The organism is Sphingobacterium sp. UBA5996, from assembly GCF_002429765.1.
GTDB lineage: Bacteria > Bacteroidota > Bacteroidia > Sphingobacteriales > Sphingobacteriaceae > Sphingobacterium.
Genome location: NZ_DJAS01000016.1, coordinates 1 through 57,671, shown reverse-complemented (window position 1 = coordinate 57,671; position 57,671 = coordinate 1). Strand labels below are relative to the sequence as shown.

Genomic DNA, 57,671 nt, shown 5'->3' with positions numbered 1-57,671 from the left:
TTGATGAAATGATCAAAGGTGTAGTGGAGACGCTTCAACCGACAGCCAAGTTGAAAAATATCGACATACAATTAACCTTACAATCCAGTTTGCAGATCTTTTTTGATGTGGATATCATGAAAAGTATGTTGAGGAATCTTTTGATCAATGCTGTGAAGTTTAGCCACGAAGATTCCCTGATCAAGCTCAATTTATATCGCGATAAAGATGATGCTGTTGTCGAATTTATTGATACAGGTGTGGGAATGAGCTTGGATGCACAGCGTCAGCTACAAGCCCAAATTATGGAAGAAGGTAAGATTACGCCTATGCGGGAGAAAGGTAAGGGTTTGGGACTGTGGGTTGTTTACCATTTTATCCAACAAAACGGTGGGGTCTTCTTTTTCGAGTCGGAAGAGCATATTGGCTCACGTTTCGGCTTTCGTGTGCCACTTTTGAATAAGCCGTCTAACCATTAAAAATTCGACAGTATAAATCACTAATTTATGTATAACCTAAAAAAAAGAGTACTAGTCTCGGGAGGAGCTGGATTTATAGGTTCACATCTTTGTGAACGTTTGCTTAAGGACGGGAATGAAGTCATCTGTATGGATAATTTCTTCACTGGGGATAAATCTAACATCGTTCACCTGTTGAAAAACCCGTATTTCGAGCTTGTGCGGCATGATGTGACAGAACCTTTTTTTGCTGAGGTGGACGAAATATATAATCTTGCCTGTCCCGCCAGCCCAGTTCACTATCAGTATAATCCGATAAAAACGATTAAAACATCCGTTATGGGGGCAATCAATATGCTTGGACTTGCAAAGCGGGTAAATGCACGTATTTTACAGGCTTCTACAAGTGAAATATATGGCGACCCACACATCCATCCACAGCCCGAGAGCTATTGGGGAAATGTGAATCCTATTGGTATCCGTTCCTGCTATGACGAGGGAAAGCGATGTGCCGAAACGTTGTTTATGGATTATCATCGGCAACATCATATTGCGATAAAGATCGTCCGGATTTTTAATACCTATGGTCCACGCATGCATCCGCAGGACGGGCGAGTAGTATCCAATTTTATTATGCAGGCCTTACAAAATAAAGATATTACCATTTATGGCGAAGGAAATCAGACCCGAAGTTTTCAATACGTAGATGATTTGGTGGATGGAATGATAAGAATGATGGCTGCAGAACCATCTTTTATAGGGCCAGTAAATATAGGTAACCCCAATGAATTTACTATACTTCAATTGGCGGAACAGGTGATCTTACAAACCGGTTCAAAATCGAAGATTAAGTTTTTGCCATTACCTCAAGATGACCCACAACAAAGGAAGCCTGATATTGAAGTTGCCAAGAATTGCTTGGACTGGAATCCCACGATCCAACTGGAAGAGGGATTGTCAAAGACAATAGATTATTTTAAAACATGTTTATAAATAATTTATAGTGATTGTATCTGCCGTTTATACAGCGATCACTTGACCTTTATGTTGATCGATATGATCAAGAAGTGTTTCATTTAAGATGGGTGAAGTTCTTAACATCTCACGAATGGGGTATTTTTCAACTATATTTTTTAAAGCATCAAGATGACGTTGATGATGGAGGTCGGTACCGACAAAATCATACATACCGGATTTTAATAGGGTCATCGCGATGGCTTTAACATCGACCCCATAGTATCGGCTCAAGGAAAGTAGATTTAATTGGAGTAAGCAGCCTGCATCTTTGATCTGCTTATAAATGTTAAAGTTGCTATGGTAATAATTATAACGTTCAGGATGAGCTAGAATAGGTTTGTAACCTAATTTTTGAATATTTAAGATGGTATGAAACAAAGCTTTCGATTCGGATAGATAAGACATTTCAATCAATACATAACCGCCTGGCATCACGCAGAGCTCATTTTCACGGATCAATAAAGAAAGATTTTCATCAATCATATGTTCAGCTGCGCCGAATATATCCACATCATTGCCAGATTTCTTTAATCCCGCCACCAGTGAATCTTTCGCGTGTTCAATACTAAACTTGGTGTTTTGATGTACGCCGGCCATGATATGTGGGGTACAGATAAACTTTTTAAGGCCTAAACGCTGCAGCTCTTGGATATAATGTAAGGATTGTTGCACAGAATTACTTCCATCATCAATACCTGGTAACAGGTGGTTGTGCATGTCTACTTCTAAAAATTCCAACTGCGCTAAAGAGCGGATTGATGAAGTCTTTTTCCCAAACAAATTACTAAAAAATCCCATGATGCAAATCTTATTATTGTTGTGCAAATAGTGCAGTAAAGGAGTGGCGTTTCAAGCTATATAAAGTGAAGGGTAAGTTACAAATTCCTTTCCATGACTACGAGGTACCTATTACAAACAATATGCCAATAATTATATTGATATGCATAAGGTCGAATGGTATGCTATAAATTTCCGACAAGTGATGTTAGAGAATTATTTTTTGTAAGTCTAATCTGTTAAATATGATGCGCTGTTCTATGAATTATAATCTATTCATGTTATTATTTTTTGAATGTAACAGTTTCGGTATAATAGTTGCTTAGTCCACGATGATAAATTGATCGAATGAATAGGGTTCTTTTTAATGATATTTTATCGTAGGAGCAATTTGAGTGCGAAAATTTAACTATCTTGCATTTCCTTTATAAAATATTATAACAAAGCCATATCAGATAGTGTCCGTTTGTCGCAGACACGGTCAGTAACATTTAATAAAATAAGAGAAAAAGCTATGATGGGTTCTCTAGGAGATTTAAGAAGGCGCCTGAGAAAGGACAATCCAAGATGGGTCATTTTAATGATCGACATGTGGTTTGTGTTTGCAAGCTATGTGTTTTCTAATTATGTGGTCAACAACTTCAAGGGAGTATTTGATATCGAATTGATGTTAAAAAAAGTTGTCGTTATATTGCCAATTTACCTCTTGATGTTCTTGTGTTACGACACCTTTCGAGGGATTGTTCGACAAACAGGCATTCGTGACACTATTAAAATATTTAAAACGGTGGGATCCGCCTATATCCTGTTGATGATTTTCACGTTTATAATCAAAACTATCTTTGATAAAGGAACCTTGGCGGGAGATTATCTTAGATTGTCGTATGGCGTATTGACTATGCAGGCTACAATTTTGCTGGTCATTATGGTGGGGGCGCGTGTAATCTATCGGACTATCTATGAATATCTTTTTTTGCCGGGTAGGAAAGGGGAGAATGTGTTGATATTTGGTGCTTCTAGACCAGGGCTAGTATCGTTTTCTCTCTTAAAAGAAGACCAGCGGACGAAGTATCAGGTGGTCGCTTTTGTCGAAGATAAAATATCACGGATAGGTAAGCGCTTGGCAGGTTTAAAAATTAAAGATATTACCGAAATTACGAAAGAATTTGTGGAGAAATGCCAGATTACTCAGGTAATCATTGCGGTTGAAAATAACGATCCCGAACGGCTGGAATACGTCTCAGATTGGTTTCAAAATCTTGGGCTTGAACTGAAAATAATGCCACCAGCCCGGATATTACTTAACTCCGGCGCCAAACGTGAAATTCGGCCGTTAAAGATAGAAGATCTATTGGGGCGTAAACCGATTAAGTTAGATCATCCAGAAATTGAAGACGAAATGCGTGGTAAAGTTATTTTAGTAACAGGTGCAGCTGGATCTATTGGTTCGGAACTAGCTCGACAGATTGCAAGAAGGCATTATAAGAAGTTGATCCTGCTTGATCAGGCAGAGTCCGCAATTTATGATGTACAGCAATCTATTAAGGCTACCTTTGCAGAGCATTTGCATTGCGTCGTTGGGGATGTACGGAATTTTGCATTTATGCAACGGATATTTGACGAGTATAAACCTGATTTGGTGTTCCATGCAGCGGCTTATAAACATGTGCCGTTGATGGAAGCTAATCCTTACGAATCCATCCAAACTAATGTATTAGGGAGTAAAATCGTTGCGGATCTCTGTATGCGATATGGTACAAAAAAGATGGTCATGGTATCCACAGATAAAGCGGTAAACCCCACCAATGTTATGGGAGCCACCAAACGTATGGCTGAGATTTATGTGAGTAGTTGTAGCGGTAAGTCTGATACAAGCTTTATTATCACTCGGTTTGGTAATGTACTCGGGTCAAATGGTTCGGTTATACCGCTATTTGAAAAGCAGATGGCTGAGGGAGGTCCGTTGACGTTAACGCATCCAGACATCACGCGTTTCTTTATGACTATTCCTGAAGCTTGTCAACTCGTTCAAGAAGCGGGTGTGATGGGGAAAGGAGGTGAGATTTTTGTATTCGATATGGGCAAGTCTGTTAAAATAATCGATTTGGCCAAACGGATGATCAAATTAAAGGGGTACCGTTACCCTGAGGATATTGACATCAAAATTGTTGGATTGCGCCCCGGAGAAAAGATTTATGAAGAACTTTTGGCAAACAATGAAAATACTGTGAAAACACATCATCCAAAAATCATGATCGCAAAAGTAAATCATGATGAACTTTCACTTAAAGCGGATCGTATTAATGCCATCTGCCAACAGATTTTGGATGCCGATACACTGCTGCCCGATTTTATGGGCCTTGTCGCTGCGATGAAGGAAGTAGTCCCAGAGTTTAAATCTCAGAATTCGGAATATGAAGTGTTGGACACGGTCGCGGATAAGAAAGAAATCGAATTAGTTCATGGGGAACCTATAGAGGTACCCGTATATTCATTGGTAAAGAATGTGTTGTAAATTTTATTTTAGGCAGTTAACATTTTAGTTTGCTGATACGATATCAAAAAAGCTCTCTTATTGAGAGCTTTTTTGATTTATTCGGTTTACTTATGGATTAAAACTTGTCAATTCACAAAAATCATCCTAATTTTAACGAACTATTTAGCAAAGTTATCACTTGTAGGCGAATGGTCTAAACTATCGAGAGTCATTATATGAATAAAACAGTTTTAATTACCGGGGGGGCCGGATTTATAGGTTCACATGTTGTACGTGAGTTTGTGTTGAAGTATCCAGAATATCAAATTATCAATCTGGATGCATTGACCTATGCCGGCAATCTAGAGAATTTAAAAGATATCGAGCACTTACCAAATTATACTTTTGTTAAAGCAGATATTACGGATCAGCAGCTCATTTTGGATATTTTTCAAAAATATCAGCCGGATGGAGTTATCCATCTGGCAGCGGAGTCTCATGTTGACCGTTCGATTGTTGATCCAACGGCTTTCGTGATGACCAACGTGATTGGAACGGTCAATTTATTGAATGCAGCCAATGCAATTTGGAAGAATAATTTTGAAGGGAAACGTTTTCATCACGTATCTACCGATGAGGTATTTGGTGCGCTTGGCGATACGGGATTTTTTACGGAAGAAACAAAATATGATCCCCATTCACCATATTCCGCTTCGAAGGCGAGTTCGGATCATTTTGTCCGGGCTTATCATGATACTTACGGTTTACCTATTGTTTTAACAAACTGTTCAAACAATTATGGACCTAATCATTTCCCGGAGAAATTGATTCCTCTTTGCATTCATAATATTTTAAATAATAAGCCTCTCCCGGTTTATGGTGATGGAAAATATACCCGCGATTGGTTATATGTGATTGATCACGCAAAAGCTATCGATCTCGTTTTTCATGAGGGTAAAAATGGTGACTCTTATAATGTAGGTGGATTCAATGAGTGGCAAAATATAGATCTGATCAAAGAGCTATGTAAACAAATGGACGAGAAATTGGGACGTGAAGAAGACTCTTCGATGCAATTAATTACTTTTGTTAAAGACCGTCCCGGACACGACTTGCGTTATGCAATTGATGCAACCAAGATCAATAAGGAATTGGGATGGTATCCTTCAGTAACTTTTGAAGAAGGTTTGTCGCGGACGATAGATTGGTTCTTATCTAATCAGGAATGGCTGGAGCATGTGACGTCGGGCGATTATAAAAAATATTATGACAATCAATATAAAGACGCATAAGCATGAGGTATACGGAGACAAAACTGAAAGGATGTTTTATACTTGAACCGACAGTTTATGAAGACGAAAGAGGTTATTTTTTTGAGTCATTTAATGAGACAAAGCTAACAGCAATACTTGGTTATAAACCTCATTTTGTGCAAGACAATCAATCCAAATCACAGTTTGGTGTCGTGAGGGGGCTACATTTACAGGCCGGCGATCATGCTCAGGCTAAGTTGGTTCGAGTCGTGGAAGGAAAAGTGCTGGATGTTGCTGTCGATGTTCGTCCAGGATCAAGCACCTTTGGACAACATATTACTGTGGAGCTTTCAGCTGAAAATAGAAAACAGCTATTTGTTCCGAGAGGTTTTTTACATGGCTTCTCTGTATTATCAGAACATGCAGTTTTTTTCTATAAATGTGATAATAACTATCACAAAGAATCGGAAGATGGCGTAAATCCATTAGATTTTGAATTGGCTATAGACTGGCAAATACCCCATGAAGAAATGATTCTCTCACAAAAGGATCAGGAAGCACAATCGTTTGAAAAATTGCGCCTGAAATTAATTTAGATGATATGCGAATTGTTATAACAGGAGCTTCAGGTCAACTTGGTTCGGAACTAAAAGATCTTTTACTGTATAATACAGTAGATGAGTGTTATTTCTTAGATCGAAAGCAATTGCCATTGGATCAAATTCAGATCATACAGCAAATTTTGGGGATGTATCAACCCGATTTGATTATTCATGCAGGAGCATACACAGCGGTGGATAAAGCTGAGACGGATCAGGTTACGGCAAATTTGGTCAACCATTTAGCTTGTGAAGAGATTGCTCAATACTGCCGTATCCATAATGCCAAACTTATAGCTATTTCTACAGATTACGTTTTCGATGGATCATCTGCTTCTCCTTTGACTGAGCATGCGACCACTAATCCCATCAACGTATATGGACAAACTAAGCTTGCAGGGGAACTGGCCATTCAGAAATGGCATCCTGAAGCAATCATTATACGGACTTCCTGGGTGTATTCCTCCTATGGTAAAAACTTTGTAAAAACCATGTCCCGCCTAATGACCGAGCGAAATGAAGTTAACGTAATCAGCGATCAAATAGGGAGTCCCACTTATGCAAAAGATCTAGCCCTAGTAATTTTGAAAGTTTTGGATTCTGCCGAATGGAAAGCTGGTATTTACCACTATAGTAACGAAGGCGAAATTTCGTGGTATGACTTTGCTGTAGCAATACGTGACTTCCGTTCGTTCGACTGTGAAGTCAGGTCAATTCCAACCACTGCATATCCGACGCCTGCTCGTAGGCCGATGTATTCCTTGCTTGATAAATCAAAAATAAGAAGTACGTTTGGAATACAAGTTCCAGACTGGAAAATAAGTTTGGGCAACATGCTTACTGAAGAATTTAAAGATAAATAGATTGACGATAGCAAGAGGCTTTGTAGACATTAGTATCGTAAAGTCTTCTTCCCTAAATAACATTAAAATGAAAGGAATTATATTGGCTGGCGGCTCAGGCACGCGATTGCATCCGCTGACGCTTGCTGTAAGTAAACAATTGATGCCCGTATATGATAAACCCATGATATATTATCCGTTGTCTACCTTGATGCTGGCCGGAATACGTGAAATTTTGATCATATCCACTCCACAGGATCTACCTAACTTTGAAAAGTTATTAGGTGATGGATCGCAATTAGGTTGCCGTTTTGAATATAAAGAGCAACCTAGTCCAGACGGGCTTGCACAGGCATTTTTGCTGGGAGAAGAATTTATTGGTGATGATAAAGTAGCCCTGATTTTAGGGGATAATATATTTTACAGCTCTGGACTTTCAAAGTTATTGCAGTCTTCTTCAAATCCTGATGGCGGAGTGGTCTTCGCCTATCCAGTGCAGGATCCGGAACGGTATGGAGTAGTTGAATTTGATGAAACAAATAATGTGATTTCTATTGAAGAGAAGCCGCAATTACCGAAATCAAATTATGCTGTTCCGGGAATTTATTTTTATGATAACGAAGTGGTTAGTATCGCAAAAAATATAGCACCTTCCCCCCGTGGCGAACTGGAGATAACAGATATCAATAAAGAGTATCTACGCCGCGGTAAATTAAAGGTCGGCATTTTTGATCGTGGTACAGCTTGGTTGGATACCGGAACGATCCAGTCTCTCATGCAAGCAGGCCAATTTGTGCAAGTGATAGAGGAGCGGCAAGGAATGAAAATAGGAGCAATAGAAGAAGTTGCCTACAGAATGGGTTACATTGATAAGCAGCAGCTACTGAAAATTTCTGCGCCACTCTGTAAGTCAGGTTATGGAGAGTATTTGAAAAGAATTGTTAAAGGCTCTTAACTATCCCTAAATAGCATTCTGCNNGCAGAATGCTATTTAGGGATATGAAGGGTAAACGTACTTCCAAAACCTTCGCTGCTCTCCACTGTAATCGAGTAGCCCATTCGGTTTGCAAACTCATGACAGAGCATTAAACCGATACCAGCACCCTTTTCTTCAAATGTGCCTTCTAAACTAGTTTGTTGTTTCTGCATACTTTTAAGTGCGGTAATTTTTCGCTCGTCCATTCCTACACCCTGATCTGTAATCGATATAAGAACTTCACTATCGGTTTCACGCTGATTAAAAACAATGGATTTGCCACTAAAGCTAAATTTGATTGCGTTGTTGAAGATATTTCGAATGATAAATTCAAATCGTTTAAGATCACTACGAATGGTCAATTGCGGGGAAATACGGACATCTATAACTAAATTTTTTAGATTAATCCGATCAATGAACAACTCCTCACATTCTTTTACAATTTGAAATGGTACAATTTCCTGCATGTCAAGCTTTTCATTCGCCATCTGCTGTGAAGACCAAACGAGTAAACTGTCGAGCATTTTGGACGCTGTAGTGACTTGATTACCAATAGTAATTAACATGCTTTTGATTTCGTGAGCTGGAAGATCGACAATTTTTGATACAGAAAGTAGCGCTTGAAAAGTTGATAAAGGACTTCGAAGATCATGGGATACGACGGAAAATATAGTAGATCGAAATCGGTCTGCCTGAACCAGTTCTTCATGTTGATGCCTGATCTCAGCAGCTTGATCATCGACCTTTTGTTTTTCTTTCCGTAATAACCGGTTCTTTTTGACCAATAGCAGAACCAACACAAAAAAGATTAATAGAACAAAAAAGGTGGCCAGCCACATCAATTTTACCCAATGTGCTTCACGTTCGATGGAAGCGTTTTCCAATATTAGATTTTTATTTTCGAGCTCTTTCTTTTCGCTTTCATATTTCTCCCGAAGTTCTTCCCTAATTCTTACACGTAAGACCTCAGCATCTTCATGGAACTTTCGATCCGAACTATCTTGATCGCTGAGAATTAAATGTTCATCTTGCTCTTTAACAGCCTTCGCTATTTTATCAAAATCACCTTGAAGTTCTTCAGTTAGATTGCTAAGCCCACTTTTAGCAATGATGCTTTTAATGAGGGTAACTTCTTGTGTAGCCAAATCAAAGCGTTTTTCTTTAACGTAGATATTTGCACGATTGATCCTGGCATAACTTTCACCTACGGGATCTTTTTTCTTTGAAGTAATGTTGATGGCAAGATCGGTATAGTATGTGCTCCATTCGAGTTTGTCTGCTTTTAGGTAAAGGTAGCTCAATAAAATGTAGGTATTGAACAGGTCAACCTCCGGGGCGTTTGCTTTACAGAATTCAACTGTTTTAACTAAATAATCGATCGCATTGGATACATCTTTCTTTTGCTCACCATTTAGTGCTTTTTGCGCATAAATATTGCCTATATTGGTCGATATGTTTGCACGATTTCGAATATCATGAATTTCTTTGGCCAGATCTAATGCGCGTTGGTAATATTTTAAGGCTTGTTCTGGATCATAACTCTTATTGAATACATTGCCAATATTCAAGAAAGAAAGCATCATCCCCTTTTTGTCATTTCGCTCTTCTCGTCTTTTGAGCACCCTAAAGTGGGTTTTAATACTTTCGTCAAAGTTGTTTAATTTCAGGTAAATAACTCCTTGGAGGTTGAGCAGGTCAATTGCCAATGCCTCAAATTTCTTTGTTTCCGCCAGATCTAGTCCCTTGGATACAATCTCCTGCGCGTCTTGAGGGGTACTCTTATAAATTTCTGATGCGACTTTGTAATAAACTAATATGCGTGCAGAATCACCACTAACTGTTTCAAGCTGTTTGTTGACTTTTTCCCATCCAGTGCTTTGTGCATAAAGACAATTGGGTATTAAAGTTAAGAAATTAATAAACAGAAAGATATAGATGTGGTTCATTGGATTTTTTTTGTCAAATATAAATAAGATTCTTAAAAATACAACCTACGATTTATGGTTTTAAAAACCCCTGAAATATGAAATATTGATATTTTTCTTAGAGTGAAATATGAGTTCTTAGAAAATAAATATTATATTGTAGGCGCTCGTTTTCTCTTTTTGTTTTTGCTTAGAATATAAATTATTATTAATTTTATATCTAAATATCAAAATTTAATTCTTTTTCAAATTTTATTTTAGGTGTAGTTTTTCTTTAAAAATAATTAAAGGTTGCAATTGTTTATATGTTTGACAATTGTTTTTTGGAGTTAGATTATGATATTTTAAAAGAGATCCTATAATTTTCAGTTTAATAAATTGTAAAATATCATGATTACAGTTGGGATAATTGACATAGATAAGCAAGAACGGGCAGAGACAAAAAAGATCATCTCGAAAAAAAATAAATCTGAATCAGCTATACCAATAGAGGTGCTTTTCGATCAGGGGACACTTGCAACTACAGCATGCGATCAAGTGCCGGATGTGATGATTGTGGATATTGATCATCCGGATAGTTTAATTGTTGAACGTGCTAAAAGTGTATTTCCAAGTGCTGAAATACTAGTGTTGACCAATAATTGTGATATCAAGAAGGTACGTAGTTGCTTTAGGCAGGGCGCTGTGGGTTATATGTTAAAGAAGACATGTCTTCAATCTTTAAAAAATGCAATAGCAATGACTCTGGGAAATGGTTCTTTTATTAGCCCTTTTGTGAATCGCGCTTTAATTGAGCAGGCTTTTAGTGCCAAACAATCGGAAAATTTACTTACTGCGCGGGAATTACAGATCGCCAATGGTATTCTTGAAGGCCTCAGCTATAAAATGATTGCCCAAAAATATGCCATATCATTGGACACTGTCCGTATTTACATCAAACGAATCTATAGAAAGTTTCAGATTAATAGCAAAGGTGAATTGATTGCGCAATTGAATGCTTGATAATTCATTACATGAACATGTGACTGCCTAAATTTCGATCTCAATAATTTTAGCCTCATTTTTATGGTTACTTGAATGATATGCTATGTCAATAAGAAGCCATTTGATTTTTGCGTTTCTTTTCTGCAGCTCGGCTTTTTTCTTATCCATAGCTAAAAGTCAGCAACGATATGATGTTGCCTACCATTTCGAATACGACTCCATCTCTATCTCAGCATCCAAAACCTTTTCCAATAAGTTAACCATTGTCAACTACATGGATAGAGCCATTGAACTCTATCCCGAGGCTAATGATACGAAAGTTTTGCAGGGATTAATAAAATTACCACCATTTATACCGCTGAAACCCCATGAAACTAAAACTTTTCCGTTAAAATACATAAGTGATAGGCAGACGATCTCCGAAGCAAGACAAGAATTTAGCATCAAGCTCAATTCGGAGGAGATTTCATTAAATATACAACCAGGCCGAGTTTTTTTTACAAAACTGGATCTTCAGGCATCACTATTGATTCAGCCTGAACAACCAGAGTATTTTATTGATCAGTCAACGGGACTGACACAGTTTATGGTGCGCATCGTCAATACAGGTTTAATACCGCTTACTTTTCAGCTGCAGTTTGCTAACTTGCCTTCCGAAATGGAGATCGTGGGTGAAACTTTACCGATGACATTGCCTGCTGGAGAACAGTCGTTATTGACCTTTACAGCCCGTATGCGGACAAAAAGGATTGCCACAGATGTTAACCTGACGGTAACAGCGCTCGAAGCAGGGGGCAAGCAGCTTGCGACCTGCAGTATACATATCCTGACCGTAGGAAACGTAACGAGGTTCGGCTCAGCGATGAGCTTACAGAATCAGCCTTACAACAATATGTTTGCCTTACGCTATCTTAATATGGATCAGAATATAGCCATTTACCAGCTTCAGGGATATGGAAATCTTGGGCTAGGTAATGAGAAATCCTTGACCTATCGTATGAACATGGACTATTTTAGAAGCCAACGCGTGTTCAATATATATGATAGTTATTTGAATTATCAGACGGAAAAATGGGGGGTGAAAGCTGGTAATATTTACGAAAATCTAGATCAATATGTGAACGGTCGTGGAGTGAGAGCAAGCTATAAATTTGATAAGTTGCGTTCGATTAGCGCATATGCAGTTCAAAACAATTATTTCCTTTGGAATGAGATGAACACTTTTTCCCACCGGGGTGGGGTTTTAGGACTTAAGTATGCTTTTAAATCAGAAAAAAATCAAGAAAGTAGCTTGGTCTATTTGCACAGCAAAGATAATTACCGAACTGTCCGAAACCATCTGTTTAGTGGAAAAGGCTATAAAGACTGGAGCGAAAAACAACACCTCCTCTGGGAAGGTGGGGTTAGTATCGAACAGCTGGATGCTGACGGGCATCAGACGGGTTTGGCCGCCGGCATAAATTATACTGGAATATTCGCCGGCTTCCAGGTTTCCAGTAACAATTACTACAGTTCTCCCTATTATGTAGGCCTCAGAAGAGGGCTCTTGCAGTCGGACTCACGTGTCCTCATTCCGCTCGAGGAAACGAAGAGTGTCTCCGTTAGGATGAGTTTTATGGATAATAGGCCCAGTTACCAAGCTGGAGATAGGAATTACTTTTTTAGCAGCAGCAGTCGAATTGAAATTTATGAGCTTGGATATCGTACTGCGCTCGGGCGAATAAAGGTTGATTTAAGACCTTATTGGATGAATCAATTTGCAGATTACCACAGTTGGTTGGAATTGGGAACTGATGCGGCAAACTGGAAGTCCAGTTCGTTAAGAACTGTTGCAGATCTTAATTTTTTTACCAAGAACCATCGCTTCTCGCTGCATACAGATTATGGTTACACCTATAAAAATACAGCTGAACTGCCTATCGCTCCTTTTCATTCATTGCGTGTATCAGGTAATTATGATCACGCGCTTTTTGGGATTAACACGTTTGTGCAGATCAACCCCTATTATTTGAGTGATCTTTTCGCTACTTATGCGAATGCTAACTATAGGATGTATTCACTAGGACCAAACACGCACTTTGACGCATTTGCACATAATTTACAAGTTCAGCTTGCAGCGATGTATAGTTATTACGGCTTTTCGAGAAGTAATAATTTTTCCTTAAATGGGAACGTCCGTTGGCGGATGAAGAATAGCTGGAACCTCACTGCAGATATCTTTTATACCTTTATTAAAGGTAAGCTGCTTTTTAAGACCGATCCAGTGACTTCTCCTGTGCAGCAGCCACTAGATCGGTATTCATTTAATAACAGACAAATCAGAATTGGAATTGAAAAGAGTTTTGGTCATAGGGGCCACGTTAGTGGGTATCGTTTGCAGCTGACCTGTTTTGATGATAGAAATAACAATGGCATTCGAGAGAATGACGAACCACTCGTAGAATCTATGCTGATTCGCGTCGGAAAGGAAGTTGCCATAACAGATGAAAAGGGACGAGTCAAGTTTGTTGACATGGAAGCGGGCTCTTTTTCCATTCGTACAGAAAACCATCAAGGCTGGATTTTTCAGGGACCATCGACCATTGTACTGACGAAAAATCAGTCGATGGACATCCCGCTGGTCAAAACAAAATCTGTAAAAGGGAATATACAATTAGTTGCCAGTAAATACTTGGAGTCTAAGCCTGATTTGAGCGGTATCAGAATTACGGCGAATGATAGGCAGGGCAAGAAATATAACACCTTGACCAACGAAGCGGGAGAATATGTTTTTTATCTGCCTATCGGTTTTTATAGGCTGACGGTCGAAACAGAAGGAATGCCTTTTGTCATTGAAAATTCGAATTGCGAAGTAGAAATAAACGCCGAAGGATTGATTGAGCTACCATCCTTGCGCTACCGGGATCAGAGGCGCAAAGTCGGTATTAAAAGATTTTAGGGAGCGACAAAGCTATAGACGATGTTCGCGGTATATGTGCCGGCAGGTTTGCCCAGAAGATTGCTAGTCTGCGATGCGGGGATGCTGTACTGCATATCGAGTGTTCGATCGATGATAGGATCGGCATTTTGGATAAGCTGTTGAGCTGTTGTGGATAGCGTAACTGTATTTACTCCAGTTTGCCCAGCCATTGGACCGATACGCAAAACACTTAACGGGATGCTATTGACTCCTGAGGTAAAACTAGAAGAAGTGGCCCGTACATACAAGTTGTAGGGTGTGGTCTTACTCAGCTTTAAGTGGGTAGCCATATTCGTACTGACACCGTTAATATAATTACTGGTCGTAGTAAAAGGAAGATTAACGGATTGCTGATTTGCGATTATTTCTCCGAGGTCGCTGACCACAATATTCAAGCTGCCAGTAGCCTGCGCCTGCACTGGAGCTGTAGGATAGGCTGAAGATAATTTGTTCCAAGTGTAGGTGAGAGGAACTGTGTAAGTTCCGGCTTGTTTAAAGTTATTTTTTAGGGACGTGTTGCTAATGGTGTATGTGTGTGTGATTGAGCTGCTGTTATTGGTAGGGACAGCTATTCCGGCAGCGCTTGTAAGCGCCTGATCGTTGGTCGACAAATTGGTGGCAGTTGCTGTTCCGACTCCGCTGAGTGCGGCGCTCACTGTTGAGACAGGTGGAACAGGCAAGGCGTTGTAGGGAAAGGTTGTGTTAAAATTAAATTGGGCGTTACCAGTCCTGACACTAGGAATATAAGGTACGGTACTTGATACCAGTATAATTTGACTGGCAGTGATTCCATTAGCAGAACGATAAAAATTAAGATTGTTTACCATGATAGTTGTTTTTCCTATGTTGCCTGGAGGACTGATAAATCCGGGTACGTTGATGGATAGCGTGAAGCTGGCGGGAGAGATTGACCCCGCCAACAGGCCTTGCGTGTAAAAGCTGACAGCATCAGTAAATACCCCTGCCGTCCAAGTCTGCCCTGCTGTAAAAATGCGTGCATTGGCGGCTATCGCACCGGAAGCAACACTTGCCACCGCCGTATAGAGTAAACCGCCCCCGGGTGATAGGGCAACTTCATTGTTTCCTGTTAAGCCAAGTAATACAAGGCTACCAATACTCGAAAGTTTCATATGCACTGCACCGACTGGAAAACTGCCACTAGTGGTGCTGTTAAAAATTGAGGTATTGGATTTTACTGAAAAAGAAGGAAGTAAGGTAATTACACTGGTATAAGTGCCAGCGTTGATAGCTGTATTATAGTCGGTTCTAGCCTGTATATTGGCTTGAGGCAGCGTGAGAGATGTCGTCTGCCCATAAGTACTATATCCATATAGGCTTAATAAGCCTAGGAAATATACCACAAAATTCCACTTAATATGTAATCTCTTTTTCTGCAATTTTCAAATCATATTGGCTACCGGCATCTAATATTGCAACGGCGAGATAATTTCCTGCGACAAGTTTCTCTGGAAGGTCGATTTGCACCCATTGATCCGAGTGGGGGAGCATCGCAATAGCGACAGTCTTAACGGGTATTTCTTCGCCTGTCTCTGTATTGGTCAGCTCAAAGCGCACATAGGCATCCTTATTAATCTGCCCTGTGTTTTTAACGTGTATGTCCATCCGGCGAACCGGCTGACCTGTCTGACCTGGAATGACATGCCTGTCCTCGAAAGCAAGGAATTCCAGATCCCCGGGGTTTAATCCTGAAGGGGTATGGTAAATTTGGATGCCTACTTCGATTAGTACGTTCATATGAAGACCATTTTGGAGTGCAGCTTTCTGTTCCTTCACCTGTGTAAAGAAGAGCATCGTGTTGGTTAGCTGCAGGGAGCCTGGGTTTTTTGGGATAGTCATGGAAAGATTTACCGATTTGGTCTCTCCTGGAGCCAAACGTACCGTATTTTCCGATAGCGTGAGCCAAGCCGCATTTGATTGCGGTTTTTGGCCTTGAGAATAATATTTTTTTACCCCAATCGAATCGCGATCCCAATCTTTAAGATGGGCGACAAAATAGAGTTCAGTGTTCGAGGTGTTGCTAAATGTAATGATCTGAGAAACTGTCTGCCCTGGATCGCCAGTAAAAAAAATGCGGGATGGAGAAATCGAAATACCCTGTCCATAGATCAGGGTATTACAGATACAAATGACGAATAGTGTTAAATAATATCTCACGGATAAAATTATCTTTCCAGTTAGAGTTGTGTTGCGGTATAAGTGACTGTTGTACTATAGGCCGATGCACCAAGATTTAAAAGCGATGCAGGATCTGCTATAGTATAATCCACGGTATAGCTAGCTCCCGTGGTTGCAGTCGAACCGTTGACTAAAGCGGCCGGGGTTGTACTTAATGGTACATTCGCTTCTGGAGTACCCCCATTGGCCGAAGCGGAAGGTACATTCACCGTTACAATATCCAAGGCGGGCCCCCCTGCAGGCGTAAATGCGGCAGTTGCCGCAACAGTGAGGTTATACGGTTTATTGCTCACGACCGTAAAATGACCTGCTTTCTCAATAGTTTTTGAAGCAGTATAATCAGCCGCAGTTGTATACGTAAAATTAACTGTTGGGGTTGCACCTAGGGTGATTGAAATGGCATCTGTCAAGTTGATATTTACAGTAACAGGTTGGGAGGTTGCCGTCACTTGGGCTTTGGCTTGATTTCCAAAACATATGGCTACAAGCGCAGTGAGGGGTATAAATAGGTTCTTTTTCATAATTTCCTCTATTTTATTGGATTAAACTCTAGTAAAGTTAATTAGCAACTGCGCTAAATGCAATGAGCAGAAGTCACATGATGATGTTATAAAGTTGAGTAGATGGGAGAAACCGCGTATATTTGCAGCCAAATGTTGGAGTCCAAAAGAATTTATCAAATCGATCTGTTTCGATTTATTGCAGCATCAGCAGTAGTGTTTTATCATTATATGTATCGCGGGGCTGCTGCTGGAAATATGTCTCTTTTACGTTTTGATGGCGTTGGTGACTATGTCAAATATGGTTATCTGGGCGTCGACCTATTTTTTATCATCAGCGGTTTTGTGATCGCTTTCTCTATCAAGCATCTATCGTTGCGTAAATTCTGCTATTCTCGATTTAAGCGCTTGTACCCTATGTATTGGATCTGCTTGCTGCTGACCTGTGTGATTACCTATTTTTTTGGCGCGCCGCGTTATCATGTAACATTTACTCAGTTACTGGCCAATCTGACGATGACGCAGAAATTATGGGGACAAGGCGATGTAGATGGTGCCTACTGGTCACTTTATGTTGAGTTGAAATTTTACCTGGTCATAGTCTTATTCCTGATTCTAAATCAATTTAAAAGAGTAGGATTAGATTACCTGGTTTATTTTTGGCTGCTATTGTCAAGTCTACGTTTTTTTTTCGGACCGTCCGAAATGTATGATGGACTCCACGAGTTTTTTTTACTCGATTGGAGTGCCTACTTTATTGCGGGAATTATATGTTGCCAAATTTTTTTGCATGGAGTAAAAGCAAAGCATATGATCGCCCTACTTTGGTGCTTGTACATTTCGATCGACAGCGCTATTGGTCGGATTCACTGGCTGGAGCGTACTTTTCATAGTGATTTTTCTCCTTATATCATTGGGACCGCCATTGTCGTGTTTTACTTACTTATGTTACTGGTTTCCTGTAAAAAACTTCAGTTTATTAATTCGTCCAAGTTTGTTAAAATTGGCATGTTGACCTATCCCCTGTATTTAATCCACCAGCATATAGGGTTTATCATTTTTAATCAGCTCTATCTGTATATCAATAAATACGTGCTCCTTTCGGCTGTTGTAATGCTGATGCTAGCACTTGCTTATTTCTTAAGTGATCGTATTGAACCGTGGATTATAAAACGTTTTAAGAAATTAATAGGCGGCCGAGCGTAGGATCTATAAAGGAAATATTTCCTTTATAGATCAGCGATTTCACTGGCGATATTCTTGAAACTGCTTCTGCGGAACAGCTGGCTTCGAGTAAGGCAATATCTGCACTATCTCCGACTTTGGGCCATTGCATATTGCCTTTGTCGTCCAAAGGAGTGGGGCCAGCAGTGGCAAGCTTGAGCATGCGAGATAAGCCAAATTCAGTTGTTTGGCCATAAACCTGAGCTGCAAGATTGGCTTTTTGTAAGACACTACCCGTACCAAATGTGTTCCAATGGTCTACAATACTGTCATTTCCCGTCATCACTTCAACGTTGTTCTCTAGTAAGGTTGGGATTGGCATAATTAATCCACCGAATGGAATTGTAGAAATAATGCCAATTTGTGCGTCGCCTAGTTTTACTGCCATTTCTTGTTGTTTGGATTTTTCCAATCGACCCAATACAAAACAATGGCTGATGTAGGTCTTACCTTTAAGAACTGGATTCTCGTTCACTTTGTTAATTAAGTATTCTACGGTTTTCAAGCCTGATTCACCCGATTCGTGCAAATGAATGTCAATTCCCTTGTTATGATCTAATGCCAGCTGAACCGTAAAATCCATTGTTTTTTCAATAGCTCCATCAATGGAAAATGGATCGACTCCACCGATAAAATCAATATTGGTTTTGGCGGCTTCCTTAAGGTAGCGAACCGAGTCAGTATAGTATACACCGTGCTGCGGAAAAGCAACCAGTTCAGCCCCGAATCCATCTTTCTTGTTTTCCAGTGCCAGTTGTAGCTTACTTAAAGCGTCTAGTTTGGATGTCGGTTCGATATTAACATGACTGCGTGCGAAAGTAGTACCGTTACCTTGTAATAGTTCGATCAGCTTTTCTGCTTTATAGGTTGCATTTTTTAATAGTTCGGGCAGAATTTTCTCTTCGAGGGCAATCATGCCTTTTACACCTCCGGTCCTTTGCCTTACTGCCTGCCACTTGTCACCATAATAGGTTTTGTCCAAATGGATGTGCATATCGCGGAAAGAGGGTAGCATCAAAAGCCCTTTTGCGTCGATAGCATGGAAAGCATTAATATTGGAACTTATAGCCTTGATCTTTCCGTTTGCAATCTGAATAGAAAATAGGCCTGTCGTTGTTGAAATCACATGGCCATCAGTATCGTACTCAAAGCCCGTTTCTAGCAACACATTTTTTAATGTATAGTTTTTTTGAATTGCGGAGTCGCTCAATAGGTTTTGGTTCACCATTTTATGGCGGTTTTCTGCAAATAACATTGCTGGTATAAGTGTAGAACCCGCAAGTGCTAACGTAGAGTTTCTAATAAATTCCTTGCGGGTAAAGGCCATTGATTTCATAAGCGCATAGTTGTCTAAAAAAAAGCATCTGGTATTGTAGGTTACAAATTTATAGGACTGTCGTGCTATTTTTGCTGGGAGATATCTGCCATTTCTTGTGTAATTTATCTATTTTTCATTTTCCTCTTAACAAACTTATTGTCTCCCCAGCTTGACGATTGTCTCTAAAGTCACTGGGACTGGTACCTATCTGCAGTTTAAAGAAATTTGAAAAATAAGCTTGATCTGCGAAACCCAACTCAAAGGCAATTTCTTTGATGGACCGTTCGGAGCTTTGTAAAAGCCGTTTTGCTTCAATGTTTATTCGTTGGTGGATAAGCTGTGTAGCAGATATTTTTAAATGCTTTTTACATAGAATATTAAGATAATTAGGTGAAATATTAAGTTTTTCGGCATAAAATGCCACCATTTTCTGTTCCCTGAAGAATTCGTCAATTAGCATATTAAACTTAGCAAGTCGCGGAACAGATTGATAAACCTTGAATTCGGTGAACGCAGACTCTGCCTCTCGACTTACAATCGCGGCAATGACGCCCGCTCGGGCACTAATTAAAGGAATAAGTGAGTTTTCTCTTTTCAATTCTTGTTTGACGGATTCAAATTCATAAAGTAATTGTGCAAAGGAATCTGCAGTGAGATCAATGACAGGATGGTTTTGATAATTGGTAAAAGAAAAGCGAAAAAAAGGTGCAAAATGTTCAAACAGAGGGCGCTCAATCATGAGTTGGTAAGCTATAGTATCGGCATAGATATGCCACTTGTGCATTTGGCCTGGAAAGAGAATATGGACCTGATGATCTTTTATCCTATAATCGATAGAATCGATGGTATGTACGCCAGAAGCTTTATGGAACAGATTAATGATAAAAAAATCATGCTTATGGGGTTTTTCGATAAGCCGTTCGCCATGGAGTTCGTTAAATAGGAGTTCTTCCCGTCCTGCTGTCTGTTCTTTTCGGAAACCATCCAGACCAATAACTGGCACCCAAATTTTTGAATTTCGCTTTTCCATAGAATATCTTATCAAATCTAAAATACAAAATACCGTCGAGTATTTGGGAATACGTGGTATTATTGCGTTTTCTTTCAATTGAGGATAGCGTTATTAGAAGGAGTGTTAGTTAAAATCGGGAGAATATCGGCTAAAATAAACCTATATATAATGAGCTTTTGTGATTAATTTTAAAAAGTCAGGGAGACATCAATGAAGAGTGTCCGTCATGTAGCTAAGCACACTCAATTGGGCCGGGCAATACGTAAACCGAAGATTATGAATACACGAAATAGATAATATTATGAAAAGATATAAATTACACGTCGCAATACTTTTTACGATTTTTATCAAAACGATAGATGTCGCGGTAGCGCAAGGTGGAGATCAGATATTGGATGGAATTGGTGAGACAGGAATGGTGGCCCGTTATGTCTTTGATGAGGATTTAAAAGATTGGTCAAGAAATGGTCTGCATGGTAAATTTCAAGGAGAGAAAGCATTATTTGTAGCTGATAAGCAATTTAAAAAGGTATTGTCTCTAGCCGGGGGAAAAGATGATTTTGTCGTATTACCGTCGCAAGTACTCTCGGATTTGGAGTCTATTAGTATAACAGGCTGGTTGTACTTGAGGGCAGCGCAGCCTGAACAATATCTTTTTGACTTCGGACAAGATCTTGCGAGGCATTTTGCAGTAACACCGACAGGAACAGCGCAAAAAGCTGGATATTTGGGTGTTATTTCCCAAAAGAAGACTGAAGTAAAAAGTGCAGCGTCTCCTTCGGTTCCGTTGAACAAATGGGTGCATCTGGCCATTGTGGTCGATGTTACTACAGGGTCTTTACAAACGTATTTGGACGGAAGGCCCGTTGGAGAAGTCAAAAATATTCCGCAAGAACTGAGCGCAGTTTTTGGACAGCCGGGAAGCAAAAAGAAATTACAGATTGGAAAGCCCCTATTAGGCGGCAATTCGAGTTTAAATGCTTTGCTCCATGATTTCAGGGTCTATCGGGTGCCACTTAGTCGAGCCCAGATTGCCACGGTATATGGCAATGCATTGAAAGGCGTACACGAAGATACAAGCACCAAAGGCAAGCCCGAGGATGATTTACCTAGATTTCCGATGAATAAAGCAGAATTGTATAATGCTTATTTAATTGGAGTCGCAGATGTCAGCGTAGAAACGGAGGTTGGGGAATTGCCACGATTGCCTAATTATGTCGTCGGTACTTATAAAGATGGTATGGTAGGGCCGAAAGTACGGGTGCTATGGCCGTCTCCAACAGATAATAGCACAGTTTTACAGCAGACAGCCTACACGATAACTGGACGTATCCCCGGAACGGATCTTCAACCAAAAGCAATTGTTAGTGTCAAGGGAAAGATAAAGTCTAACATCCCTAACTTAAAATTGGAACCCTTCCATTTGGATCAGGTGACTCTTAATGTAGACGAAGGACATCATCACACCAAGTTTATTGAAAACCGTGATAAGTTTATGGATACATTGGCTACATCAGATCCCAATTCTTTTCTTTATATGTTTCGTCACGCTTTTGGACAAAAGCAACCAAAGGGTGCAAGGCCTCTGGATGTATGGGATAGCCAGGATATCAAATTACGAGGTCATGCAACTGGACATTACCTAACAGCAATTGCGCAAGCTTACGCCAGTACAGGGTATGACAAAGCCCTTCAAGTAAAATTTTTGGGTAAAATGGATACGATGATCAATGAACTTTACGCTTTGTCAAAATTGTCGGGTGTACCGAAGCAATCGGGGCAGGCATATGTCGCTGATCCAGCGGCAGTGCCTATTGGTCCTGGTAAATCAGCGTATGACTCTGATTTGAGTGATGAAGGAATTCGTACAGATTATTGGAACTGGGGGCTGGGATTTATTAGCGCCTATCCTCCCGACCAGTTTATAATGCTTGAACATGGGGCCAAATATGGGGGGCAGAAGAACCAGGTTTGGGCACCTTATTACACCCTGCACAAGATCCTGGCCGGTCTGATGGATGTTTATGAAGTAAGCGGAAATAAAAAAGCATTGGAAATCGCACAAGGCATGGGCAACTGGGTGTATACGCGTTTAAACAATATCCCGACCGAAACATTAATCAACATGTGGAATACCTATATCGCAGGTGAGTTTGGAGGGATGAACGAAGTGATGGCAAGGTTGTATCGTGTTACGGGGGAACAAAAATATTTAAAAACCGCCCGTTTATTTGATAACATTGATCTGTTTTACGGTAATGCAGCACATACACATGGACTGGCAAAAAATGTGGATACTTTTAGAGGATTGCATGCCAATCAGCATATCCCACAAATTGTAGGCAGCATGGAGCTATACCGTGTATCAAATGACCCTCAATACTATAAGGTAGCCGACAATTTTTGGTATAAAGTCACCAGCGATTATATGTATAGCATTGGTGGTGTGGCGGGGGCGAGGAATCCGGCCAATGCCGAATGTTTCATCAGTCAACCTGCAACATTATATCAAAACGGATTTTCTGCAGGGGGCCAAAATGAAACCTGTGCAACCTATAATATGCTGAAATTGACGAGTGATTTGTTTATGTTCGATCAGCGTGCAGAGCTGATGGATTACTATGAACGTGGACTATATAATCACATCTTAGCTTCCGTTGCGGAGAATAGTCCAGCAAATACCTATCATGTTCCTTTGCGTCCTGGTTCAATCAAACAATTTGGAAATGCAGATATGCACGGGTTCACCTGTTGTAATGGGACGGCTATAGAGAGCAGTACCAAATTGCAGAATACGATTTATTTTAGAAGTAAAGATGATCAATCATTGTATGTTAATTTATATATCCCTTCTACTTTGCAATGGAAAGAGCGGGGAATCAGGATTGAACAACAGACAAATTTTCCAAAAGCAGATCATACATCGTTGACCATACGCGGTAATGGCAAATTCGATCTTCATGTTCGGGTACCAAGTTGGGCGACAAAGGGATTTTTCGTTACTATAAATGGAGTTGACCAAAAAATTGCCGCCGATCCTGGAACGTATCTTAGCATAAACCGTAACTGGAAAGATGGTGATGTGGTTAAGCTAAAAATGCCCTTCGATTTCCATCTCGACCCGGTTATGGATCAGCCGAATATCGCAAGCCTATTTTATGGCCCCGTTCTCTTGGCGGCTCAGGAACGTACCGCAAGAAAAGATTGGCGTAAAGTAACTTTCGACGCAAAGGATATTGGTAAATCTATTAAAGGAAACCCAGAAACATTGGAATTTTATATAGACGATGTGCTTTATAAACCGTTTTATGATACCTATGGGCGTCATTCGGTTTACTTGGATGTGAGTTTAAAGTAACGGTAAAAAGGTACACCTTGTCATTTCGCAAGTTGACAAGGTGCGTTTTTATGTTATTAATCTTCCCCTGCCTCTGCATGCAGTTCGAAAGATAGCTTAACGAGGTCTTGACCTGCAAACTTGGCTTCATAATTAGACAAGTTCCAGTCTGTGCGTGTAATGGTTGCTTTGGTGGAAGCATCTTTTAATTTCCTTAATACAAAGAGCACTTGCTTTTCGCCAGCATTGACGATACCGGCGGTAAAGTAGGTGATTATTCCGGTTGTTTCTGTAGCATCACTAATTGTTGTTCCATCGGCATATTTTGTTTCACGCGTCTGAAATATCGCACCATTTTCACCAGTGGTGTTGGGATTTAAAATAAATGATCCGCCTAATAGGAATGCTTTGTAGTAATCTGCAGTAGCCTTATTGAGGATGTACTGATTTTGAATCTCCTGCGCTGATAAATCGTATTGTTTAAATTCAATCTTATAAATTTTGGATGGATGCAGGTGCGCATGACCACCGGATAGGGCTTGACCTTTTTCGTTGAAGTTGATGGTCATAGGTTCTGCATTGCTCTTGTCAGCTAGATCGTGAAAATGGTTTCCATGCGCTGTCCCAGTTACTTCTGTGAAGACAAGTTTAAAGCTCGGTTTTACATCGGCGGCCGTAATCGTTAATGCTGATTCTGCTGTAGTAGCATTTCCGGCTTTGTCGGTGACAGTAAGATGAAAATGATAAGCCCCAGCAGGAGCACCGGCAGGAACATCAATGTGTTCATGGAAGGTAACATTTTTTACGCCGATATATTTACCGTTAGTAAAGGCTTTTGTGAACTTATAAGAGCCACCACCTTCTTGATGAACCTCAATGTCGATTTTAGCAATCAGTCCTTCGGCGACAATTTCACCTTCTAGGTGCAGATCTGAACCTGCTTGCACGGTTTTAGTGTTTCCACTCCCGATTTCGAGTGCGCCTATCTGAGGTTTTGCAAGTGCTGAAATTTCCTCGTTATCTTTCTTACAGGACGATAGTAAGCCTAAAAGAACAGTACTTAACAGGAAGAGGAAGCGAATGTTTCTAGTTTTCATGTAAAATGGATTTAATTAATTTGAGTTGATAAATAAGTATGGTATTATTCGAGTATACGGATGCTAATTCCCTTTTGACTGCTCCATCCTGTGAGGTCGGTCACCTGGATCATAAAATGATAATTGCCCGGATCGATATCAGCAGGGACATCAATTTGTAACTCGGCATTATATCGCTGTGGCTGCGCGGGAATATTAACTGTTTTAACCAAAACAAAAGGCTTTACGGGCTTTTTGATAGCCTCTATTATACACTCTCCGATTTCGGTACTGTGTGAATGATGGTCAAAGTTATGGTGTATATTGATGCTATAACTTCCTAACGCCACATTGTCGGATAGTGTGCTGCTAAAAGTAAAACTGGTGCCTCGCTTAATTGTGCTACATTGTTTTGGGAAAGCATTTTCGGTATCGATGGCAATGGTCGGTTTTTCGGTATCGATGTTTTCCTTATCTTTCCTACAGGCCACAGTCATGGCAAATATGACTGTAATGATTGTGTACTTTTTAATTGTTTTCATGTATGAATAGTTATTGTTCTATCTTCCTCAATTATCTGTTGTGGTGTACTTTCCGTAATCGGCTATTGACTGACGTTGGTTCATTGCGGAGAAAGATTGTAGTTGTTGATAATCTTAAGAGCGAGGCTTTTTCCCGAATGGTATTCCGATGGACAGCATAAAATTTCGCCCTTGTTCTGGTAATGCTATCAGACGATAAAAGCTGGTATGATCCATATATTTTTTATCAAAAAGATTTTGAATCTGCAGGCGTAGTTGGATGTCAGAACCCGAAAGATTCAGCTGCGTTCCTGTCCGAAAGTTAAACACCTGATATGCAGCTGTGATCTCCTCTGGAGGAACAATGTGATGCTGAGCTGCCGTCCATTTACAATCAAGGGAAAAGTAAGTATCTTTAAAACGCTTGCTATTTTTTGCTGTCCAGCTGATGTCTATCAAAGCGGAAGGCGCAGGAGAAAAGGGAAGTGTATAGCCTTTCTTTGCTCCCGATAGCTGTTCCGAACGGATGTATTCAGCCAATAATTCTAATTTCCATTGTTTCAGCGGCCGGTAGCTAAGTTTGAATTCTGCACCATGACGACGTACCCGACTCTCCGTATATTCAAAAATTTGATTGCCAGCCCCGTAGTATTGATCGTAGCTTGAGGTCGGATTGAGGTAGATATAATTCGCAAAGTAATTAAAAAATGGTGTGAAGGCAACATTGGCCTTTTTCCCACTCCATGTTAATGATAAATCCATCTGATAGGACTGTTCGGGCGACAATGAGCGATTGCCTTTTTCATAACTGAAGTAATGATAATTGACTCCATTGGCAGCGAGTTCCTGCGCAATTGGAGCCCTAAAACTCTTGCCTATATTGATTTTTGTCTCCAAAGAACCAAATTGACGAGCCGCCCCAAAAGACCAGACCAAGCTATTGAAACTTCGGCGGAGTGCCGATGCCCTAACAATCCTTGTGGTCATGTTGCCTTCCTGCTGCGAATCGAACCAATCTTGATAGGATGACGTATGAATATGGCTATAATCGTACCGCAATGCACCAAACAAGGTGGTATAATCGGCCACTACAAATTGATCATAAACGAATAGACCCATTGCTTTTTGCGTAAAGGATGGAATCAGGAAACCCCAACCGTCAATTTGATTGTCCTGATATTCTCCGTTTAAGCCAATCGTTAGCCGATGCGCCGCCAAATCAAATTGATCTTTAACAGTAATATTATAGATCTGTTTGTCATATAATCTTTCCAAACTAGCGGGGATAGTCATATCTTTTGGATAGACGGGGGGCATATAGCCATGTGCCGTGTAATTATTGAATTCTTGACGATAGTTCTTTTGATACCCCAAGTCAACCCAAAGTTTATGCTTGTTTAGGTCGATAAAGTTGCGGTTAATCAGCTTCAAATGATTCACAGTCTGTTTTGGAAAACCAATGTCCCGGCTCGATCTGTCATAGAAAGCTGTATCTACACCCCGAGGTTCCAAGCCGTGCGCATTCGCAAAGAAGCCGAACTTAGTATGGTAATTACTCAGATACAACATGGAGGAAAAACGATCTGATATGTAGCCTCCGCGTAGTTGAACATGTGTTTCTCTTCCGGCTGTATTGCGTACATGGCGATCTTTTAGACGTACCGCATAATTATAAACATAAACAGTGTCTGTAGGGACGCGATAATCTCCATAGTCTAAATGTGTAAAGCCTCCGCCGAAGACCCAATTCCCCTTTCGGCCTTGTGCTTGAAGCGATCCGCCAAAGGTAGCGTTGTTTGATTTGGTCAATAAGTTAAAGTGCCCCCTAAAACCTGTGTCCTGTAGTTCCGATGGTGGCAATAGTCGGATGACGCCACCAATGGCGTCTGAGCCATACAAAAATGAGCTGGAGCCTTTAATTACCTCGGCACTTCCTACGCTGAATTGATCGATTTCCAATCCATGATCCAATCCCCACTGTTGTCCTTCATGTTTAATTCCGTTTTCTACCGTAGCGACACGATTGAATCCGAGTCCTCGAATCTGAGGTTTGGACTGATTGGCACCTATGCCTATGGCATTGACACCAGAAAGTCGGCTTAATGTCTGCATTAAGCTTCCTGCTTGATATTTTTGTATAGAGTCGGCATTGAGCATCTGGATCGCTAGTATCCCTTCCGCTGCCCGATGGTAACGTCGCCGGCCAACTTTAACTTCTTCAAGCTCGATGCTTTTTTCCTGCCCGTAAGATGGGAGGCACATGTGGTGTGCGACTACAAGTGAAAAAATGATGTACCTATTCATCGGGTTGGATTTATTTGTTGCAATTAAGTTGCAACAAATATAGGTAAAAAGATTTTAAAAGCAATTAAGTTGCGTTGTTGTTTTGTGTTATTCTCGTCGTTCCCTCTACAGTGGCAAAGTTTTTGTTACTTTTTAGCGCCTTCAGGGCACAAAAAAGCTTATTTTACCACATACTACAACGATTATATATGAAGTTAAGTGAAGAATATTTCAGTAAAGTTGCTGCATTGCAATCCGCTGAACCTCAATTGACAATTGATCTGTCGAAACCCATTACACCTGATATATGGCTTGATGCTCTCATTCATTTTGAGTATAATATGCAGCAGCCCAGTGCAACCACTCTTTACGATGCATTGTTTGAAAAAGGAACTGATTTTGCTGCAAATGTCTATTTAAACGATGAGGATTATACTTTTTTTATCGATAAAATCAGGGCAATATTGGAACGCTATGCCACTATAAATCCGCAAGCATGGGTCGAGTTGGGGCTACAACATGTTTTATGTCGCCGGCATGCTGTAGAAAAGGAAAAAGCGTCGTTGTATTTAAATAGAGGTATGGAGGCTGGGGTTAAATGGGCGAGACCTCTTTATTTATATTATAATTATTTAGGTGTGTTGGCTGATATTGACCGGGAAACCGCCAAAGCTGAACTTGAATCGCTTGCTTTGGGAGGCGATCTTTATGCAACCGCGTATATTGCCCATATCGATGTATGGACCGATAAATTTGAAGAAGTCTTTGATCGAATTCAGGTGCTTAGACACGCTCAGGAGAAAAAACTATTACGCCATTATTATGAAGCGTTACAATTTTACTACGCTCGTAAAGACAATAAAGCCAAACGCCTGGAGATCCTGGAAGAGGGTATCGCCTTGACCGATTCCCGATACTGCAGGTTTGTTCTGAATGATATAAAACGCGCAGATGCAACTTCTTCCGTTGAACTGGAACGTCTTATACCAGAATATCACGAATTATTTGAATATGGAATGATGGACGCTGCAGTGCAGATAGCGCTCATCAAACTTCAGGGATTAAGTAACACTAATCAGGTAAAGGAGGATTTCGAGCAGCCACTATGGTATTTGCAGAAAGCATACGACTACAATAATATTTATGCAGGCTATCGTCTAGCTTGTCTTTACCTCTATAATGACACACTTCAGGATATCGAAAGGGGCCTATCTTTATTGCAGCTACTCGACCAGCGAGATGATTATGTCGAAGCGCAGGTTGAACTTGCGGAAATACTGTTAGAAGGAAGATTTCTGCCGAGAGATGAAAAATCTGCCTTCCAGAAATTTAGTGCACTGGCACAAAAAAATATTGCCTATGCAAAGTTGCGCATGGGCAATATGATAGAATCTGGCTATGATGGAATAGATCCCGATTACAAGGTAGCTTTTGCCTATTATCAAGATGCCGCAAAAGATAAACTCCCGCAGGCTCTATATCAGGTCGGCAGGTACTTGAAATATGGCATTCATGGCGAAGAACCTGATTTGGCAGCTGCAATCCCTTACTTCGAAGAAGCGGCCGCTTCTAATAATGTTACAGCACTAACGGAAATGGGATTAGCGTCCGAATTGAAGGCCGAACCAGACTACAAATTGGCTTTTGATTATTTTTCACGTGCAGCTGATCTGGGTTACCCATATGCTTATTATCTGAAGGGAATTTATTTAGAAAATGACTATCACCAGACAGGCGCTCCTCAGCCAGCAGCTGCTTTTGCCGCCTTTGAAGCAGGTGCTAGCATGCAGGATTTAAATAGTATATATGAACTAGCTCGATGTTACCGTGGTGGCATAGGTACGGAAATAAATCTAGATCGGATGATCGATTTATACCAAAAGGCTGCCGAGCGAAACCATGTGCAGGCGTTGACTGATCTTGCCCTTTGTTATGAATATGGTTATGGGCTGAGTAAAGATGCTTTTAAAGCACAAGAATATATTAAAAAGGCGGCTGATTTAGGTTTTCCGTATGCAATCTACGTGATGGGAAGATACTATTTGACCGGCCTTGTGAAACAGGATGTGCCCCTTGGTCTTCAATTGCTGGAAGAGGCTGCACAAAAAAATGTAGGTGAAGCATTGTTGCTGCTAGGCGACTATTTTTTCTTCGACTATGATCAGCGTGAAGAATATGATAAAGGCTTTGATTACTATACGCATGCTGAGAAGCTTGGATATTTGACAGATGGACTGGGTATGTGTTATGAGTTTGGTATCGGAATAGAAGCACAGCCAGCAAAAGCATTTGAGTATTATAAACAGGCCGCAGAACGAGGAAATCAGGAAGCGATCTATCGACTGGGTCGCTGTTTGTATTTCGGAATAGGTGCCGAGATCGATAAAACAGCTGCTTATAGCCAATTTATTGAAGTAGCACAACAAGGAAATGTTTATGCCTGTTATTTTGTTGGCTTACAACTGCTGGACGGAGAAGGTGTACCGACAGACCTTCATGACGGTATTGAATGGCTGATGAAAGCTGCCGATGCTGACCATGCTGATGCGCAATATAAACTGGCCAACTGCTACCTCATGGGAGATGGCGTGGAAGAAAATGAAACGCTTGCCTTGGAGTGGTTTGAACGAGCGGCAGATAATGGACATGAAGAAGCTATTCGATTGACAAAGAAAACGAGAAAGTAACAAAAACATGCAGGAAGAGAAATCATATTCCTTTCAGGTAAACTTGAAAGGAATGATCGCGCTGCTCTCAGAGCACCTATATAGCGATCCCAACACATTTATTCGGGAACTGCTTCAAAATGGGGTGGATGCAATTACAGCATTGAAACACTTGGATGAACATCATCAAGGAAAAATCAAGATAGAATTACCAAACGTTGAGCAACCTAAATTTATGTTCCAAGATAATGGAATAGGTCTCAAGGAGTCTGATATCCACCAATTTTTGTCGGTTATTGGCGAGAGTTCGAAAGGTAAGGACATCAAGGATGCACAGGATTTTATTGGAAAGTTTGGCATTGGACTGCTCTCTTGTTTTGTCGTCAGTGATGAGATTATTGTGGAAACAAAATCGGCGCTTGAACAGCAGCCCTTACGCTGGACGGCTAGAGCTGAAGGCGACTATAAGATTGAGCGCCTGAGTGATGATGATATTCCTGTGGGAACGAAGGTAATTTTAAGCCCCAAAAAACAATACAATTATATTTTTGAAGCGGACTATTTCGAGAAGAAAATTAAGTTTTATGGAGATGCACTGCGAGAATCCATTTCAATCGTGGTAGGAGGTGTTGAAAAGATCATCCATAAGGATGAACCTAAATGGCTTGCTTCATCGGTTTCGAAAACAGATTTGTTAGCGATAGGGAAAGAGCTATTTCATGTCAACTTTTTGGACGCAATTCCATTTGAAACGACTGCGGGAAAAGCAAAGGGCGTGTTGTATGTTTTACCTTTTCGTACGCAATTTAGCAGCAAGCAGCGTCACCGTATCTACTTGAAGCGCATGTTTCTCGCCGAAGAAGATCAATCGATTTTGCCAAACTGGGCATTCTTTGTCCGTATGCTTGTCAATACGGAGGAACTTAGTGCCACCGCATCGCGGGAGTCTCTGATGAAAAATGATTTGCTGCGGCAGGCGAGAAAGGAAATTGCTGCCGTTTTGAAGACGTACCTGCAGCAAGTGAAGAAGATTGATTACGATATTTATATACGTATTATCCAAACGCATTATCTTCATTTAAAAGCATTCGCCCTAGAAGATCCCGATTTCCTAGCAATCTTTTTGGCGGATATCCCATTTGAAACCAACCGTGGACAACGAAGCTTTCAAAATATAATTGATTATCAGCAACAACTCTATTATTGCGCCGACTTTGAAGATTTTAAACAGATTGACCGAATGGCTGATACGCAGGGGATAATGCTTATTAATGCTTCTTATACGTTTGATACCGAGCTACTCCGTAAGATCAAACAAAAATATCCCGAGTATAATATTACAGAGATGTCGCCAAATCAGCTACTAGAGACCTTTCAGCCGATTCATGAAGACGAGCATCATCAATATTTTTCTTTTCAGAAAGATGCACAACGCATTTTGGACGACTACAACTGCATTTTGGAAATTAGACGGTTTAAACCAGTTGATACGCCGGCCATTTTTACAAAAATGGACCAAAATAACGTGGAAAATACGATTAGCCAATTGAAAGAAGATGCAAATCCCTTTGCGCAGGTACTCAAGACATCCAGGCCAAATAAGATCCAGAATACATTATGTTTAAATGCCGATAATGCATTGATCACCACGCTAATGGATATAAGGGATGGGTATATGCTCCGTTCAGTGATGGAAGTCCTGTATGTGCAAGCGTTGATTTTAGGCAAGTATCCGGTACAGGAACGTGAAATGAAAGTCTTGAACGAGGCCCTGAAGAACCTCATTGTCATGGGACTGGATAATTTCGTGAATCTTTAAGCCGTTTTTTTACGTTTCTCATCCGGCCATTAGAAAAGTTGTTTATAACGGAACTATAATTCATTAAAAGAACACAATAAAATAGAAATGTATACACTTAAAATTCAGAAACTTCGCAATCAAGTTGCGCGAGTAGATAATACATTGGAGAAAGTCAACCTATTGACGCAGGCTATTCGGATTGCCGATGAAAATCAAGATATTGAATGGGGATATGAGCTCCGTTTAGATTTAATTAGCGAAGAGATCGATCTTGCTTTTTCGACCGAATCTTTACCTGCTTTTGCTTGGATACTGCAGGCGTATGATGAAAATCCAGAACGCTTTAACGAAGAGGATTTCTTATGGCAGTATAAATGGATGATGGCCGAACTATATGACAATCCCGCGGTCAGCCGTGAACAGATAGAAGCTGCTCTAGGCGACTTTGAACAACGGTTGATCCGTAATGGTTATGGTAAGCGCGCCATATACAACGAGGAACTCAGTGATGCCCTGGCGCAAAAGGATCTGGCTGCTGTTGAAGTGGCATTGACGAATGTGAATGCTTTGCAAAGAGATGATATGAGTGACTGTGAAGCATGTGAAATGGATGCAGAAGTATCAGCAACATTATTGCAGTATGGCTATGCCCCAGCAGTAGAAAAAGCTTTGCCACTCATTGAAGGACAGTTCACCTGTTCACATGTTCCTCTGCGTACTGCCGTAAACCTTGCATATGAAGGTTACAAGCATGGAGATGCTGAACAAGCAGACAGAATGGCAAAACTCGCAGAAACGGAGGTGTTTAAGAAAGAGAAAGATTCCGCAATATTAATATCAGCTATTAAACTAGCAACATATTTCTCGTATACCGACCTCGGTAAATCCAAGGAATGGATCGAACGATTTTTACCCTGGGCCGATGGACCCGAAAGTAGATCCATGTTTCAGTTGGCGTGCTACGTTTGTGAAGCCATGAAAAATTTTAGAGCTGACGAACATTTTATGCTTGAGCTAGGGCAGCAGCATAATCTTTTCCAAGGTAAAACTAGCTACACAGCTAGCGAACTGGCTGGGCATTATAGGAAATTGGCGCATCAACTTGCGGATCGGTTTGATCAACGTAATGGCAATAACAACTTTCGCAATCAACTAGCAGCCTTATAGGTTTCAATAGCTTCTATAAATCCCTGATTTCCGTGATGGGATTGCGCTATGTTCGAAGCTATCTTTGTGTAAATGAGTTCCAAATACTAAAATTTAAAATAAAAATAGATCAATATGATTAAAAAGATGATTACCGGCGTTTTGACCATGGCGGCTCTGACTATGTCGAGTTGTGGGGCGGGAGTAAAAGATCCTGCAGCATACAATAATTCGATTATTACCGTGATCAACGGAAGTGAAAAACATGTGACGGACATGAATGCAGCAATGAATAGCTCCGATTATACCAAAGCTGAACAAGTGCGCACAGAATGGGAGAAGTCTTTAAATGATGACATCAAAAAAGTAGAAGACCTTGGTGATTTTAAAGGTGATGCAACATTCCAAAAAGCAGTGCTCGATGGGTTAAACGGCTACAAGAAGATCGTTACGGAGGATTATCCGAAATTGATTGAGCTTCGCAAAAATAAAACATCCGATGCAACGACAGAATCTGCATTACTTGATAATATCAATAAAGCATTTGAAAATATGGGTAATGGAGTCAATAAAGCTTCAGCAGAATTTGAAAGTAAATATACAAGTTAAAAGTACTCAATCAGCAAAAGCAAAAGCCACATCACAGAAAAATGATGTGGCTTTTGCTTTGTGGGGTATGAATTTCATATTTTTATGTAGTTTTACACTAAGTGCGGAGAAGAAATTCCATTTCAAGCTAATGTAACTCAAAGGTAGCTTTAGCTTGTATAAAAAAAGCGTGTTCATTTCATTTCAAAAGTTATTTATAGCATATTGCCTTGTATGAAAGTCATATCAATCTTATTCAATGTGATTTTATTCACCTTATTGGGGACGTCAATTGTGCGTGCTCAAGAAACTGCAAAAGACCAGGACTACTTGGTACTTATGAATGCCGATACGATTTATGGAAAAATCTCATCTATCAAAGATCATAGACTAAAATTTGAGAATCAGCAAAAAGAAAAGTTAACTTTTCAGCCCGGCGATGTATACCGGGCGTATTGGCAATCGAAAAGGAAAGTTTATGCACCCTCTTACGTGGAAAACGGACTAGAAGTGGTTCCGGGTACATCTCCAGAGATGTATCGCATTCGGAAAGGACTCAGTCAGGGACCCACTTTTGCTGAGGTACTCGTTGACGGAGAAATTATGGCCTATTATGTTTCCGAAACCAAGGTCGGCGCTGGGGCTGGGGTGGCTATCGGTGGAGGCGGAGGTACAATGGGAAATATCATGGTCACAAAGTATAAACATGCTTATGCATTAAAAAAATCAACCGGTGAGGTCATCGAGATAAATAGCAATCACAATGGCTTATTTAGCGATGTGAAAAAGAAAAGACCCATCATTTTTGGTAAGCTAATTAATGACGAACCGGAGTTGTTCGCTGAATTTGAAAATGAAAAGGAGTATGATTACGATCTTTTTATAACATATATCATGCGATATAATGAACTGCAAAAAGCGAAGGATTCTTCAGCATCCGCGGCCAGATTATTTATTTATTGAGAATTACTCACTATTGTTGCAATTAAAACAAACTTATGATACTTATCGTTTTTATTGTATTGACCCTCATTGCAGCTTATGGTTTTTGGCTGCTATTTAAAAAAGCAGGCCGTAAAGGTTGGGAGGGTGTTGTTCCCGTTTATAGTCAATGGATACAATCGAAGATACTGGGCAAAAAGGCCTGGCATCTTATTCTATTGATCGTACCAATCGTGAATGTCTTTGTCTTTTATAATCTTTATCTCGATTTTATTCATTGTTTTGGAAAGAGAAGATTTTGGGAGAACTGCGCTGCTGTATTAGTTCCGTTTATTGTTTTACCACTTTGGGGTAAGGATAAAAATGTGCAATTTTTGAGCGGGCTATATGCCAAAAATTTGAGAGCAGCTCACGCCGAAGGTCGCGGAACGACAAAGGAAAGTGAATTGGAAATCGCACATGAGTCTTATGTAGATTATAGCAAGAAATACCCCTATAAAAAGTCGATGGTGCGCGAATGGGCCGATGCCATTGTTTTTGCCACTGTTGCTGCCACGCTGATTCGTGGTTTTTTATTGGAGGCATTTATGATTCCTTCAGGTTCTATGCAGCAGTCGCTCCTGATTGGAGATTATCTCTTTGTCAGCAAATTGAATTATGGACCCCGTATTCCAAATACACCCATAGCTTTCCCTTTTGCACATCATACCATGCCACTTATAGGCGGAAAAGCATTCTCTGAGCTTATTAAAATTCCTTACAGGCGATTGCCCGGATTTCAAGAAATAAAAAGGAATGATGTGATCGTATTTAATGCCCCTGCCGGCGATACGGTTGCGGTGGAAAATCAAGACATACCCTATTACGATTTGGTACGTAGCATGGGGCGTGAGGCTGTACATCAACAATTTACGATTCAAACTCGTCCCGTTGACAAAAGAGAACATCTAATTAAGCGATGTGTGGGAATGCCCGGAGACAAAATCAGTATGAAAGAAGGTGTCTTGTTTGTAAATGATAAGCTAGGCTTTGTAGCGCCAGAAAGTCAAATGGATTATACCGTGGTCACTGATGAGACAGGGCTCGACGAGCAGCGCTTGAAAGATATGGGAATAGAAGTTTCTGCCATTCAGCCCGGTGTGTATCTCATCTTTTTAACAACTGGCCAAGCGGCTATGGTAAAATCTTGGTCCAATGTTAAATCCATGCAAATGAACTTACGCAAGCCTGGAGAAGCCGAAGCAAATACTTTTCCGAATGATCCTCAGTATAAATGGAATTACGATAATTTCGGACCTTTTGTGATTCCAAAAAAAGGAATGGCGATTTCCTTGAATGCTCAGACGTTGCCGCTCTACACGCGAGCCATAAGCGTGTATGAAAAGAACCAGTTAGAGCAGAAATCGGATGGCGTGTATATCAATGGTAGGCGTACAGATTCCTATAAATTTAAAATGGATTATTATTGGATGATGGGCGACAATCGACACAATTCGCTCGATGCTAGAGACTGGGGATTTGTTCCTGAAGACCATATTGTCGGAAAAGCACTATTTACCTGGATGAGCTGGAATGCAGATGGTAATGGGCTTTCAAAAATACGTTGGAATAGAATTTTTAAAGGTATTCATTAACAAAGAAGGAATACTCAAAGCAAAAGGGGAAATGAAATACTACAATCATTTCCCCTTTTATTTTTTTACTGGTGTTTGTAAAGCAACGAAAAACTAATCTTTTGCTGAAGGTATTGATGCCCTTCAGCTGCTTCCTACCACTATTAATCCCACCGATATCTCTTTGCATAGGCAACTGATGGTCGACTGAGCAGAGGCAGGCTCCATTGTTCGAGTCAAGGTTAAAGCCAGCAGTCTAAAGGCCACCAACCGGGACGAGAATTGCTTCGACCATCAATTTTCCTTGAGCCATTGACGAATGTTTTGTGCAATCGTTTGTTTCGATTACGCAATCGATTTCGTGCCTTTAAGCATGTCTGACTTTAAAAATATTATTATATAATTGTTACATACTATCAATTATTAATAGGACGAAAAGTCCGGAATTACTTAAAGCCGAAACTAATTTTATCTGAGCCCAATACCATTTTTTCTAGCCGAATAGTACCAATTTTTAATGCCTAAGACATAAATCGAATGAAAAGACTATTTTGTTTTTTATTTCTTGTCCCCATGATTCCAAATGCGAAGGCTAACCACCTTAATTTTTGGGCTTCAAAACAAGATACTTCTGAAATCAGTGAGGTTGACAAGCGATTACTTAAAGGTCGACTGGCCACCTTATTGCAAAAACAGGGTGTCAAAGACAGTCTCAATTTAAGAAACGTTGAAACACTGCCAGTTGTCAGTATCCCCGAGTTTTTGAAAGGGCAAGTTGCCGGTCTCTACGTACAAGAAGCGACAGGTGAACCAGGAGCGCCAAAGAATATGGTGCTGCGGGGACTAGGATCGCCATTGTTCGAAATCAAAGACGCGGTTAATGTACAACCAGCAGTATTTGTCAATGGAATACCGATGGCGAGAGACAACAACTTTGCTTATTCTATTCAACAGTACCAATTCAATCGTATTGGTCCAGGGACAGACAACTTTGCTGGAATTGACCTTGCAACAGTTGAGTCTATTGAGGTGATAAAAGATCCTGTAAAATTGGCAAAGCTCGGTCCTCTAGCTGCTAATGGAGCGATTTGGATCCTCACCAAGCCAGGGCGAGAAGGAGAACGTGAAATCTCTATTAACACTTACGTTGGTCTGGCAACAACGCCCGTAGTGACGCCAGTTAATGCGCAGTATGAAAACATGTTTCGGTCGATATTTTATAACAAATATGGATCGGTTACTGACCGCTTGAACTACCCAGGTTATCTAAGCGATTCGACCAACGCAAATTACTATGGACCAGCGAACTGGAATGAGGAGTATTATAGAAATACACCCATTTATAGTGGAAATATAGGTATCCGCGGAGGTAACGATCGTGCAAATTTTTCATTCGTAGGTGGTTATACCAAGAATGCGAGCTCAGCTGACGAAACAAACATTGAGCGGTATAATGCCTTATTTAATGTGAATATGGCGCCGTTTAAATGGTTGAATTTTGGAGCCACAGTCAATGCAAGCCGAAGTTTGAGAGATCGGAATCGCAGCCTCAGAGATCGATTTGGTGAAGCATCTTACGTGCCCGATTTGTCTGTCCCAATTTCGCCGAATAAGGAAATGTATGGACAATATCTAGACATCTATAAAGCCGCCTTGGATAAGAATACGGTCAACTATTTGAATTCCCTTGTCACTTTGGATCTTTATTTTCTAAAAAATCTAAAATTTAATACGTCATTGGGAATAGATTATTCTGAAGGTGCAAGACAAGCTTTTTTTCCGGGGTCATTGATGGAGACCAATAACTATATGTCAAGTTACTTTGGTTTTAATCAGCGTTTGGTATATAACAACCGATTAGAATATAATTTGGAGTTCCAAGAGATACACAAGTTGGATTTGACTTTAGGATCATCTTATACACAAGATCTTTATCGGTATAATTATGCACGTGCCTATGATGGCCCCAATGATTTTATCAAAGTAAACGTAGTCAATGGTGATCCTAATAAAGCGGGCTATTTGACCCCAATAGGTGGGTTATATGTAAATCGATACAATAACCGTGAAGATTTTAGATTACATTCCCTGTATTTGGCTGCTGGCTATAAATACAAAAATCTCCTCGAATTAAATACCGTATTGCGTTATGACGGCTCTTCGACAATGCAGCCCGATTCACGTTGGTTGATGACCCCTTCATTTGCGGCGAAGTATCACTTAATTCCCGAAAATGAAGACAAGTTGTTTAACCATTTAGGGATAAAAGCAGCTTGGGCGAGAATTGGAAAACCAATATTTACAAGCAAGTTTGCCATCGGTCCCAATTATACGGCTGATCTAAATTGGGGATCAGAAAAATCTCTGGTATCCTATAATGGCTTTGCTGTTGCTTCCAGACCTTACTCAGAGGGTTGGGTAGGCTACGATATCAAGTGGCCTTATACAGACCATGCCGAATTGACCGTTGATGGAACCCTAATGGATAGGAAAATTGATGTGGAACTTTCCTTGTATCAAAAGAAAGACGTAAATCAATTGATTAATTCACCCATTCCCGCAGAATACGGCTATTCAGGAGAGATTGTGAATGGGCTGAATGTAGAAAATACTGGGGTGGATCTAAATCTCTCGGCCAATGTGCTTTCTAATCGCGAAAAGGTTCAATGGAATACATCACTTAATCTAAATTACAATCGAAATAAGTTGACAGCGCTCCCCGGAGGACGTAAGCAATTGAAAGTGGGTAACCGGTTACTGAAAGTAGGTAGTCCTATTGATCAGTTTTGGCTGTATGAAAATCAAGGATCTTTCGATACTGAAGCAAGTATTCCTGTTCAAAACGGGCAAAAAATACAGTTTGACGGTGTGGATTTCGCTGTGGGAGATCCGATTTGGAAAGATCAGAACGGAGATTTTAAAATTAATGATGACGATCGTGTCCTAAAAGGAAATGCAATGCCAAAGCTGAGCGGTTCGTTTCAAAACTCCTTCAAATACAAAGGTTTCGACCTGAATATGCAATGGTATTTTGCGCTTGGGCATAAAGCGCTAAATCAACGCGCTTCCAATAAATATAACTTTATCAATACTGAAAACACCAATTCATTAGATGGAATTCGTGAAGTATTCCATTGGCAGCAAGATGTTGATCTAACTAAATACCCGATTTATAATCCATGGAGTCCGATTGTTGCCTATCGTGTGGACCAGGACCTGTTTTTAGAAGACGCATCTTTCTTAAAGTTACGATCCTTGACTATAGGCTATGATCTAGCGCAATTGAACAACGTAAAGGACAAAATTAAGACGATTCGTAGGGCTTATGTTTACGTATCAGGAACCAATTTATTAACAATATCCAAGTTTTCAGGAACGGATCCCGAACTGATAGATTTTAATGGATATTATACAGGTTACGGACTGCCGTTGTCCCCAGTAGTTTCCTTAGGGGTTAAGTTAGATCTGTAATAATTTAATAGTAGAAAGATTATGAAAAGATACAATCGATGGGCGGCGCTGTTCCTGATGGCACTGGGAATCACTGCTTTTGCGAGCTCATGTAATAAAAAACTGGATATTGTAGCGTCTAACCTCGGCTCAGAGAAACTGGAGTGGCAATCCATATCTGATACGCGCGCACATTTAATGGGCATATACGGTCTGATGCGTGCGGCACTAGTTGACAATTATGGACACTGGATTTATGGAGAGATGCGCTACGGAGACTTTACACCTTATTCGCGTGCGGATCTTCGTGTGGTACAAGAAAACAAACTAAGATCAGCTTATCCTTTACTAAAGGACCTAACAGATTGGCGTAGATTCTATGCAGTGATCAATGCTGCTTCACTTTTTATCGAACGAGCCCCCGAAGTTATGGCGAAAGATAAGCGATATACTGAGCGAGATATGAAATTCGATGTGGCGCAAGCCCGCACGATCCGTGCCCTGATGTATTTCTATATGGTGCGTATCTGGGGCGATGTTCCGCTGCTAAAAGACTCTTATGATAATGGTTCCTTCACGGAACTAGCAAGATCTACCGAAGCGACAGTTTTAGCTTTCGCGGAAACCGAACTATTGGCAGCAGCTCAGGATTTGCCTTATCGATATGCGTTCGGAACACAAACTTATTATGGAGAGAGTTATGGGACTTGGGTTGGCGTACTCGTCAACAAAATTACAGCATACTCCCTTTTGGCCCACGTGGCGGCTTGGCAAGGCAAATACATCAATGCGGAGGTCTACTCTCGATTTGTTATAGACAACTATTCGCAAGCGAGCCTTGAACTATTGGCAACCCCAGCATTGGTGAATCCGACAGACGGCTTATTCGGACCAAGCACGCGGGCACAGATCTTAGCGATCCGCGCTTCTTACGAATTAGGTGAAGCAACAAATACGGGCCATATCGAATCATTGACGTTGGGGTATCCAATTGTGACCAAAGCCAAACCGGATATTTATGTCAGCCGAGATACGATCAACAAATTGTTTGATGATGTCAACGATACGCGATTTGGTATTGACTCTATCTCGGGATTGGTACGAACCAATTACTTCACCAATTACAACGGCGATATTCCAATTTTCAGTAAGATAAAGGTGATTCGCAACGGTAATGGCGATTCTGATTTTTCCATTTTTGGATCAAACTTAGTGTTTACCCGCCTTGAAGAAATTTATTTACTGCAAGCAGAGGCTAAAGCGGTGCTTAATCAGCGCGATGACGCCATCAAATACCTAAACGTCATTAAAGAGCGCCGTGGTCTAAAACCTTATATCAACAACTCATCTAAGGATTTATTGGAAGAAATCTTCTTGGAAAGAAGACGGGAGTTAATGGGCGAAGGCTGGAGATGGTACGACCAAATACGTCTGGCAAAGATCAAGAAAAATAACCCTGTCATGAATGATTTGATTCAGAAAGGAGGCATCTATTGGCCTATCTCTTCGGATGTGTTGGAAAGAAATTCCAAACTGGTTCAAAACGCATACTGGAAATAATAGCATAGATAATCATGAAAAACAAACATATTTTTTTAGGCTTATCGCTCATTGTGATGCTTCTAGCCGTCGCTAGTTGTAAAAAAGGCAATACCTATTACGAAGATTTTCAAGTCAAATATACCGAATTTGATGGAACCTCATTGGAGTTTTTAGAATCACAGGGTAGTACCTATGACTCCTTATTATTAGTATTGGATCGTGTTCCTTCGGTACGCGCCAAATTGAAAGATCCCAATACAAAAACTACCTTTTTCGCGATGACCAACAGTAGTTTCACCAATGCCTTGGAAGCAATGAATGGTGTGCGTAGAGCGGGAAACAGGTCTCCTCTTTATCTTGAAGAAATTCCGCAATTGGTACTCGATTCCTTGACCTATCATTATGCCTTTGAAGGGCAGTATGATACTCCCTATTTACGGGATTTCATTGAAGGTAAAGTAATCAAAGCCATTGATAACTATGATATGACCTTAAAATATAAAGTGACGTCCGCTTCTGGCATTATAGGTGGAGGGCAGCAACAGATCATATTGAGTGATATGAACAAGTCTATTTTTCAACGCTACTGGCAGGAAAGTGCGACCTCTGTGGTGAATATCCGTACACGCAATGGGATGTTACATGTTCTTGCTCCAAGCCATAATTTCGGCTTTAGTAAACTGGCTAAATTATTAAACAAATAGCATGGAAAAGAAAATATTAAAATTCGCAAAAATATTGGCGTTCGGGATGGGACTTTTCATGTTGGCTTCATGTAATAAATATATTCCGGATGATCAAGATTCTTTGGGTACTGATGTGGTCTATAATACACAAGAGTTTATGCCACTGTTGGGAAGGAATACCTTTTACAATAATATCGTCAATATTGGACAGAATACATCACAACCACTTCATTTCAAAATTGTAAATGTGCGTGATATCGATGGACAGCCTTCAACACTTTTTGAAGATAAATTTCCGGTAAAAGTTTGGAAAGGTGCCTATACCGGTGAGGAGAAGTCTATCGCCGAGATTGAAAGTAAGCGTCAGATCGAATATCGTCCTGTTCTCGAGATTCTTGAAAAGTCAGGTAATATAAATTTTTGGGGACAGGCGGTTAATTCAAATTTTGTCAAAGCACAGCCGGACGCTGGATATCTATTTGATATTGAAGTTAGCAACACAGGCGGGCGCCGATATTTGCGGGATTTCAAGTTAAGACCTTATCGTGAACGAGCCTTTGAACCTAGCATAATGGATCCGGTGACAGGCTTGTCGCCCTTACCCTATACACATCCAAGCAATACCACCAATTTATTTGGAGAACGAACGAATCTATATATTTTTCCGAGTGAAATCAATGTGTATTTCAATAAATTGGAAAGCAAAAGCTCAGGCAGTAGAACGTTGACCATAAGTTTCTTGGATTCTTTAAATCGCCCAATCGATGTGAAGAAATTTGCAGCGACAGAATGGGATAAATTAGTTCATGGTTTTAACCACAGATTTGAAAATGGCAAGGTCATTTATGATGTTGCTTATCCTATCCCCTTAGCTCCAATTCAAACAGATTATACTTCCGCAGGTGGTTCATCTGCTGTAATGAATTTTAAATTTCGTAGAAAAGGTCAGTTTGGTACAATAGAAGACTGTGGCATCCGGATGCCATTTGCGATTTACGAAGAAGGCGATTGGGAGATACAGTTTCGTTTCACCAATGAAACGCCAAAATTTGACTGATGATGGACGCACTAATTAGCTTTAAAATTATGAAACAATTTTGCATACTATTCACTTTCATTTGCGCCCTTTTTGTGGGGGAGGCCTGGGCTCAAACCATGGTCAAGGGTATTGTGAAAGGAAACGATAATAGGGCGCTTGGGGGCGTTTCTATCCGGTTAGAAAATCCTAAACGCGATCTGGGGAAAACCGGAGAAGATGGGCGATTTGTAATTTCAGTACCGAACAGCGGAGTGATGGTATTTTCCTATCAGGGCTATCGTACCGAAAAATATACGATTGTTGCAGGAAAAAAAGAGTACAATGTGACTTTGGAAATGACTACACAAGAACTGGAAGAAACAGTAGTCGTCGGTTATCAACAGCGTAAAAGAGAAACCTTGACGGGATCGGTGGTTACAATTTCTGGTAAAGAAATTCAAGATATTCCTTCAGGTAACTTCGTAGATCTCCTACAAGGTAAAGTGGCGGGTTTAAATATCCAGAACAATACCGGTAGTCCAGGTATGCGGGGAACGATGGCAGTACGTGGGATGTCCAATTTCAACGTTTCAGGGAGTGGAGATAATACATTTGTGACGCCAACTTCACCTTTGTTTGTCATAGATGGAGTACCTATTGATGATAACTCGGGGTACGAATATGGATTTGAAACAGCAGGACCTGGAGTATCTCCAATTTCCATGATTCCACCAGAAGATATTGAAGATATTACCGTGATGAAGGATGCACAGGCGACTGCAATGTATGGATCGCGAGGCGCTTATGGTGTTATCCAGGTACGCACCAAACGTGGAAATTCGAAGGTTCCCATCGTAAATTATCAAGGCCAGTTTTTCTTGTCCGCAGTGCCGCAATTGCGACGCGTTATTGGTGGTAAAGGCGAGCGCATGGTACGTTTAGAACAGATCTTGATGAACGATACAACATTGGCGGCAGCATTGCGACGTGTCAACGACTCACCGATATTGGCCGATTCCCTGAATCCGTACTTTAATAATTCAACCGATTGGCAGTCTTATTTTTACCGCAATACCATGAACCAGACACATAATGTTGGGATCTCGGGAGGCGAGCGTACATTCAATTATAAAGCCAATATGAACTATTATGATGAAAATGGTATCATCGCCAATACGGGGTTTAAACGATATACCTTGACCTCCAATATGCAATATGAGCCGAGTGACCGTTTCAGGATGATGACCAATATCAATGTCAATGTGGCGCAAAATAAGATGGGCTCGGGGAATGCCCTGATGCAGACAGGGGTAGGGAAATCAGTCAACACAACCTCACTGTATCCTTCGCCTTCCTTATTTTCTGGAAGCATGGGTGCATTATCAGCATTGGGCGTGGATGACCAAAATAAAACAGGAAATTATTTGGGACAATTGGAATTGCAGTATGTGCCCATTAAAGATGTACGAGCGTCTGTTACCCTAAATTATAACTATACAACAGCAACAAAAGATCGTTATACTCCTGAGATACTCTTAGGAAACTCTTCGGAAGTATACAATTATTATAGCAACAGAAGTAAAGTCTATAACCGGAATCAACTGTCTTATGTGAAGGCAATTAAAGAAAAGCATCTTTTTAATGTCTACGGATTCACGGAAATGGAAATAACAGCCTATTCCGAAGATTTATCGAAGATTCGCGGAACAGCAAATGATCAATTTCAAACGGGCATTAGCTACAATACAAGAAACTCGCTCGGTGGATTGTTGAATTCATTGAATAATTTTAGATCGGTTGCGTATGCGGGAAGTTTCTCCTATAACTACGATTCCAAGTATATTCTTGATTTAACCTATCGAATTGACGGTAGTTCATTGACCGGGGGGGCAACACCTTGGACCCGAAATCCATCAGCGGGTTTGCGGTGGAATTTCAAGAAAGAGAAGTTTATGGAAAATATGGATTGGTGGGACACAGGTTTCTTAAGAGGATCGGTCGGACGAACGATCTCTCCTTCGGGATCCCTCTCGGATATTTATGGTTGGTATAAGATTGATGACGGTCGCTACAATAATAGACCAACAACCTCTTTGGATTTGGACGTAGCTCCCAATACCGGATTGGTTCCACAATCGACAACGCAGTGGTCCGTTGCTGCCGAACTGGGCTTTTTTAATAGCTCGCTCTATGTAACTTATGAAACATATTATAAGCAATCGGATAAGATACTCCGTAAAAAACCAATTGCAAATCATAACGCATTCTCCAATGTCTTGACCAACGAGTCAGCTATGGTGAATAGAGGGCATGAATTGAGTATCCAATATAGACCAAGACTAGCGAGCGCTGATTGGGAGCTGAATGCCAATGCAACGTTTGCGATTAATAGAGATTATGTAACATCATTGCCAGATGGAGCACGTCAATTGTTGCAACCGGATGAATCAGGATACGACCTTCCTCAATTTTATCGTTTGGGTCGTAATGCTTTTACCTTTGTGTTGTATGATTATAAAGGAGTTTATACAGCCGACGATCAAGTACCGGTCAACCCATTAACTGGATTACGCTACCGCGCAGGGGGCCAAATGAGTGAAGGTAAATTCTTCCGTGCCGGTGACCCTATCTTCACTGACCTAAATGGTGATTATGTACTCGACGAAAATGATTTAGTGTATGTCGGTAATTCACAACCTGCAATCACAGGAGGTCTATATCTGTATACGCGTTATAAGAACTGGTCTTTGCGTACGCAATTATCCTATACCATAGACCGTGATATCCTTAATACAGCATTGACTGATCGTTTCCGGAATTATTCAGACCCAAGTGGACAAAATTATGGCGATGGAGCGCCGGGGGCTTATGTACCATTGGATGCCTATAATGTGTGGCGCCAATTGGGAGACAACGCAGAATATCCGAATGTTTCTGATTTTACACGTCTGTCCTTGTACAATCCGTATCGTTATAATTCAACTATGTTTATGGAGGATGGATCCTATGTTAAAATTAATTCGGTTACAGTGGGATACAATTTTGACCGAAGATGGGCACGTCGCTTTGGCGTATCATCTGCCCGAATCAATTTGACGGCAAACAATGTATATACGTTTAGTAACTACTCCGGGCCAGATCCCGAATTGGTAACAGGTGTAGGACGCGATGGTTCAAACGGTTATCCAAGCAGAAGAACCTATTCATTGGGGGTAAGTGTACAATTCTAAGTTCGAAGACAACATGAAAAAGAAATTATTATATCTATTTATACTAGGGGCCTCTCTAGGATTGAGCTCCTGTGGAAAGGGTTTTCTCGATATTACACAGATTGATAAGTTGACAGGAAATAATTACTGGACAAGACAGGCCGATGTGGATCAGTATATGGGGGGAATTTATTCCACCTTTCGGGAAGCAACGATGACGAACATCTTTTTTCCGGCATCGGGTGATTTGCGTTGTGCACCAACGAACCGAACAAGTGCGACCAGTGGATCAGAAAGGGATTATATCGATTATCTTAAATATAACGATCTGAACGGTCTGATGGCGCGGCAAGGGGAGTTCTCCTATTTTGGCTTTCCAAAAATAACACAATGGAATAGCTTCTACAAGATGGTGCAGAATGCGAATATTATGATCTATCAACTCGAAAACAAAGACATGCCATTCCTCAATGAAAGCATGAAAAAATCGTATAAAGCAGAAGCCATTTTCTTAAGATCGTTAGCTTACTTTTTCATGGTGCGTTTATATGGTGATATTCCTTACTATACGGATATAAATACCAATCCATTGCCTAGGACAAATATGTTCACTGTACTAAAGAGCCTCTCTTCCGATTTAGATGCAACTTATGGAGATTTGCCTTGGACCTATGATGATCCTTCCATTGTTGCTGTTAAAGCTATGCGGGGAGCTGCAATCGCACTGAACATGCATATCAATATGTGGATCGCAGGATTAGGTACCGAAGATAAGACCGTTGTCTATCAGAAAGTAGCCGATTTGGGGAAAGAATTAATGGAAGAAAATGGTGGCGCTTATGCGCTGTTAGACCTTAGTAGAACAAAGGAAATTTTTAAAGGACGCACAAAAGAAGGCTTATTTGAAATTGTGCAGAACTTCAACTATGGCGAAAGTTTTCACTTATCAGCATCTTATTCAGATTATGTCCTCCACGCACCAAATAAAGTGACAACCAAATCCTATATCTTTTACGATCCAAAATTTATGGAAAATATGTATCCACCATCGGCGGACGATCAACGAAAGGTATATTGGTTTGATAAAGACATCTATGCAACAAATGGCGATTTTCAATGCCTAAAATTTTCGAACGTGTTTATGGAAGAGGGCGAAGATAATAATCCCGACGATAACCAGATGGTTTTTCGCTATGCCGACCCCATTTTATTGCGGGCTGAGGCATTGGCTGAATTGGGAAAAGATGAAGAAGCAAGAACTGTTGTCAACGTCATCCGTACGCGGGCCAAAGCTGCTCCAATACGAGATGGTGGGGAGGATCTGAAAGATGGGATCTGGTGGGAACGTGTCAGAGAACTCTTGGGCGAGGGTAATTTCTACTATGATTTGGTTCGAACAAAAAAGGTTATCAATTCCGAATATACCCAAGTGCCTATGTCAGTAGCTGCCTTCAATGCAGGTGGTTGGACGTGGCCAATCGACAAAGCTGCGCTGAACAATAATCCTTATATGCAATTAAATAATTATTGGAACTAAAAGAATAGATCATGAAAAAGATTTGGAAATATACTTTTTTAGTCTTGATGGCAGTTTCACTGTTCTCGGCTTGCAAAAAAGAAGATTATATCGATACAGGAGTTTATGAAGCAAAGTTTAATGGTACGATTTGGAATTACCTGGAATCGAGACCAGATTTGTTTGATACATTGATGGTAGCATTGAAAGTTGCGAAGCTGGATGATGTCCTCAAAAATGATGAAGTTACTTTTTTTGCTCCGCCTGATCCCTGCATTTTAAAGTCTGTATGGTTGCTGAATCAGACGTTATTCCGTTCAGGCCAAGACTCCATAACCAAACTGGAGCAGATTAGGCCCGAAGTCTGGCGAAAATACCTGTCCAGATACATTTTTAAAGGCAAGAGCGTTGCCAAAGATTATCGCCAGATCGATACGTTAAACCTGGCCGCTTTCTCGGGTGGGGTATACAAAAACATCGCCGGTGAAGATATGAATATTGGTGTACTTTATAATGATGTGGTCAGTAAGAATGAAAGTTCTGGAGGAACTCAGGTCATTAAATATGCTGGGTATCGCCAACTGTATTTAAACTTTCCGTATACCGTGAGTGTGCCGGAGGAATTGAAGGATTTTTTGGTCCCCTATATTACCGCACCGATAGCCACATCGGATATTCAACCCACCAATGGTGTGTTACATGTACTGAAATTTTCGAAACATTCATTCGGCTTTCAGAGCTATAATTTTGCAAATGAGGCTTTTTTATTGGGAGTACTACCGAAATAACGATATGATATGAAAAGAAATTTAATAACCAAAATACTTGTCCTGATAATCGTAGTAATTACCTTGGCTGCGTGTAGCAAGGATATTGTAACCGGAGCCGATCCCTATGCTGGAGGCAAAGAATCGCTGGGCATTGGATTTTATATTAATTACCCAGATCCGGGAACTGCCAAACCTGGCGAATTAGTAGACTTTTATGTAAAAGGTCTGAAAGGAAAATTGGATCAGATCAATTTTTTTGTAAATAATACTGCTGTCGAAATTGTATCGGCTAAAGACTCTTTAATCACGATTAAAGTACCGCCACAGATTACATCAGGAGATGCCAAGGTGGTGGTCGGTGAAGAAGTTTTCTATGGCCCACGCCTCGAAATAGAAGGTAACACCTCCGTAGATGAAAATTATGGAATGGTGAACGGATTTAGAGGTGCTGTATACGATATTTTACCAAATGCAGGTGGCTTTATTGTGGCTGGATCCTTTTCCAATTTTGAAAATGAGTCAAATTATGAGAATGTTGCAGCGGATAAAAGAGTGTATCGAAATGGAGTCCACTTTATTGACGCGAATGGCAAATCTAACAATAATATGAATTTTCGCCAAGGTACATTTGGAGGAGGTTATATTAGAAGCATAGCAAAAACAAATGATGGTAAATTTATTTTTGCCGGTTCTTTGGGGAGTTTTGCAATGCGATCAGTAGGTAATATTGTCCGCGTCAATAACGATGGAAAAATCGATTCTATGATCGTGGAAGTAATCAATACAGGCAACGATCCTAAAAATTCATTGGACACGGTATCCGCATTTAATGGCGGCGTAAATAGCACAATTATTAGAACGTTTGCCACAAGCGACAATAAAGTGATTGCTGTAGGGAACTTTACTTCGCATTTTAAAATTGATTATAACTATTCTTCTCGCGACACGCGCAGATATATTCTCTCGGCTGCAAAAGGGGTCATTCGTATGAAGGAAGACGGTTCTCTAGACTCCACATTTGCATTGAACAACGCAGGCGCGAACGCACAGATTTTCGATGCAGCGATGATTGATAATGAACGTATTGTTATCGTGGGAGCTTTTACCACCTATAATGGTAAAGTCGCCAACGGTATTGCTTGCATCAAAGCAGACGGTTCTTTGGACGAGACCTTTTCCCTAAAAGGAAACATCACCAGACTATTTGCCCTGAATTATAACAGTAGTCTGAAAAAATTGGCTGTTTCAGGCATATTCACCGGCGCTGGAGCTTCAGGAAAAGTCAATAATGTCGCCCTGATGAATACAGATGGTACCGTTGATGATACTTTTATCTTGCGTGATTTAGGTACAGGTGTTCCGAATTATGCTCAAATTCTAAATAATGGACAGGTGTTGATCGACGGAACACAAAATAGTTATGCGGGTATTCCCAGATCCAATTTATTGATTTTGGAAAAAAATGGTGAACTCCTACAAAAATATAACTCATTGGGACCCTTTGTCGGTTCAGTATCCAAGGTTGTCGAGACCAAATCTTCTTTAGGAGAACCGGCATTGCTGGTGGGAGGAAGCATACTCCAGTTTGGACAGAAAACATACGGAAACTTCTTTCGCCTGGAAATTAAGAACTAACCCAATAAATGAAACTGGTTATGATTAAGTATTTAAGAACTTTTAAACATATATCTTTAGCACTTGGCGTCTTCGTGTTGTGCGCAGCATGTAACAAAGATTTCCCCAACTTGCTTCAAAATTTCAACGAGGCAAAAGATAGTCCCGAGAGCCGCGATAAAGTACTATTGGTGATTGTTGACGGACTTTCAGGTCCTGCGATGCAAAGCATTGCACCCGCAAATATCGACTTGATGGCGCGTAATGGTTTGGTTACCTATGGTAGTCTGGCCGATCCAACAACTGATTTTGAAGTAACCAATCAATCGGTTACTGCCGCATTGCTGACGGGGGTTAATAGTGCTAAAAATAAAGTGGTCGGTACAGATTTAAGCCCGATCGATTTGAATAAATATCCAACGATTTTTACAAAACTGAAAGAAGATGCCATAAGCCGTAAATCGAGCCTTTTTACTTCTGATATAAAGTATGGTAACACACTGGGTAAAGATGCTGAAGTAAAGATAGAAAGCAATGATGGGACAGTAGTCAGCGCGGCAAAGATAGCGTTGTCAACAACCGAATCCGATCTAAATGTAGTTCATTTAACTGAAGTTGATCAAGCGGGAAAATCGTCAGGTTATACTGCTGATGATACAAAATATGTAGCTGCGGTTAATGTATTGGACAAACAAGTTCAGTCCTTGTGGGAAGCGATCAAAAAGAGAACCAGCTTCAGTACAGAAAACTGGATCGTGATTGTGACCTCAGCTCAGGGCGGAGAGTCTACCGATCCTGTGGTCGACTTTACACCGTATGGTGACCATAAACGAGATACCTATACGCTTTTTTATTCACCAAAGTTTGCCCGAAAAGTTATTCCGAGGCCTAATGCTAAAGATATCCCTTTTGTTGCTAATGCAACGCGGTATACCTACGCCAGCAACAATCAGGTTGTTGGGAAACTTGCGGATGCGAATAAATTCAACATGGGTACCGGAAGCGATTGGACGATGACCCTCTTTTTGAAATATAATGTAGCAAATTCCAATTACTATTACCCGATATTTTTTGCTAAACGTGCTCAAGGTTTTACGGGGGCTGGCTGGAATTTCTTTTTGGAAGGAAATTACTGGGGGTTTAATAGTTCAATTGCAGGACAAACATTTGGCCCAAGTATCAATGACGGAGAGTGGCATGCACTGACAGCGGTCATTAAAAGAAGCGGTAGCCAGGATTCCGTGTACGTCTATACCGATGGAACAAATGCGACAGCTTCAGGAAAGATCTCTCAAGCTGGGGCCAATGGCAATAACCTCGATAATACAAGTCCTTTGACCTTAGGCTTCAATCCAGGGGATGGAAATACAGACTGTAATATTTCGATCTGTAATGTACAGATTTATAATCGTGCGTTTTCTGCAGAAGAGGTAAAGCGTTATGGCGGTGTAACAAATATTGATGAAACTTCTCCATTTTGGAATAATCTGCAAGGATATTGGCCAGGCTATGACGATGTCAACACGTCCATACTGACTGAAAAAACAGGTAAGGGAGCGGGCAACTTTAGATTGACAGGTCCGGTTGCTTGGACAAGCTTCAATGAATTGGTGCCGTTTTTTCAACCGCCAATTGCGGAATCGTTTTACCGTTTAGTACCTAATGCCGTAGATGTTCCGTTTATGATTTACCAATGGTTGGGCGTATCAGTAGAATCGTCATGGAATTTGGACGGCAAGAGCTGGACACCAAATTATACACAGATTAGAAAATAACCAAATTTTAACCTAATGAGAAAGAGATATTTAGTTTTTGGATTATTGGTCGGGTTGATGGCTTTTGCCTCGTCCTGCAGTAAATATGGTATGGAGTTTCCAGACGGTTATCAATCTGGTGATTCTACAGAAACTCCCTTGTTGACGGATACGACCATGGGCAAAGCAGATAAAAGCTTGTACCATAGAGCTAGGATATATCCCGGATTGGTTGGGGAAAATGTGGCGCGCATTAAGGATACCACAATTGCTATGGTTATGAACCGGAAGTATGTATCGTCCTTTGAATATAAAGTGAGCGTCACACCAGCGCCAATTTACACGACCGGCTTGTATGCACCTGCAGGCGAAGTTATTCGGATCACTGTACCTGCAGGTAGTATTGGCATGACGGTGCAGATTGGCGTGCATACAGATAATATAACGGGCAAAGATGCGCCGCGTAGAGATCCTATTCTGTACACGAGAAAGGAATTATTTCCTGGAACAAACTATATTAAGAACCTTTATGGTGGAACCATATGGATTATTAATCAGAAAGCAAGCACATCTCCTGTCACTATTAAAGTAGCGGGTGCTGTCAAGTCCACAGACTTTATTTTAGGAAAGTCTACCGTGGCGGATTGGAAAAAGCAGGTCCTGTCTCAGGATGTCCCTTGGATGGATCTTATCGGAGAGCGTGTTGCCTTTTCCGTTCCGCGTTCATTGGTTGTCAAATTCATCCAGTCCGGCAAAATGGATCAGGTGGATGAGGCTTTACGCCTGTGGGATGATACCTATGTCAAAGATTATTACCAGTGGATGGGACTGTCCGCAGATGCGGCCGACCCAAAGAATCGCTATCCAGAATTTTGGGAAAGAGGTGTGATGGATATTCATCCCTCCTTAGGATATGCCCATAGCGGTAATCCATGGGTGATGCAAGAAGATGAATATTGGCTAGATGAATTGACCAATCCGAATACAATCAGGAAAGGAACTTCATGGGGATCATATCATGAGGTCGGACACAATTACCAAGCGAGCTGGGCCTGGAGCTGGTCTGATTTGGGGGAGACGACAAATAACTTGTTCATATTTAATGCTGCACGAAATCGGAGCATTACCTCTCGGATCGATTTCCATCCTGCTTTGAAGACATCGATTCCCGCGGCTTTAAAATTTGCAGCACTGACTTCTGCAAAGAACTTTTCTAATTTTCCAGTAGAATTGGGTATTGATGCCGACGATCCTTTTGCGCGACTAACGCCATTCCTTCAGATTTTCGATAAGACAACAGGTAAAAACGGCGAGTCTGGCTGGAATTTCTTTCCATATATATATAGTAAAGCACGGAATGAAAATTTTTCCAGTTCATTGGATCAAGGAAAACGGGATTACTTTTATCGCCAGCTATGTAATTTTACCGGGAAAGATTTTAATCGTTTTTTTATTGCATGGGGCATACCGGTAAGTAGTTCAGCCAAACGTGAAATGCGGGAGAAGTATCCGCCGATGGACCGTGCGATCTGGGAATACAACCCATTGACTTTTGCTGGTGGAGACGGTGTATTACAGCCCCGTTATTTCTTGCCAAGTGGCCTTTTCGAATTTACGGCCAATGTTGCTACAGCAACTAACGAAAGCACGGGTAAGTTTAATGCTATGACGGATGGTGATCCAAACACCTATTGGCATACATGTTATTCAGGTTGCAGTATACCGACTAACCTTCCCGTAGAGCTTACCATGAATATGAAGGAAGTGAATGTGTTTAAAGGATTCTATTATAAAAATAGAGCGAATGCGACCTTCGCGACTAAGGTTAAAGTTTTAATCAGTAAGGATAATAAAAACTGGACCGATATGGGCCAATTTGCACTGGCGAGTAGTTCCCAAACAACGGCGCAAAATGCTGCGATGAAAGAGTTTACTTTTTCGAATCTCGTGGAGGCCCAATATGTGAAATTTGTATTCCCGGATCCAAATACCGGTGGTGCAGTTCACGTTGCGATTGCTGAGTTAGGGGTATTTTACGATATATAAACTGATGTTATGAAAAGATTATTCAATATAAAGAAAGTCTTAGTTCTTGTCCTGAGTGCGGCTTTTTTACTTGTTGGCTGTACAAAATATGCCAACCCGCCTGCAGTGTATGAAGAATATGAGCAAAATTTGCAACAACCCGTCAAACGTAAGGTGCTTTTTATCTCTATTGATGGACTGGTGGGGCAAGAGTTGAAGAAGAGTTTACCAACTAATATCTCAGAATTACTGAAGACAAGTAAGTACACGTTCAATGCTTTGGCCGATGAGAATACCAGCAACGCTTCTTCCTGGATGACGATGATGAGTGGGGTGACATACGCAAACCATCATATTACCGATGAGTCTTACATTCCAAGACCAAACGAGGACGATCCCCATGCAAATGTTGCTGGTTATCCGTCTATGTTGTATCGTATAGCAACAGTAGCTCCTTCGATGAAGACAACTGTCGTGTCGCGATCAGTTACCTTGAATGATAAACTGCTTGTGAGTGCAAATGAAACTTATAATGGCGCAACGGATGAGGACGTAAAGACTAAGGTATTGGACTTGTTGAATACGAAAAATAGCGATTTTATGATCATACAATTTACGTCTTTATTGGAAGCTGGAGAAAAAGGCGGCTTCACACGAAGCAATAGTGATTATGAGAACGCCCTAAAAAAAGTCGACGGCTATATCGGCGAAATAACCAAAGCATTGACTGCACGTAAAAATTATCCCAATGAAGATTGGTTGATAATCTTAACATCAAATCATGGCGGAATTGGAAATTCTTACGGAGGGAGCACCTTACAAGAGCGAAATACCTTTGCTCTATTTCAAAATAAAAGCTTTAAAGGTGCGGAGTTGACGGGCAAACCAATGAGTTACGTGCGAATGTGGGGTTATGATGGTACTGGAAATAAACCACTGGGTGTAAGGGCTGTTAGTGATAATTTGGGGAATTCAAGCGATTATGATTTGGCAACCACAAAAGAATTAACGATTTCTTCGCGTTTTCGGTTTAATTTGAACAACACCATTATTTCATCGACCTATCAGCCCAATACTTATAACTATTGGTATTCAGGTATCTTCGGTAAAGATTCGAATACGTCGTTGGGTACTCCGGGATGGATGTATTATACCTGGGGAAATGATTTACAAGTGAAGATCAGTGACGGTGTGAAGGAGGCTACTTGCCAAACGGCAAAAGTAAATGGTGAGTGGTATACGATGACCACTGTTATCAAAGTCATTGGAAATGATCAGGTTAATATTAAGATCTACAACAATGGTACATTGGCGCAAGAAACGAACACTTCGGGAATGAACGTTGCCAATATTAAGACTAATGATCCTTTGATCTTTGGGTATCGTCCAAGTATATCTTATGATCTAGTCGATTTTGATATTTCAAATGTGTCGATCTTTAATAAAGCATTTACTCAAGATGAAATCCGTAATTCTTTATGTTCTTCAGAGGAGTTGACAAATTCAGCTTTCGCTGATAACCTAAAAGGTTATTGGAAAATGTCACCAGCTGAGGGCGGTTCGATTAAGAATGAGGTATCAGGCAAAAGTGCCATGGGGCTTAGTGGAAATTTTCAATCCAGAATAACCTCCGAAGTGGTGCCTTGTGATTTAGGCGAAAATGCTGTGTTTATTCAAGCAGCAGACTTTTTTCCGCAAATATTTTATTGGTTGGAAGTGCGGACATTAAAAGATTGGAAATTAGAAGGACAGGTATTTTTAAATAAATATGAAGTGGAATTTCTCTTGCCAAAACAATAAAAATAGATTTTAAACTAAGCTCCATCGACGTGGTGGAATAATCGTTATTTAAAGATGAAAAGGAATTTTAAAATGAGCTGGGCATTTAATGTCATTTTAGGAGCTTTTTTGCTGAGCGTGGGGAGTTGTAAAGAAGAAGAGCTTGTATTTCCTCCGAAAGGGGATCAGGAAGCCATTGTCACCGAGACACGGCCTACGGCAAAACCAACAAATTTGACCTATGTTTCAGCCTTTAATCAAAATATAGAAGTACATTGGCCTGCTTTATCAGATCGAGTTATAAAAGCTCAGGTCAGCTATAAAGATGGGACTTCAGATAAAGTATTGGATGTGACGAAGTTTAATGAGCCTACTATTATTCACTTGAGTGAGTTGAAAAGCTATGACTTCTCCTTGCAGTATTTCACTTCGGACGGTACGGGGTCTAAGATTACCAAAACCTCGTTAAGTCCAAGGGCGTATGAGGTAGATTATAAAATAGAAAATGTTACAGTTCAATCAATTCCAGGTGGGGTCACATTTATCTTTCCCACTACATCACAGCGTGAACTTCCGGGGAAATTGTCATATAGTGTTGCTGGCAAACCTTTTGAGGTAGACTTGAAGGGAAATAATGTAGATACGGTAACAGTGTCAAATCTGACGGACGAGACTCAAAAGATAGATTTCTCATTGAAATTCCAAGATGATCAATGGAAGAGAATAGCGACAGCACAGCCCAAAATGGCTCCGGGTTTGCTGACCTACAAGTTGATTCTTCCTACAGTTGTGCCATATATGGAAGGTACCAATCTTGTTTTGACTTGGGAAAATGAAACTAGAGATCCAGTAACGGTCAATGTGCAGTATGAATTAAATGGGGTAAAAAAGACGGCTGTAATAGAAAAGAGTACAGATGTGAAGGGTAAACTATCGTTTGACGTGCAAGGTAAGGCTACTGAAATAGCCTATACCATGGAAACAGAGGGAATAGCTTCTCCTGTGCAGAAAACTCAAGTAAATCCATTAGGATTGCTAAGTAAAACGATGTGGTCAGCAGAGACTTCTTCAATAGAGACACAGGAAGGCGCTGCAAATGGTAAACCTCAGAGCCTTATTGATGGTGATATTACTACCTTTTGGCATTCGACTTGGTCTTCGGGCAATAATCCGGTATTTCCACATTGGTTTATCGTGGATATGTCAAAGATAGAGGTTTTTGGCCGTTTTGGTATGATTCGTCGCCATAACAATACAACAGGAGGGTTTAAAACTTTCAACATTGAGGTATCGTTGGATAAGATCAACTGGAAGATAGTGGGGAAAGATTTGACATTCAACTCGGCTGATAGTCCAGCTGCATGGCAAGACTACAGTCTAACTCCTGTTAAAGCACGGTACATTCGAATTACGATGACAGCGCCTATGAATAGTGCAACATCTACTCACTTAGCTGAATTTAGAGCATACGCTTATTAAAAGACTTCGTTCGTTTCAGGAAAAAATCGAATAGGTTGAGATAGATTGGATAAGAAAGATGTGCGATCTTGAATTTCCCCAGAGAGTGAGTAACTTTTTGGGGATTTTTTTGTTTCAAGCAGCTCGGCTCGTTTTCGACCTAGATTAGCCTTGATTCGATTGTAAATATCTTGAGCGCATCTCGATTGCGTGCCTGAATCGGATTCGGTGTGGAGCTAATACAAAGATAACAACGTTACCACCTTCTTATTCCTTAGTGTGGTTTTTGTTTACCTATAGCTTAGCCTTAAGTTAGGTTTAGTATAGCTTGTACCTATACTAAACCTAAACTAACCCTAATTAAACCCTAACTAAACCCTAA

At 40.6% G+C, this 57,671-nt stretch carries 39 protein-coding genes (1 of these 39 running past the window's edge); 29 read left to right on the top strand and 10 right to left on the bottom strand.

What is annotated here, in order from left to right; all coding sequences use genetic code 11:
• Together B3E00_RS12345 and B3E00_RS12340 are read left to right on the top strand one after the other, a co-directional pair.
• Positions 1 to 458 carry the final stretch of a hybrid sensor histidine kinase/response regulator gene (locus B3E00_RS12345; RefSeq protein ID WP_209579404.1) on the top strand. It extends 673 nt beyond the left edge of the window, so 458 of the gene's 1,131 nt are visible here — the last part of the coding sequence; its start codon lies beyond the left edge, outside the window; it ends in the stop codon at positions 456 to 458.
• 27 nt (positions 459 to 485) lie between these two features.
• The gene (locus B3E00_RS12340; protein WP_293938595.1) at positions 486 to 1,430 is read left to right on the top strand and encodes a UDP-glucuronic acid decarboxylase family protein; all 945 of its coding nucleotides are present in this window, start codon (positions 486 to 488) and stop codon (positions 1,428 to 1,430) included.
• Positions 1,431 to 1,457: 27 nt separating this feature from the next.
• On the opposite strand, the gene B3E00_RS12335 is transcribed toward B3E00_RS12340, so the two are convergent.
• Entirely contained in the window at positions 1,458 to 2,252 is a 795-nt protein-coding gene (locus B3E00_RS12335; protein ID WP_209579406.1) for a tyrosine-protein phosphatase, read from the bottom strand.
• A gap of 493 nt (positions 2,253 to 2,745) precedes the next feature.
• Here B3E00_RS12335 and B3E00_RS12330 point away from each other — a divergent pair, with 493 nt between their 5' ends.
• The 5 genes from B3E00_RS12330 (at position 2,746) to rfbA (ending at position 8,356) form a co-directional block, all read left to right on the top strand.
• Entirely contained in the window at positions 2,746 to 4,746 is a 2,001-nt protein-coding gene (locus B3E00_RS12330) for a polysaccharide biosynthesis protein (RefSeq protein ID WP_293938593.1), read from the top strand.
• Positions 4,747 to 4,943: 197 nt separating this feature from the next.
• Positions 4,944 to 5,999 (top strand): dTDP-glucose 4,6-dehydratase, encoded by a 1,056-nt coding sequence (rfbB, locus tag B3E00_RS12325; protein WP_293938591.1) that lies wholly within the window; start codon positions 4,944 to 4,946, stop codon positions 5,997 to 5,999.
• A 2-nt stretch (positions 6,000 to 6,001) separates the two neighbouring features.
• On the top strand, positions 6,002 to 6,556 hold the full coding sequence (rfbC, locus tag B3E00_RS12320) for a dTDP-4-dehydrorhamnose 3,5-epimerase (protein ID WP_293879689.1): 555 nt from the start codon (positions 6,002 to 6,004) through the stop codon (positions 6,554 to 6,556).
• A 5-nt stretch (positions 6,557 to 6,561) separates the two neighbouring features.
• A complete protein-coding gene (rfbD, locus tag B3E00_RS12315) occupies positions 6,562 to 7,422 on the top strand; it encodes a dTDP-4-dehydrorhamnose reductase (RefSeq protein WP_293938589.1) in 861 nt (286 codons plus the stop codon).
• A gap of 67 nt (positions 7,423 to 7,489) precedes the next feature.
• Entirely contained in the window at positions 7,490 to 8,356 is an 867-nt protein-coding gene (rfbA, locus tag B3E00_RS12310) for a glucose-1-phosphate thymidylyltransferase RfbA (RefSeq protein ID WP_293938587.1), read from the top strand.
• Between the two features lie 32 nt (positions 8,357 to 8,388).
• Here the strand turns inward: rfbA and B3E00_RS12305 are convergent, their stop codons facing one another.
• The gene (locus B3E00_RS12305) at positions 8,389 to 10,323 is read right to left on the bottom strand and encodes a tetratricopeptide repeat-containing sensor histidine kinase (protein WP_293938585.1); all 1,935 of its coding nucleotides are present in this window, start codon (positions 10,321 to 10,323) and stop codon (positions 8,389 to 8,391) included.
• Positions 10,324 to 10,692: 369 nt separating this feature from the next.
• On the opposite strand from B3E00_RS12305, the gene B3E00_RS12300 reads away from it, so the two are divergent.
• Together B3E00_RS12300 and B3E00_RS12295 are read left to right on the top strand one after the other, a co-directional pair.
• On the top strand, positions 10,693 to 11,304 hold the full coding sequence (locus B3E00_RS12300; protein WP_293938583.1) for a LuxR C-terminal-related transcriptional regulator: 612 nt from the start codon (positions 10,693 to 10,695) through the stop codon (positions 11,302 to 11,304).
• 85 nt (positions 11,305 to 11,389) lie between these two features.
• Complete coding sequence (locus B3E00_RS12295) at positions 11,390 to 14,224, top strand: MSCRAMM family protein (protein WP_293938581.1); 2,835 nt, start codon at positions 11,390 to 11,392, stop codon at positions 14,222 to 14,224.
• Here the strand turns inward: B3E00_RS12295 and B3E00_RS12290 are convergent.
• From B3E00_RS12290 to B3E00_RS12280, 3 genes are read right to left on the bottom strand one after another with little or no spacing between them, the layout of a single operon-like run.
• The gene (locus tag B3E00_RS12290; protein WP_293938579.1) at positions 14,221 to 15,606 is read right to left on the bottom strand and encodes a hypothetical protein; all 1,386 of its coding nucleotides are present in this window, start codon (positions 15,604 to 15,606) and stop codon (positions 14,221 to 14,223) included. The genes B3E00_RS12295 and B3E00_RS12290 overlap by 4 nt on opposite strands.
• Positions 15,607 to 15,616: 10 nt before the next feature.
• Positions 15,617 to 16,420, bottom strand: a complete 804-nt coding sequence (locus B3E00_RS12285) for a hypothetical protein (protein WP_293938577.1) — start codon at positions 16,418 to 16,420, stop codon at positions 15,617 to 15,619.
• A 20-nt stretch (positions 16,421 to 16,440) separates the two neighbouring features.
• Entirely contained in the window at positions 16,441 to 16,962 is a 522-nt protein-coding gene (locus B3E00_RS12280) for a hypothetical protein (RefSeq protein WP_209579418.1), read from the bottom strand.
• 102 nt (positions 16,963 to 17,064) lie between these two features.
• On the opposite strand from B3E00_RS12280, the gene B3E00_RS12275 reads away from it, so the two are divergent.
• Complete coding sequence (locus tag B3E00_RS12275; RefSeq protein ID WP_209579419.1) at positions 17,065 to 18,147, top strand: acyltransferase family protein; 1,083 nt, start codon at positions 17,065 to 17,067, stop codon at positions 18,145 to 18,147.
• Here the strand turns inward: B3E00_RS12275 and B3E00_RS12270 are convergent.
• Together B3E00_RS12270 and B3E00_RS12265 are read right to left on the bottom strand one after the other, a co-directional pair.
• Entirely contained in the window at positions 18,119 to 19,501 is a 1,383-nt protein-coding gene (locus B3E00_RS12270; RefSeq protein ID WP_293938575.1) for an amidohydrolase, read from the bottom strand. The genes B3E00_RS12275 and B3E00_RS12270 overlap by 29 nt on opposite strands.
• 115 nt (positions 19,502 to 19,616) lie before the next feature.
• Complete coding sequence (locus tag B3E00_RS12265; protein ID WP_293938573.1) at positions 19,617 to 20,513, bottom strand: helix-turn-helix domain-containing protein; 897 nt, start codon at positions 20,511 to 20,513, stop codon at positions 19,617 to 19,619.
• Positions 20,514 to 20,796: 283 nt separating this feature from the next.
• On the opposite strand from B3E00_RS12265, the gene B3E00_RS12260 reads away from it, so the two are divergent.
• Positions 20,797 to 23,853, top strand: coding sequence for a beta-L-arabinofuranosidase domain-containing protein (locus tag B3E00_RS12260; RefSeq protein ID WP_209579421.1), 3,057 nt, complete (start codon positions 20,797 to 20,799; stop codon positions 23,851 to 23,853).
• A gap of 56 nt (positions 23,854 to 23,909) precedes the next feature.
• On the opposite strand, the gene B3E00_RS12255 is transcribed toward B3E00_RS12260, so the two are convergent.
• The 3 genes from B3E00_RS12255 to B3E00_RS12245 all read right to left on the bottom strand — a co-directional run bounded on the left by B3E00_RS12255 (position 23,910) and on the right by B3E00_RS12245 (position 27,733).
• The gene (locus B3E00_RS12255) at positions 23,910 to 24,929 is read right to left on the bottom strand and encodes a DUF4625 domain-containing protein (RefSeq protein ID WP_209579422.1); all 1,020 of its coding nucleotides are present in this window, start codon (positions 24,927 to 24,929) and stop codon (positions 23,910 to 23,912) included.
• Between the two features lie 44 nt (positions 24,930 to 24,973).
• Positions 24,974 to 25,450, bottom strand: a complete 477-nt coding sequence (locus B3E00_RS12250) for a DUF4625 domain-containing protein (protein ID WP_293938571.1) — start codon at positions 25,448 to 25,450, stop codon at positions 24,974 to 24,976.
• Between the two features lie 114 nt (positions 25,451 to 25,564).
• Positions 25,565 to 27,733, bottom strand: coding sequence for a TonB-dependent receptor (locus tag B3E00_RS12245; protein ID WP_293938569.1), 2,169 nt, complete (start codon positions 27,731 to 27,733; stop codon positions 25,565 to 25,567).
• Positions 27,734 to 27,921: 188 nt separating this feature from the next.
• Here B3E00_RS12245 and B3E00_RS12240 point away from each other — a divergent pair, with 188 nt between their 5' ends.
• The 18 genes from B3E00_RS12240 (at position 27,922) to B3E00_RS12155 (ending at position 57,310) form a co-directional block, all read left to right on the top strand.
• Positions 27,922 to 30,399, top strand: coding sequence for a tetratricopeptide repeat protein (locus tag B3E00_RS12240; protein WP_293938567.1), 2,478 nt, complete (start codon positions 27,922 to 27,924; stop codon positions 30,397 to 30,399).
• Between the two features lie 7 nt (positions 30,400 to 30,406).
• Positions 30,407 to 32,197, top strand: coding sequence for an HSP90 family protein (locus B3E00_RS12235; RefSeq protein ID WP_293938566.1), 1,791 nt, complete (start codon positions 30,407 to 30,409; stop codon positions 32,195 to 32,197).
• A gap of 87 nt (positions 32,198 to 32,284) precedes the next feature.
• Positions 32,285 to 33,346, top strand: a complete 1,062-nt coding sequence (locus B3E00_RS12230; protein ID WP_293938565.1) for a hypothetical protein — start codon at positions 32,285 to 32,287, stop codon at positions 33,344 to 33,346.
• A gap of 114 nt (positions 33,347 to 33,460) precedes the next feature.
• Positions 33,461 to 33,934 carry an LIC11966 family surface protein gene (locus tag B3E00_RS12225; protein WP_209579428.1) on the top strand — a complete coding sequence of 158 codons (474 nt, stop codon included), beginning with the start codon at positions 33,461 to 33,463 and terminating at the stop codon, positions 33,932 to 33,934.
• Between the two features lie 213 nt (positions 33,935 to 34,147).
• Complete coding sequence (locus B3E00_RS12220) at positions 34,148 to 34,876, top strand: hypothetical protein (protein WP_293938564.1); 729 nt, start codon at positions 34,148 to 34,150, stop codon at positions 34,874 to 34,876.
• A gap of 35 nt (positions 34,877 to 34,911) precedes the next feature.
• Positions 34,912 to 36,489, top strand: a complete 1,578-nt coding sequence (gene lepB, locus B3E00_RS12215; RefSeq protein ID WP_293938563.1) for a signal peptidase I — start codon at positions 34,912 to 34,914, stop codon at positions 36,487 to 36,489.
• Positions 36,490 to 37,005: 516 nt separating this feature from the next.
• Positions 37,006 to 39,939, top strand: a complete 2,934-nt coding sequence (locus B3E00_RS12210; RefSeq protein ID WP_293938562.1) for a SusC/RagA family TonB-linked outer membrane protein — start codon at positions 37,006 to 37,008, stop codon at positions 39,937 to 39,939.
• A 21-nt stretch (positions 39,940 to 39,960) separates the two neighbouring features.
• Positions 39,961 to 41,478, top strand: coding sequence for a RagB/SusD family nutrient uptake outer membrane protein (locus B3E00_RS12205; RefSeq protein ID WP_293879672.1), 1,518 nt, complete (start codon positions 39,961 to 39,963; stop codon positions 41,476 to 41,478).
• A 14-nt stretch (positions 41,479 to 41,492) separates the two neighbouring features.
• Positions 41,493 to 42,164: a hypothetical protein gene (locus B3E00_RS12200; protein WP_293879671.1), complete on the top strand. Its 672-nt coding sequence runs from the start codon at positions 41,493 to 41,495 to the stop codon at positions 42,162 to 42,164.
• Between the two features lies 1 nt (position 42,165).
• Entirely contained in the window at positions 42,166 to 43,203 is a 1,038-nt protein-coding gene (locus tag B3E00_RS12195; protein ID WP_209579433.1) for a DUF5007 domain-containing protein, read from the top strand.
• A gap of 29 nt (positions 43,204 to 43,232) precedes the next feature.
• Positions 43,233 to 46,394 carry a SusC/RagA family TonB-linked outer membrane protein gene (locus tag B3E00_RS12190; protein ID WP_209579434.1) on the top strand — a complete coding sequence of 1,054 codons (3,162 nt, stop codon included), beginning with the start codon at positions 43,233 to 43,235 and terminating at the stop codon, positions 46,392 to 46,394.
• A 13-nt stretch (positions 46,395 to 46,407) separates the two neighbouring features.
• Complete coding sequence (locus B3E00_RS12185) at positions 46,408 to 47,910, top strand: RagB/SusD family nutrient uptake outer membrane protein (RefSeq protein WP_293938559.1); 1,503 nt, start codon at positions 46,408 to 46,410, stop codon at positions 47,908 to 47,910.
• Between the two features lie 11 nt (positions 47,911 to 47,921).
• The gene (locus B3E00_RS12180; RefSeq protein ID WP_209579436.1) at positions 47,922 to 48,677 is read left to right on the top strand and encodes a hypothetical protein; all 756 of its coding nucleotides are present in this window, start codon (positions 47,922 to 47,924) and stop codon (positions 48,675 to 48,677) included.
• A 9-nt stretch (positions 48,678 to 48,686) separates the two neighbouring features.
• Positions 48,687 to 50,294: a DUF5008 domain-containing protein gene (locus B3E00_RS12175; RefSeq protein ID WP_209579437.1), complete on the top strand. Its 1,608-nt coding sequence runs from the start codon at positions 48,687 to 48,689 to the stop codon at positions 50,292 to 50,294.
• Positions 50,295 to 50,314: 20 nt separating this feature from the next.
• Positions 50,315 to 52,048, top strand: a complete 1,734-nt coding sequence (locus tag B3E00_RS12170; RefSeq protein WP_209579438.1) for a LamG-like jellyroll fold domain-containing protein — start codon at positions 50,315 to 50,317, stop codon at positions 52,046 to 52,048.
• Between the two features lie 15 nt (positions 52,049 to 52,063).
• A complete protein-coding gene (locus B3E00_RS12165; RefSeq protein WP_293938557.1) occupies positions 52,064 to 54,073 on the top strand; it encodes a M60 family metallopeptidase in 2,010 nt (669 codons plus the stop codon).
• Positions 54,074 to 54,082: 9 nt separating this feature from the next.
• A complete protein-coding gene (locus B3E00_RS12160) occupies positions 54,083 to 55,852 on the top strand; it encodes an alkaline phosphatase family protein (RefSeq protein WP_293938555.1) in 1,770 nt (589 codons plus the stop codon).
• 54 nt (positions 55,853 to 55,906) lie between these two features.
• On the top strand, positions 55,907 to 57,310 hold the full coding sequence (locus tag B3E00_RS12155) for a discoidin domain-containing protein (protein WP_209579441.1): 1,404 nt from the start codon (positions 55,907 to 55,909) through the stop codon (positions 57,308 to 57,310).
• Positions 57,311 to 57,671: the final 361 nt, after the last annotated feature.

What these genes read in the sequence shown, in the direction of transcription:
- B3E00_RS12280 (WP_209579418.1), bottom strand. Translation starts at nt 16,962, where the DNA reads ATGAAAAAGAACCTATTTATACCCCTCACTGCGCTTGTAGCCATATGT.
- B3E00_RS12235 (WP_293938566.1), top strand. Translation starts at nt 30,407, where the DNA reads ATGCAGGAAGAGAAATCATATTCCTTTCAGGTAAACTTGAAAGGAATG.
- B3E00_RS12175 (WP_209579437.1), top strand. Translation starts at nt 48,687, where the DNA reads ATGAAAAGAAATTTAATAACCAAAATACTTGTCCTGATAATCGTAGTA.
- B3E00_RS12255 (WP_209579422.1), bottom strand. Translation starts at nt 24,929, where the DNA reads ATGAAAACTAGAAACATTCGCTTCCTCTTCCTGTTAAGTACTGTTCTT.
- B3E00_RS12335 (WP_209579406.1), bottom strand. Translation starts at nt 2,252, where the DNA reads ATGGGATTTTTTAGTAATTTGTTTGGGAAAAAGACTTCATCAATCCGC.
- B3E00_RS12265 (WP_293938573.1), bottom strand. Translation starts at nt 20,513, where the DNA reads ATGGAAAAGCGAAATTCAAAAATTTGGGTGCCAGTTATTGGTCTGGAT.
- B3E00_RS12165 (WP_293938557.1), top strand. Translation starts at nt 52,064, where the DNA reads ATGAGAAAGAGATATTTAGTTTTTGGATTATTGGTCGGGTTGATGGCT.
- lepB (WP_293938563.1), top strand. Translation starts at nt 34,912, where the DNA reads ATGATACTTATCGTTTTTATTGTATTGACCCTCATTGCAGCTTATGGT.
- B3E00_RS12195 (WP_209579433.1), top strand. Translation starts at nt 42,166, where the DNA reads ATGGAAAAGAAAATATTAAAATTCGCAAAAATATTGGCGTTCGGGATG.
- B3E00_RS12230 (WP_293938565.1), top strand. Translation starts at nt 32,285, where the DNA reads ATGTATACACTTAAAATTCAGAAACTTCGCAATCAAGTTGCGCGAGTA.
- B3E00_RS12240 (WP_293938567.1), top strand. Translation starts at nt 27,922, where the DNA reads ATGAAGTTAAGTGAAGAATATTTCAGTAAAGTTGCTGCATTGCAATCC.
- rfbD (WP_293938589.1), top strand. Translation starts at nt 6,562, where the DNA reads ATGCGAATTGTTATAACAGGAGCTTCAGGTCAACTTGGTTCGGAACTA.
- B3E00_RS12210 (WP_293938562.1), top strand. Translation starts at nt 37,006, where the DNA reads ATGAAAAGACTATTTTGTTTTTTATTTCTTGTCCCCATGATTCCAAAT.
- B3E00_RS12275 (WP_209579419.1), top strand. Translation starts at nt 17,065, where the DNA reads ATGGGAGAAACCGCGTATATTTGCAGCCAAATGTTGGAGTCCAAAAGA.
- B3E00_RS12205 (WP_293879672.1), top strand. Translation starts at nt 39,961, where the DNA reads ATGAAAAGATACAATCGATGGGCGGCGCTGTTCCTGATGGCACTGGGA.
- B3E00_RS12185 (WP_293938559.1), top strand. Translation starts at nt 46,408, where the DNA reads ATGAAAAAGAAATTATTATATCTATTTATACTAGGGGCCTCTCTAGGA.
- B3E00_RS12180 (WP_209579436.1), top strand. Translation starts at nt 47,922, where the DNA reads ATGAAAAAGATTTGGAAATATACTTTTTTAGTCTTGATGGCAGTTTCA.
- B3E00_RS12160 (WP_293938555.1), top strand. Translation starts at nt 54,083, where the DNA reads ATGAAAAGATTATTCAATATAAAGAAAGTCTTAGTTCTTGTCCTGAGT.
- B3E00_RS12260 (WP_209579421.1), top strand. Translation starts at nt 20,797, where the DNA reads ATGAAAAGATATAAATTACACGTCGCAATACTTTTTACGATTTTTATC.
- rfbC (WP_293879689.1), top strand. Translation starts at nt 6,002, where the DNA reads ATGAGGTATACGGAGACAAAACTGAAAGGATGTTTTATACTTGAACCG.
- rfbA (WP_293938587.1), top strand. Translation starts at nt 7,490, where the DNA reads ATGAAAGGAATTATATTGGCTGGCGGCTCAGGCACGCGATTGCATCCG.
- B3E00_RS12300 (WP_293938583.1), top strand. Translation starts at nt 10,693, where the DNA reads ATGATTACAGTTGGGATAATTGACATAGATAAGCAAGAACGGGCAGAG.
- B3E00_RS12330 (WP_293938593.1), top strand. Translation starts at nt 2,746, where the DNA reads ATGATGGGTTCTCTAGGAGATTTAAGAAGGCGCCTGAGAAAGGACAAT.
- B3E00_RS12200 (WP_293879671.1), top strand. Translation starts at nt 41,493, where the DNA reads ATGAAAAACAAACATATTTTTTTAGGCTTATCGCTCATTGTGATGCTT.
- B3E00_RS12190 (WP_209579434.1), top strand. Translation starts at nt 43,233, where the DNA reads ATGAAACAATTTTGCATACTATTCACTTTCATTTGCGCCCTTTTTGTG.
- B3E00_RS12220 (WP_293938564.1), top strand. Translation starts at nt 34,148, where the DNA reads ATGAAAGTCATATCAATCTTATTCAATGTGATTTTATTCACCTTATTG.
- B3E00_RS12305 (WP_293938585.1), bottom strand. Translation starts at nt 10,323, where the DNA reads ATGAACCACATCTATATCTTTCTGTTTATTAATTTCTTAACTTTAATA.
- rfbB (WP_293938591.1), top strand. Translation starts at nt 4,944, where the DNA reads ATGAATAAAACAGTTTTAATTACCGGGGGGGCCGGATTTATAGGTTCA.
- B3E00_RS12270 (WP_293938575.1), bottom strand. Translation starts at nt 19,501, where the DNA reads ATGAAATCAATGGCCTTTACCCGCAAGGAATTTATTAGAAACTCTACG.
- B3E00_RS12250 (WP_293938571.1), bottom strand. Translation starts at nt 25,450, where the DNA reads ATGAAAACAATTAAAAAGTACACAATCATTACAGTCATATTTGCCATG.
- B3E00_RS12340 (WP_293938595.1), top strand. Translation starts at nt 486, where the DNA reads ATGTATAACCTAAAAAAAAGAGTACTAGTCTCGGGAGGAGCTGGATTT.
- B3E00_RS12155 (WP_209579441.1), top strand. Translation starts at nt 55,907, where the DNA reads ATGAAAAGGAATTTTAAAATGAGCTGGGCATTTAATGTCATTTTAGGA.
- B3E00_RS12225 (WP_209579428.1), top strand. Translation starts at nt 33,461, where the DNA reads ATGATTAAAAAGATGATTACCGGCGTTTTGACCATGGCGGCTCTGACT.
- B3E00_RS12170 (WP_209579438.1), top strand. Translation starts at nt 50,315, where the DNA reads ATGATTAAGTATTTAAGAACTTTTAAACATATATCTTTAGCACTTGGC.
- B3E00_RS12245 (WP_293938569.1), bottom strand. Translation starts at nt 27,733, where the DNA reads ATGAATAGGTACATCATTTTTTCACTTGTAGTCGCACACCACATGTGC.
- B3E00_RS12295 (WP_293938581.1), top strand. Translation starts at nt 11,390, where the DNA reads ATGTCAATAAGAAGCCATTTGATTTTTGCGTTTCTTTTCTGCAGCTCG.